The sequence below is a fragment of the Nonomuraea sp. NPDC047529 genome, from assembly GCF_040642995.1.
In the GTDB taxonomy this organism is placed as follows: Bacteria; Actinomycetota; Actinomycetes; order Streptosporangiales; family Streptosporangiaceae; genus Nonomuraea.
Window position 1 is genome coordinate 142743 of sequence record NZ_JBEYTJ010000021.1, and the last position, 44335, is coordinate 187077.

Here is a 44335-nt window from a genome sequence, read left to right on the forward strand (position 1 = left end):
GAGGCGCTGGGCTCGTACTCGCCGGTCAGTGCCTGCGCGGCCCGGCGCGCGCCCTCCGCGGGGCCGTGGCGACGGCCGGGGCGTTTGTCCACGTTGTCGGTCAGGGTGTTGATGAGGGCGGGCAGCCCGGCCACCGTCTCGGCCGGCAGCCCGGCCACGGTCTCCTCCGCCAGGTCGACCCAGAGCCGCTTGACCTGCTCGGCCAGCGCCCTGCCGCTGTCGGTGAGCTCGACCACGCTGGCCCGCTTGTCGGACGGCGCCGGGGTGCGCCGGATGTGGCCGGACGCCTCCAGCTTGCGCGTCATGAGCGTCACGCTGGGCGGCTCGCATCCCAGGGCCTCGCTGAGCTGCGCCTGGATCCTCGGCCCGGTGCGGGCGAGTTCGAGCAGCAGCGCCTCCTGCCCGGGATGCAGGCCGAGCGGGGTCAGCAGCGTGGCGGCCCTGGCCCGGTGGCGCAGGCTCAGCAGGCGGATCGCCTGGTTGACGGCGTCGGCTTGCGCGAAGTCCATGATCGCTCCTTGACGGAAATTAGTTATCTGCATAATAGTTATCCGCGTAACCGAATCTTACACGGCATCGGGACGCCACGCGTGGCACATCGCGAAGCGCACCCCTGACACGGCGCCTCCCCGGCGGCACGCATCCAAGGACGGAAGAACTCATGACGAGCATCGGCACCGCGCCCCCGCGGGCCACACCCCGGACCATCCCCGCCTGGCTGATCCTGGCGCTGGCCTGCGCCGGCCAGTTCATGGTCATCCTGGACGCCTCCATCGTCAACGTCGCCCTCCCCGCCATCCGCGCGGAGCTCGGCTTCACCCCCACCGGCCTCGCCTGGGTGGTGAACGGCTACCTGCTCGCCTTCGCCGGCTTCATGCTGCTGGGCGGACGGGCCGCCGACCTGTTCGGCCCGCGCCGGACGCTGGTCTCCGGCCTGCTGCTGTTCTCCGCCGCCAGCCTGGCCGCCGGCCTGGCGAGCGCGGCGGAGGTCCTGGTCGCGGCCCGCGTCGCGCAGGGCGCAGGGGCCGCCATGATGGCCCCGGCCACGCTGGCCGTGATCAACACGTACTTCACCGAGCCGGGCGCCCGCGCCAGGGCGTTCGGCGCCTGGTCCTCCGCGGGCGGCGTCGGCGGGATGATCGGCGCGGTGGCCGGCGGCGCCATCACCACCGGCCTGTCGTGGCGCTGGGTCTTCCTGATCAACGTGCCGGTCGGCGCGCTGCTGGTCGCCGTGGCCCTGACGGCCCTGGCCGGCGCGCGGGCCGCGCGGCGCGAGCCGCTCGACCTGACCGGCGCGGTCACCGGGACCGCCGGCCTGGCGGCGCTGATCTACGGGGTCATGCAGAGCGCCGACCACGCCTGGTCGTCCGGGCGGGTCGTCGTGCCCGTGCTGGCCGGGCTGCTGCTGCTCGCGGTGTTCACCGTGGTCGAGGCGCGTTTCACCGACCGGCCGATGTTGCCCCTGCGGCTGCTCGGGATCCGCGGGGTGGCCGTCGGCAACGGCATGCTGCTGCTGTTCGGCGGGGTCACCATCGCGATGTGGTACTTCACGTCCCTGTTCCTGCAGAACGTCCTGGGCTTCAGCGCGCTGCTGGCCGGGCTCGGGCAGACGCCGGCGGCGGTGACGTTCATGCTGGTCGCCCGGGGGGCGGCCGCCCTGCTGCCGCGGGCCGGGGCGCGTCCCCTGGTGCTCGGCGGCGGCGCGTTCTTCGTGGCCGGGTTCGGCTGGCTCTCCCTGGCCGGGGCGGGCAGCGGCTACCTCACCGGGGTCCTCGGGCCCACGTTGCTCGTCGCGGCCGGCATCGGGCTGACCTTCCCCACCCTGATGGCCGCGGCGACCGCCGACGCGCCCGAGGGCGAGGCGGGCGTCGTGGGCGGCCTGGCCAACACCACGAGCCAGGTGGGCTCGTCGATCGGGCTGGCGGTCCTCGCGACGGCCGCGGGCGCCGTGGGCGCCGCGGGCTCCCCCGCCGCCCTCGCCGACGGCTACGACCTGGTCTTCCTCATCGCGGCCGGGCTCGGCCTGGCCCTGGCGGCAGGCGCCTTCCTGCTGCCGCGCCGCCGATGACCCGCCCTTCCCTCCCTCCATCCCCTTCCACCGAGGAGACATCCGTGTCCATCACCTTCGATCCGATCGCCGTGGGCGGCACGAAGCTCGCCAACCGGGTCGTCATGGCCCCGATGACCCGCAGCCGCGCCCGCGACGGGCTGGTGACCGACCTGACGGCGCGGTACTACGCCCAGCGCGCCTCCGCCGGGCTGATCGTCACCGAGGGCGTCCAGCCGTCGGTGGTCGGCCAGGGTTACCCGTTCACGCCCGGCCTGCACAGCGCCGCGCAGGTCGCCGCCTGGCGCGAGGTCACCGGCGCGGTGCACGCGGCGGGCGGGAAGATCTTCGCCCAGCTCCTGCACACCGGCCGCATCGGCCATCCGGTCCTGCTGCCCGAGGGGCTGGTCCCGGTGGCGCCGTCGCCGGTGGCCGCGCGCGGACAGCTCTTCACCCCCGACGGCGTCAAGGACTTCGTCACCCCGCGCGAGCTGACCGAAGCCGAGATCGAGCAGACCGTCGCCGACTTCGCGAGCGCCGCCCGCAACGCCGTCGAGGCGGGCTTCGACGGCGTGGAGCTGCACGGCGCCAACGGCTACCTGATCCACCAGTTCCTCGCGCCCGGGACCAACCTGCGCACCGACGGCTGGGGCGGCTCGACGCCGGGACGCGCCCGGTTCGCCGTGGAGGCCGTCTCCGCCGTGGCCGACGCGATCGGCGGCGACCGCACCGCGCTGCGCATCTCCCCCGGGAAGCCGGACAACGACATGCGCGAGCCCGACCCGGGGCCCGTCTACGAGGAGCTGCTGCGGCGGACGTCCGGGCTGGGGCTGGCGTACCTGCACGTCATGGAGGCGGGCGACCGGGAGCTGACGCGGGCCCTGCGGCGGCGTTTCGCCGGCCCGCTCGTCCTCAACCCGCACACCGGCGACCGCCCGACCGGCCCGGAGGATCTCGCGCTGATCGACGACGGGACCGCCGACCTGATCGCGTTCGGGCGGCTCTTCCTCGCCAACCCCGACCTGCCCCGCCGCCTGGCGACCGGCGCGCCGCTCAACGCCCCGGACCCGGCCACCTTCTACGGCGGCGCCGCCGAGGGCTACACCGACTACCCGGCCCTGCCCGCCTGAACCGGCCGCCGCCGGGCCGAGCGCCTGGAGCAGGCCCCGGTCCCGGCCGCGCCGTCCCGGCCGGGACCGGCCTCGCGCAGGGCGGCGAGGATCACCTCTGCGGGACGGCTCGCGCCCACCCGGGGGACACGCTCCGCACCCAGAAGATCATTTAGGTCCGCAATAACAACGGGCCCGGAGCCGCACCCTTAGTCAAGACCGGAAGCGGCCGTACGCCGCGACCTCAATAGGAAGATCCACACCCGCGACCCGCCCCACTCGCCCTCTCGGTTTTCGGCCGACCGAAAGGGCTCACGATGCCTCCCACCACGGTGAGCGCCCCCGGTCGCCGGAGCGCCGGGCGACATCAGAAACGGGCCGGGCACGAATTCGCGCCACCCCCGAGGGGAATTCCTGAATCACCCCTCCAACAAATAGCCCCGGGACGACAATTCATCGACGAATTCACGCATCCGGATCGCGCACCTACCAAATCTGTCATCATCCGATTCCGGGAGTCGCGGAATTCGCGTGAATGAATTGATTCAATCGGCGCGATCCGGCGGGCGAGCGCCTGGAACGATCCACATGCGAGGTGGCGCCGCATCTGCCGGCATCCTCCGGACGACCCGAAAGGTGGAATCGATGACCGAGCCCGCGATCCGGCCGAACGAGACGACGGGTCCCGCTGCTGCCGTGCGCGTCCGTCGAGTGGACCCTGGAGTTCTACGCGGCGCTGGGATTCACCGCCACCTACCGGCAGACGCGGCCCTACGTCTGTCTGGCGCTGCGCTGGAGCGGGTTCGACCTGCATTTCGGCCCGGCGCCGAAGGGGCTCGACCCGGCCCGGGCGGGCATGCGCCGGGTCTACGGCAAGGTGCTGAGTTCGGGGCTGCCTCGGATCACGCGCCACCGGCCGGTCCTGTGCCAGTTCAAGAACGACGACCTGCAGGCGTACCGGGCCCTGAAGTCGGCCGTGCGCAGGCACGGCGCGCAGGCTCCCGCGGCCTGCGCGAATGGCTGGGGCCGAGCTGAGGGCCGGGGGTCAGGAGGTGGGCGTGTTGTGCATGATCTTGACCATGCGCACCTTGCCGTTGGGCTCCGGGGTGATCACGTCCACCGTGCGCGCGGTCACCTCGAAGTCCGTGGCGACGGCGGCCACGGCGTCCCGGATCCTGCCGGCCAGGTCGGCGGGGGCCGTCGGCGAGGGCACCAGCAGGATCTCCACCGCGCCCGGCCGGTACTGGAGGACCTGCACACCGCGCACGCCCTCCGTCGGCATCACGGCCGGGTTGGTGAGGAAGTTGGCGTGCACCGTACGTCCGTCGGCGGCCACCACCCGGTCCTCGGTCCGGCCCTGGATCCGCCGGATGATCGGGGTGTGGAACGCGCGGCACGGGCAGTCGTCCGGCTCGATGAGCACGCGGTCGCCGAGCCGGTAGCGGATCAGCGGCATCGCCTCGGCGTGCAGCCGGGTCACCACGATCTCGCCCTCGCCGTCGGCCAGCGACACGCTGCCGTCGTCGTGCAGCACCTCCACCACCACGTCGGCCGAGCGCAGGTGCATGGCGCCCTCGGGGCAGGTGCGGCCGATCGTGTACGCCTCCACCGAGGCGTACACCTCGTGGCCGCGCGCCCCGAAGTAGCCCAGCACGTGCTCGCGCGCCTCGGGGGTGAGCGTCTCCCCGGCGAAGATGACGGTGTGCACGCCGCGGTAGTCGACCTTCCTGCGGCGCAGCTCGTCCACGAGGGTGACGATGCAGCCCGGGAAGCCCCACAGGAACGTCGGCCGCCCGCGCAGGAACGCGTCGACCTGCTCGTCCAGGCTCCGGCTGGTGTTGACGTGCGAGGTGCGGGCCAGGCCGAGCCGCTGCAGCCGGTGTGGCCGGAACTCGCCCACCCGGAAGTAGCCGATCCGGTCCCAGGGACGCAGGCCCGAGGCCAGCAGGTCCTGGAGGTAGGTGGCGCGCAGGTAGCCGAGGTCGCCCTCGGAGTAGAAGGGGCGGATGGGCACGCCGGAGGACCCGCTGGTGGGCGCCTCGCGGGTGTTGTCCGGGGTGAACCCGGTGGCCATCAGTTCGGCGGGCGGCAGGTCGCGCAGCGTCGCCCGGTCCAGCAGCGGCAGGGCGGCCAGGTCGGCGGCGGTGGACAGCGCGGCCACGGCGTCGGCCGGCAGCACGCGGCGGTAGTACGGCACGTTGGCGTGCGCGTGGCGGACGAGCCCGGTCAGCAGCCGGTCCTGCACGACCTTGAGCCGGGCCGGGTCCAGCCGGTCCCGCGAGCGCGCCAGGTACAGGTTCCGCAGCACCGGCACCACCGGGATCGTGCTGGGCAAGCCCTTCATGAGGTCTCCTTCTTCAGCGTGGCCAGCATGACGCCGCCCTTGACCACCTCGCCCGCGCAGTACGCCAGCAGCGCGCCGAACGCCGCCGCGGCGGGCACCAGGAACCATCCGGCGGCGGCGACCACCGCGAACTGCAGGCACGCGGCCACCGCCGCGAGCCGCCGTCCCCGGTCGTCGGTGTTCTCCACCAGCAGGAACGCGGGCAGCACGGCCGCCGTCAGCGCCGCCTCGGCCAGCAGCGCGGCACCGGTCGCCACCACACCCCGCTGGCCGCCCGCCAGCACCACCGCGAGCACGACCACCGCCACGGCCCCGGCGGGCACGGCGGGCGCGAGGATGCGCCGCGCCATCCGCCGGGCGCCGGCCTCGCCCGTGCCCTCGATCCAGACCGCCACCCGCGGCTGGAGGATCCGCAGCAGGTACGACACGCCCATGACGACCACGGACAGCGCCACCGACCACACGTAGAAGACGCTGGTCTTCTGGGCGTCGTCCAGGTGCGCGAAGTACGCGAACGTCACCGAGGTGGCCGCGACGCTGGTCACCTCGCCGACGCTGAGCAGCGCCGCCGCGCGTACCGCCGGCCGGTGGGCGCCCTTGTCCGCCTTGCCGGTGCGTCCGCGCAGCAGCCCGGCCGCCAGCACGATGTTGAGCACGGCCAGCACGCCGACGTGCAGGGCCAGCAGCGCGTTGGCGCGCATGCCCGTCCAGGCCACCAGCCCCACGCCGGACGCCTGCGCGACGGCGAGCGTCAGGTAGGCCAGCACGTCGATCCGCGCCCGGCCGCGCAGCCGGTTCAGCGCCGCCATGACCGCGCAGCAGCCCAGCCCGCAGGCGTAGGCCGCGGCGGCGGCGTACCTGGTGGGCGCGCCGCCGGGGTCGGCCGCCACCAGGGCCAGCCAGACCGGCACGGCCAGGGCGAACGGGGTGGCCGCCAGCAGCATGAACAGCGGCCGCAACGCCTGCCCGTCGCGCCGCGGCACCAGCGCGAGCGCCGCCTTCTCGATCCCGCTGGACGTCAGCGCCAGCAGCCAGCCGGACACGCCGTTGGCGGTGGCGTACAGGGCGAACTCGTCGGCGCCCCAGAGGCCGAGCAGCACCAGGTTGGCGGTCCACAGGGCCGCGCGGAACGCGCCGCGCCCGGCGAACAGGGCCGCGGTCACCGCCACCAGGCGTGGCGGGGGCCTGCGGCGCAGGCTCACGGTCACGGGCCGGCCTGGGCCGACTCGACGAACCTGCCCTTGCCGCCGGGGGTGAGCGTGACCCGGTCGGCCTGCTCGAAACGCACCTCGACCGGGCCGCCCACCTGCTGGGACAGCCCGCGCCGGTAGGCCGTGGCCACCTCGTCGAAGTCCCGGCCCGCGTCGGGGACCAGGTGGACGGTGACGTTCCCGTCGGCGTCCTGGCGGACCATGCTCTCGGCGACGCCCGGCGTCCACATGGCCAGCGACAGGAAGGTGGCCGTGTAGACGCGGTGGCCGCCGGGGAAGGTGATGTAGTCGTCGGACCGGCCGCCGGTCACGCGCATGCGCATGAACCGGTTGCCGCACCCGCACTCCCCCGGCACGATCATGCCGCGGTCGCCCAGGCGGTAGCGGATCAGCGGCATCGCGCGCTCCCTGAAGTGGGTCACCACGACCGCGCCGTCCTCGCCGTCGGGCACGGGCGCGCCGGCGTCGTCCACGATCTCCAGGCGGACGCGGTCCTCGTCGACGTGCATCGCGCCCCGGTCGCACTGGGTGGAGACGGTCAGCACCTCGTAGGCCGAGTACTCGTCGTACACCGGGACGCCGAAGCCGTTGGCCAGCAGCTCGCGCACCTCGTCGGTGAGCAGCTCGGAGTCGGTCATGACCATGCGCAGCGTGCGCCGCAGCCGGGCCACGTCGTGCGGGCCGGCGGCGCGCAGCAGCCCGCGCAGCACCACCGGGTAGCCCATGATCAGGTGCGGGCGCACCTTCAGCACGTCGGCCAGGATCTTCGCGTCGCCCTGACCGGCGCCGATGACCGTGCGCGGGAACAGGCCGATCCGCTGGAACCAGCGCAGCGGGCGCGGGAACGGCTTGATGTGCGCGATCCGCCACCACGGCCGGTAGCCCGACAGCAGGAAGCGGCGGAAGATGGTCGCGCCGTGGTAGCCGTAGGCGGCCACGTCGTGCCGGACCTCCAGGACGCGGCCCGTGGTCCCGCTGGTACGGTCCACCCGGTAGTCCTTCGCGCCCAGGCCGGGCGTGTGGAAGCGGGACAGGTCGCCGTCCAGCACGGTGGCCTTGTCCAGGATCGGCAGCCGGGCCAGGTCGGCCAGGCTGTCCAGGGGCACGTCGTAGCGCGGGTCGGCGTAGTGCGGCACGTGCGCGCGGGCGAAGGCCAGCAGGTCGCGCAGGCCGTCGAGGGTGAGCCGGTCGGTCTCGGCGCGCGGGCGGCGGATGGCGCGGAAGGCGTCCACGACGTGCCGCACCTCCCGAACGGCGACGCCCAGTCCGTGGCTCACAGGCCGTCCCCGATCTCGAAGCGGAGCAGCCCGGTCGCCTCGCGCAGCACGCCGGTCAGGGCGTCCGGGTCGGGGGCGGCGGCGGTCAGGTAGCCGAGCTTGGCGCCGGCCCGGGTGTAGCGCTCGACGTGGTCGCCGGGCGCGGCGGCCAGCACCAGGTCCACGACGCCGGGCAGCTCCCTGACCTGCTCCTCGCCGTCCACCCGGACCAGCTTCCCGTCGCGTTCGGCGCCCAGGACGCGGACCGCGCCGTACCGGGTCGCCGCCGGGGTCAGGCACGGCGTCTCGCCCATGGCCGACAGCACGTACTGCTCGACCACGTCCACGCCGTGGACCAGGCCCAGCAGCTCGGCCAGGCCGTTGCCGCCGAGGCGGGCGCCCATCTCGACGAGCACGACCTCGCCCGTCCCGGTCACCAGGACGTCGGCGCTGAGCGGCCCCTCGCGCAGCCCGGTCTCGGCGCAGACCGCGTCGAGCATCGGACGCACGGCGTCGGTGACGTGGGCCGGGCCCGGCATGGTGTGCTGGACGGTGATGAACAGCGGCGGCGGAGTCAGCTCCCGTTCGGCCAGGCCGATCAGCGCCACCTTCCCGCCGATCACGAACGCCTCGGCCGTGTAGTGGGCGCCCTCCAGGAACTCCTCGGCCACGACCCGCCCGGACAGCGACCACTCCCTGGCCAGCCGTACGGCCTCGGGCAGCTCGTCCGGGGCGGCGCACAGGGACACGCCGCGGCTGCCGGAGGAGTCCACCGGCTTGACCATGAGCGGGAACCCCAGGCCGGGGGCGTCCCGCAGCACCTCCTCCTCGGCGCCGCTCACGTGGCGGGGGCCGGGCAGGCCGAGCCGGGCGCACATCGCGCGGAACCAGCCCTTGTCGACCGAGCCGCGCACCGCGCCCTCCGACAGCCCGCACGGCAGGCCGAGGCGCGCGGCCAGGGCGAGCTGCGAGGGCAGGTTGACGTCGCTGGCCGGGGAGACCACGCCGGCCAGGCCGGCGCGTCCGGCCAGGGCCCGCGCGACCCGCGGCACGTCGCGGGTGCTGAGGTCGAGGAACTCGTCGGCGTGCGCGACGCCGGGGGCGTCGGCCCGCATGTCCACGCAGATCGTGCGCACGCCGAGGCGGGCCGCGGCGCGGATGGTGCTGATGGCGCCGTCCGCGCCGCCGAGGACCGCGATGGTGCGGCGGTCGCCGGTCATGCGAGCCTCCCGGCGAGCAGGTCAGCGGAATCGACCGGCACGTTGGCCTCCCGTACGAGGAACAGCGGCGGACGGGCCTGACCGCGAGAGATGTGCAGAAGCGTCCGGGCCATCAGGGTGAGCCCGGCCAGGGCGGCGGCCAGCGCCAGCCCGAACAGCGCCGTGCTGCCGGTGAGCCCGGCCAGCAGCGCCAGGGGCAGGCCGACCAGCCCCGCCCAGACCGCGGCCGCGATCGGCCGCGTCGAGAAGCCGAAGAACAGGTCCAGGGAGTGCCTGGCCAGGCCGCGCACGGTCACCTTGGACGAGCCGTGCACCCGCGGCCGGTGCGCGGTCGGCACGGTCGTCCAGGCGCGCGTCAGGCGCGGCAGCGTGGCCAGGAAGTAGGGCGTGCCGAGCCGCAGGTCCACGATCCGGCGCGCGATCTCCGTACGGACCAGCCGGAACGTCGTGGCGCGCGGCGGGATCTCGATGCCCAGCAGCCGCCGCGCCAGCCAGTCGTGCACGATCGACGCGGTCCGCCGCGGCCAGGGGTCCTTGCGGTCCACCCGGATGCCGAACACCGCGTCGTACCCGTCGGCGGCCCGCTCGATCAGCCGCTTGGCCTCGGTCGGCGGGAACTGCAGGTCGGCGTCCAGGTGCAGCACCCAGGGGTTTCGGGCGTACCGATAACCGGCCGAGAAGGCGGCCTCCACGCCGAAATTCCTGGACAACGATATGAACGACACCCGATTGTCACTCTCGGCGATCGCGCGAATGCGCGCGAGCGTGTCATCCGTGCTGCCGTCGTCGACGAAGAGTATTTCGAGGTCGCCCTGGTCACCCAGCGCGTCTGCGATTTCGCGATAGGTGTCAGGGATGTTGTCGGCCTCGTTCAGGCACGGAACGACCACGGTGAGTGCCAGGCCGTCCGGCGGAACTGGAAGCGGATGTTCATTCATGGAACGGTCTTCACCACGTGCATCAACCCCGGTTCACCCCGCGATGGGGCCCGGGCATTCCCGCCCGGCTACGACCCCGGTTGCGGAATATATCGGCACGTGTCAGAAAAAAGATAGGTATTGATTTCTTTCCGGACGGTTTGTTAGGAAGATCTCCGACGCGGGGCCGCTGGGTCATGCGCATTGTCAGGGGGCATTCATGTTTGTGCTCGGCATCAGCCAGGTCCACGACTCGGCGGCGGCCCTGGTGGCCGACGGGACGATCGTGGCCTTCGCCGAGGAGGAGCGTTTCACCAGGGTCAAGCACGACGGCCGCTTTCCCGCGCAGGCCGTGCGCTACTGCCTGGAGGAGGCCGGCATCACGCTGGCCGACGTGGACCACGTCGCCTACTACTGGCAGGCGCCACGCGAGACGCTGCACGCGGCCGGCCACTTCCTCCGGCACCTGCCCCAGACGCTGGCCGTCTTCCGCAACGACGCCGGCGACTACGGCGACAAGGCCAGCGGCCTGCTGGAGACGCTCTCCGACCAGAAGGGCCAGGCGCACCCGGACGACTACAACGTGGGCGGCGCGCTGCTGCTGCACCTGCGGCGCGGGTTCACCCTGGAGACGATCCTGCGCGAGTCGCAGAACTTCCGGGGCAGGACGAAGTTCAAGGTCCACCTGATGGACCACCACCGCGCCCACGCCGCCAGCGCCTTCTTCATCTCGCCGTACCAGGAGTCGGCGATCATCACCTGGGACGGCATCGGCAGCGACGGCACCTCCACCTACCTCGGGCTGGGCAAGGGCGGCCGGATCCACGACATCCGGCGGATCAAGTTCCCGCACTCGCTGGGCGCCATGTACGCCGGCGTCACCGGCTACCTCGGCTTCAACCCCACCAGGGACGAGGGCAAGGTCATGGGCCTGGCCGCGTACGGCACCGACCGGTACGTGCAGGACTTCGCCGACCTGGTCCGCCTCGGCCCCGACGGCCGCTTCGAGCTGGACCTGAGCTGGTTCCGGCACCACGCCACCGGCAAGCACCAGATGTCGCCCAAGTTCCTGGAGCGCTTCGGCCCGGCCAGGCCGCGCGAGCGCGCCACCCCCTCCCAGCACTACGCCGACGTCGCGTACGCGCTGCAGGCCACGCTGGAGAGCACCGGCCTGCACGTCGCGCGCTGGCTCCAGGCCAAGACCGGGCAGACCCGCCTGGTCACCGCCGGCGGCGTCGCGCTGAACAGCGTCATGAACGGCCGCATCCTGCTGGAGACGCCGTTCGAGGACTTCTTCGCCCAGCCCGCCGCCGCCGACGACGGCTCGGCACTGGGTTCGGCGCTGCTGCTGGGCGTGGAGAAGTACGGCATGCGCCGCCCGCGCGACCAGGAGTACATCTTCCTCGGCCCGGAGTTCACCGAGGAGGAGATGGAGCGGGCGCTCCAGGACGCCGGCCTCAAGTACCGGCGCACCGAGGACATCAACGACACGACCGCGCAGGCGCTGGCCGACGGCAAGATCGTCGGCTGGTTCCAGGGCCGCATGGAGTGCGGGCCGCGCGCGCTCGGCAACCGCTCGATCCTGGCCGACCCGCGTCGCGCCGACGCCAAGGACCGGCTCAACGAGAAGGTCAAGCACCGCGAGCCGTTCCGTCCCTTCGCGCCCTCCTGCCTGGCCGAACGCTCCGGCGAGTACTTCGCCAGCGGCTACCCCTCGCCCGTCATGCTGCTCGTGTTCGACGTGCTGGAGCACCAGCGGGACAAGGTGCCGGCGATCACGCACGAGGACGGCACCGCCCGCGTCCAGACGGTCACGGCGGCCGACAACCCGCGTTACCACGCGATGATCTCGCGCTTCGCCGAGCTGACCGGTGTGCCCATGGTGGTCAACACCTCGTTCAACGACAACGAGGAGCCCATCGTGTGCACCCCCGAGGACGCCGTGCGCTGCTACCTCAAGACCGACATGGACGCCCTCTCGCTGGGACCGTTCTTCACGGAGAAGGACGATCGTTGAGGCGTTGGCTGTGGCTGGCGCCCGCCGCACTGGGCGCCGGGGCGGCGACACTGATCATGGTGATCCTGCCGCCCGACCGTACGTTGGACAACCCGTTCGAGGCCCTGTGGAAGGTCAGCCCGCTGGTGTTCGCGGTGCTGGCCGTCGCCGGGTTCCCCCGGCGTCCCGGGCTGGGGATGGCGCTGATGTGCGCGCTGGTCGTCGGCTACATGGGCGTGCTCGACACGATCAACGTGCTGCACATCTTCTCCTTCGCCGAGTCCGCCGACCAGAAGGCCGCCTTCCCCGAGCTCTACCAGTTCATGCTCTTCATGAACTCGTTCACCGTGCTGGCCGTGCTGTTCGCCTACCGGCTGGGCGGCGCCCGCTCGGACCGGGTGCTGAAGGTCGGGATCGCCAGTGTCCTGGTCGTGATCTCCGGGCTGAACGACCTGTCGAACTGGTTGCTCGGCGACTGGCCCGAGGGCCGGCCCGCGACGCTGACGTGGGCCTCGCACATCGCGGTGTTCGTCGGCGGGCCGCCGAGCGTCGCCGTGGCCGTGATCTTCTTCGCCGTCCACCTCGTCCTGGCCGGGATCGTGCTGGCGCTGCCGGTGCGGCGATGGCTCGACCGGCTGCTCCCGGCCGCCGCGTGAACGCCGACTTGGTCGTCGTCGGCTCCGGCCTGTTCGGGCTGACCGTGGCCGAGCGGTGCGCGAGCGAGCTGGGGCTGCGCGTGCTGGTGCTGGAGCGCAGGGACCACGTCGGCGGCAACTCCTACAGCGAGCCGGAGCCGCAGACCGGCATCGAGGTCCACCGGTACGGGTCGCACCTGTTCCACACGTCCAACGCGCGCGTGTGGGACTACGTCCAGCGGTTCACGTCGTTCACGCGGTACGAGCACCGGGTCTACTCGGTGCACAAGGGCCAGGTCTACCCGATGCCCATCAACCTGGGCACGATCTGCGCCTTCTTCGGCCGCCACCTCGGCCCGGACGACGCCCGCGAGCTGGTCGCCCGCCAGGCCGCCGAGATCACCAGCGTCGGCAACCTGGAGGAGAAGGCGATCTCGCTGATCGGCCGGCCGCTGTACGAGGCGTTCATCCGGGGCTACACCGCCAAGCAGTGGCAGACGGCCCCGGCCGAGCTGCCCGCCGAGATCATCAGCCGGCTGCCGGTGCGGTACACCTTCGACGGACGCTACTTCGACGACCTCTACCAGGGGCTGCCCACCGACGGCTACGCCGCCTGGCTGGAGCGCATGGCCGACCATCCCAACATCGAGATCCGGCTCGGCGCCGACTTCTTCGACCTGCGGGAGAGCCTGGCCGGCGCGGTGCCCGTCGTCTACACCGGGCCCCTGGACCGCTACTTCGGCCACGTCGAGGGCGAGCTGGGCTGGCGCACGCTCGACTTCGAGACGTCCGTGCTGCCGACCGGCGACTTCCAGGGCACGTCGGTGATCAACTACGCCGACGAGGACCTGCCGTGGACGCGCATCCACGAGTTCCGCCACCTGCATCCCGAGCGCACCTGGTACCCGTCCGACGCCACCGTCGTCATGCGCGAGTACTCCCGCTTCGCCGGGCGGGCCGACGAGCCGTACTACCCGATCAACACCCCGCAGGACCGCGACCGGCTGCGCCGCTACCGGGACCTGACCAAGGGCGAGCGGGACGTCTGGTTCGGCGGGCGCCTGGGCACCTACCAGTACCTCGACATGCACATGGCCATTGCCGCCGCCCTCACCCTGTACGAGAACCGCCTGCGCCCCCGCTTCACCGCCCGCACCCCCGAGTAGGCCGCGCTCCCGAGTGGCTGCGGGCGGTTGTGCCGGGACAGGGGGCGGTCCACACTGCTGGCATGCAGGTAATCGTGCGCCTCGACGGCGAGACGCCGACCGCCCCCGCCCTCTCCTCCCTGGAGCGCCAGCTCCGCGGCGACAGCGCCTTCCGCGGCGTGGAGATCCGGCCCCTGGCCGGGCCGCCCGAGCCGGGCGCCATGAACGGGACCGTCGACGCCCTCATGGTCGCGGTCTCCGCCGCGTCCGGAGGGCTGGGCGTCTCGATCGTCCAGGCGCTGGCCGGCTGGCTCAGAACACGGCGCCACAGCTTCACGGTCAAGGTCAGCCACGGCGAGCGCACGCTGGAGCTCTCCGTCGAGGCGGCCAAGGATCCGGCGAAGGTGATGGAGGTGGCCCGGCTGCTGGCCGACATGCTGGAGCCGCCCGCCTCATGAGCGCCTGGCCCGACCCGGCCCGGTGCCGGGCCGTCCTCGTCGGCACGACGACGTACACCGACCAGGTCATGTGGCCCGCCCTGCCGGCGGTGCGGGCCAACGTCACGGACCTGGCCGAGGTGCTCACCGGCCCGCGTTCGTGGGGGCTGCGGCCCGACCACTGCGCGCAGCTCATCGACCCGGCCAGCTCCGACCACGTCCTCGGGCTCATCCACGACGCGGCGACCGAGGCCGCCGACACCGTCCTCATCTACTACTCCGGCCACGGCGAGAAGACCGAGAACGACCTGTTGCTGCCCATCGCCACCACCCGGCCCGACCGGCTGCGGATCGGCGGCGTGCGGTTCTCGGTCATCCGGGAGATCATCCGCGAGCGCCGCGCGCCCCGCGCCGTGGTCGTGCTCGACTGCTGCTACAGCGGCATGGCGCACGGCATGAGCGGCCCGGCGCTGCGCGGGCTGATCGACACGACCAGCGCGTACGTCCTGACCTCCTCGGCCAGGGACACCCTGTCGCTCGCGCCGCCCGGAGAGCGCCACACCGCCTTCACCGGCGAGCTGCTCAGGATCCTTCAGGACGGCGTCCCCACCGGGCCCGCCGACCTGTCCATCGGGGACGTCACCCGCGCGCTGCGCTACCGGCTGCTCGACCGGCGGCTGCCGCTGCCCGAGTACAGCCAGGCCGGCGCGGCCGACGAGCTGCCGCTCGTGCGGAACAGGCCGGAACCGGCGCGGACGCGGCCCCGGCCCGCCCCCGCCCCGCCGCCGGGCATCCGCCTGGCCGGGGCCGCGCGCCGGACGGGCCGGGCCGTCGGCATCTCCTTCGGCGCGAGCAACTCCGTGATCACCGTCGTCGACGGCGGCGAGCCCACCGTCGTCCCCAGCTCCGAGGGCTCGCCGGCGACGCCGTCCGTGGTGGCCTTCGGCAAGAACGGCCAGATCATGGTCGGCGAGCCCGCCAAGCGGCAGGCCGTCGTCAACGCGGAACGCACGGTCCGGTCGGTCCTCCTGGAGATGGGCGGCGACTGGTCGGTGCGCATCGACGGCTCGGCGTACTCGGCGCCGCAGGTCGGCGCGCTCGTGCTGGGCAAGCTGAAGCGGGACGCCGAGGCGTACCTGGGCGAGCAGGTCACCGACGCGGTGCTCACCGTCCCGGCCTACTACGACGACGCCCAGCGCCAGGCCGTCACCGAGGCCGGCACGCTGGCGGGACTCAACGTGCTGCGCCTCGTCAACGAGCCGACCGCCGCGGTGCTGGCGTACGGGCTCGACGAGGAGGAGAACCGGTCCGTCCTGGTCTTCGACCTCGGCGGCAGCACCTACGACGTGTCCTTGCTGCACATCGGCGACGGCTACGTCGAGGTGCTGGCCACCCACGGCGACACCCGGCTCGGCGGCGACGACTGGGACCAGCGCATCGTGGACGAGTTGGTCAGACGGTTCAGGGAGGCCCACGGCGTCGACCTGACCGGTGACAATGTGGCGCTCCAGCGGCTGTGCGAGGCCGCCGAGCGGGTGAAGATCGAGCTGACCGGCGCGCGGGAGGCCCGCGTCGACCTGCCCTACCTGGCCACGGTCCGGCAGGCCCCGCGCCACCTGGACACGACGGTGACCCGGCAGGAGTTCCAGAGCCTGACCGCCGACCTGCTCGTCCGGCTCAGGGGGCCGTTCCGGGGGGCGCTCCAGGACTCCGGGCTCAAGGTGTCCGACCTCGCGCACGTGGTGCTGGCCGGTGGCGCGAGCCTGATGCCGGCCGTGACGGCGCTGGTCACGGAGATGTCCGGCGGCAAGGTGCCCCTTACGCGCTTCGGCCCGGCGGAGGCCGCCTCGATCGGCGCGGCGCGGCAGGCGAGCGTGCTCAAGGCCGACCTGACGCCGGTGACGCTCGGTCTCCGGGGCAAGGGCGGCGTCCTGCGGAAGGTCATCGAGCGCGGCAGCCCGGTCCCCGCCGAGCGGACGGTCACGTTCACCACGACCGCCGATCACCAGTCGTCGCTGCGGGTCGAGGTCTACGAGGGCGAGCAGGAGACGGCCGCGCTCAACGCGGTGCTGGGGACGTACATGGTGGGCGGCATCCCCGCCGCGCGGCGCGGGGAGCCGCGGATCGAGGTCACGTTCGCCGTGGACGCCGGTCTGACCTTCACCGTCACGGCCCGCGAAGCGGCGACCGGCGTCTTCCTCCCGGTCACCCGCCACCCCGCCTGACCGCGGGCCCGACCTTCACCACCACCACGGGCCGGCAAGCGGCGCCTTCCTTTCGGTCACCCCCGCCTGCGGGCCGCCCGTGGGTGGGGTGGCCCGCAGGCGGCCGGTCAGGGGGTGGCCTGCCAGGAGGTGCGGACGAGGGCGCGTTCGGTGGCGGCCAGGTGGGTGGCCGCGGCGAGCCAGGCCCGCGCGTACCCGTCCGGACCGGCCTCGGTCAGCCTGCCGAAGACGTCCCGTTCGCGGCGGTCGGCCTCGTCGGCGAGCGCGACGGCCAGGCCGGCGGCCGTACGGAAGCCGGCGTCGCGCAGGGACGCGGCCTGCCGGCGGGCGTCGCCGCCGCGCGCGGACTCGGCGACCGCCCTGCGCCCGCCGGAGACGGCCAGCTCGACCAGCCGGCGCACCCGCCAGAGCGGCGCGCCTTCCAGCGGGTCCGCCTCGCCGTACGCGTCCTGGCCGGGCGGCGGGCACGCGTCGGCGGCCGGGAGGTGGGAGCCCTGGAGGCGGTCGTAGCCGAGGTCGGCCCGCCCCTGCCACTCGGGCGGCAGCCTCAGCGTCGCCTCCTCGCCCGCGACCGGCCCCACGGCGAGCGGGACCAGCGTCGCCGCCCGGCCGGGCTCGACCCTGGCCACCACCCGTACCCGCAGGCCGGGCCGCGAGGCGAGCCGCCGCAGGTTCTCGACGTGCGCGAGATCGGGATGACGGCTCGCCGGGACCAGCCGGACCACCGGCCCTTCGCCCTCGGCCGGCGCCGGGCCGGCGGTCAGGAACTGGCGGGCGAGGACGTGGTCGCCCGCCGCGCCGACGATCACCAGGTCGCAGCCGACCGGCTCCCGTACCTGCTCGGCCGACTCCTCCTCGCTCCACGCCCCCGCCGACAACCGCTCCCCCGCCGCCTCGGCCAGCGGCCGGGTGAACAGCGCGCCGAGCGGCCCGTCCGTCCAGGCCAGGCCGGTGACCGGGGTGGCCTGCACGCCCTTGCCCGCGCCGAGGCGGCCGTCCGGGGAGACGGTGGCCCCCGCGATCAGCAGGCCGCCGCGGGCCAGTTGCGCGTGGCTCATCATGGCCGCCCCGATCGCGACGGTCGCGGTGGCCGCGCCGCGGGCACGGGCGGGGCCGCCGGGTTTGACGTCGGCGACCGAGAACCAGCGTCCGTCGTCGGTGACGAGGTGCGTGACCACCCCGCCGTAGCCGGTGCTGCTGATCACCGGCTCGCGGAAGACGCCGTACACCTTCAGGCCGCCGTTCGGACGGTAGCCGCGCCGTACGGTGCCGACCAGCGCCGGGTCGGGATCGGACGCGGCCAGCCGGCCCACGGTGAGCAGCAGCTCCCGCAGGGCGGACACCAGGTCGGCGAGGCGGTGGCCGTCGTACCGGGCACGGGCCGCGCGCAGCCCGCGGACCACCCGCAACGTCGCGGCCTCGGCCTTGGGCAGCCCGGCCAGGCGGGCGGTGTGGGCGGCTCGGAGCAGCTCGGCCTGCGGCACCGCGCCCGCTCCTGGCACACCGGCCGACAGGACGGCGGCCGCCGCCCGCCACAACCCCGCAGCCGCCGCCACCTGCGCCGCTCCCGGCACAACGGCTCCGGCCGTCCGCCCGTCACCCTGTCCGGAGCCTGGCCCGGAGCTTTGTCCGGAGCCCTGTCCGGCCCCCTGTCCGGCCCCCTGTCCGGCCTCCTGCCCGGTTTCCGGCGTTCGGCCGGGGTCCGCGGGAACGGGTCGTTCGTCGGTGGGGGGCGCGCCGGGGTGCCCGGGGCGGGACGGCGGGGAGCCCGGTGACGCGGGAACGTCGTCGGGGGTGGCCGACTCGCCGTCCGGGAGCGGAAGGTCGGCCGGGTCGGCCAGGGGGCAGGCGGTGAGGAGGGCGGCCCGGTGCAGGCAGCGGGGCGCGAGGAGGCAGGAGCAACGTGCCTGCCCCTCCTCCGCGATCACCCCGGACGGCCCCGGGGACAGCGTGACCACCGCGTCCTCCCCGCACGTGACCACCACGTCGGCGCCGTCGGCCACCCGGACGAGGGCGGCGTACTGGCCGACGGCCGCGTCCAGCTTCTTGCGCAACCTGCTGGTCAGGGCATCGACGGCGGCGGCCACCACGTGCGGCGCGACGGGCGGGAGCGTTGCAGAGCTGTTCACCGGACTTCTCCCCGGAGGCGGTCGCCCACCCAGCGGGCGAGGGCGAGCGGGCTGAGCGCGGCGACGGGCATGCCGGCCGCGACGAGCTGCTGGGCGATGGGCAGCGAGTAACGGGGCACGCCCTGGTCGTCCAGCGCCGCGCAACCCATCAGGTGCACGCCGGACCCGGCCAGCGAGCGCACCTCCGCGAGCAGGCCGCCCACGGGGTAACCCTCCTCGAAGTCGCTGACGACGACCACGAGCGTACGGCTCGGCACGGTGACCAGCGTCCGGGCGTGCGCGAGCCCGGCGGCGATGTGCGTACCGCCGCCGACCCGCACTTCGAGCAGCAGGGACAGCGGGTCGTCCACCCGGTCGGTCAGGTCGATCACCTGCGTGGAGAACGTCAGGAAGTGCGTCGAGAGCGTCGGCACGCCCGCGAGGACGGCGGCGGTCAGCGCCGACCACACGACCGAGGCCTCCATCGATCCCGACACGTCCACCACGAGGATCAGCCGCCAGTCGGCCTCCTTCCTGGCCCGCGTGCTGAACACCGGCCGTTCCGGCACCACCACGAGCCGCCCGTCGTCGAGGCGGCGGGTGTGGGCCAGGTTGGCGCGCAACGTGCGCGGCAGGTCGAGCCGTCCGCCGGGCCTGCTGGTCGGACGCGGGTTGGCCAGGCCGGTCAACGCGGGTCTCAGCCGGGTCGCCAGCTCGCGGGTGAGCTCGGCGACCAGGCGGCGGACGAGCGGTCTGAGCTTGGCGACCTGCTGCTCGGGCAGCCCGCCGGCCAGCGACAACACCGAGGTCAGCAGCTCGACGGACGGCCGCACGGCGGCGGGGTCCAGCTCGGCGAGCACGTCGTGGCGTCCGGCGTCGGCGGCCCTGGCCAGCACCTCCTCGCGTACGTCGCCGCCGAACAGGGACTCCAGCTCGTCGGCCCATTCGCGGGCCGTGGGGAACGGGGCTCTCTGGCCGCCGGCGTCGCCCTGCTCGAAGTCGTCGGCGCCCTCGCCGCGTCCGGCGCCGTAGAGCTCGTCCAGGGCGCGGGCGTACGGGCGGGCGCCGGCGGGCAGCCGTTCGTGCTCCCGTCCGAGCAGCAACCGCCACCGGTCGGACGGACCGATCAGCGACCTGCCTCCCGGACCGCGCACCACCCCCGACACCCCAGGCTCCTCCTCGCCGGCCGCTTCCCGACCCGTGAGCGCGCCGCCCTCGGCGGACGGCCCTTCAGCGGATGGCCGGAGCCGGTCCTCCTCGGCGGGCGACTTCTCGGCCGGTGGCTGGAGCTGGGCGTTTTCCGGGGTCGGGAGGCCGAGGGTGGTCAGGGCCGTGAGGCCGGCCAGGTCGGCGGCGGTCCAGACGGCCAGCAGGTCGGCCGGCGCGCCCAGTACGAGGTCCGGCCGGTCGCCGAGCCGTTCGGACACCGCGGCCAGCAGCCGCCCGCGTGCTGCCGGAGCCAGCGTGTCGAACCCTCCGCGCAGGGCGGGCAGCCGGTCGAGGAACTCCTTGTCCGCCAGCTCGTCCACCCGGTCCATCAGCGGGTCGAGCGCGGCGGGCGCCGCCTGGAGCAGCGGTCCGGCTGCCGTGAGCACGCCGGTCAGGAGCAGGCTCAGCCGGCGACGGCCGTCCGGGGTCGTGGCGGCGTCGATCCAGCCGGCGGCCCGCGCGCCCAGCAGGTCGGGACCGTCCAGGTCGAGCAGCACGCGGGCGGCCAGCGCGGCCCCCTGGACGAGCGGCGCCCCGGTACGCGCGAGCGCGCCCAGCGCGTCGTCCATCCGCAGGCCCAGCCGGTCCTCGCCGGCCCGCGTGGCGAGGGCGACCAGCGCCACCGCGTCCTCGGGCCGGTCGCTGCCGGCCAGGCCGGGCAGGGACCGGACCGCCGCCTCCAGCAGCGTGACCGCCAGCTCGCCCGCCTGCTCACGCCCCTCCGGCGTGGTGCCGGGAAGGTGCTCGCGACGCAGCGCCTCCAGCAGGTCGAGGGCGTCGAGCAGCTCGGAGAGGGTGGCCGTGGCGGGCAGCGTGCCGGCGGCGTCCTCCAGCCGCCGCTCGACCAGTTCCGGCAGGTCGCAGTGGGCGGCGGCGCGCAGCCCGTCCAGGATGACGCGGCAGGTGGGCCCGCCGTCCGCGGACTCGCGCCGGTAGGTCTCCCGCAGCGTCCCCGCCGCCGCCTGGGCCGCGGTCACGCCCCGGACACCGGCCAGGTCCAGCAGCGCCGGGACGGCGGGCGTCCAGGACAGGCGCCATTTGGTGCTGAGCGCGGTGCCGTCGCCGGTGCCCGCGACCTGGATCGGCTCGCCGTAACCGACGCCGCACACGTGCAGGCGGCGCAGCAGCACCTCCCGGCGCGCGTCCAGCTCCGAGCGGAGGGGGTCGAGGCGTACCTCGCGCGGGTCGGGGTCGTCCGGGCAGGGCAGCCTGAGCGCGGCGAGCTCCTCCTCGACCGCGGGGCCGAGGCCGGAGCGCGGCGTGCCGGGCGCGGTGCGGCCCCTGGCCGTCCCGACGAACACCGCGTCGAGCGCCTTGGCCAGCGCGCGTCCGCGTCCCAGGGGCTCGCCCTGGCCGAGGACGGTCGTCACCGCCTCCAGCAGTTCGCCGCGGCCGGGGGCGGGCAGGCCGCGCAGGCGGGCCAGGTCGCACGCCAGGCGCAGCGTCTCGACGGCCTCGCCGGTGCCGGCCGTGTGCCCGGCTGCTCGCAGCTCCCTGCACAGGTCGGTGATCGCGCGGGCGGCGCCGTCCCTGACCCGGTCCGGTACGCCGTCCGCCTCGAACACCGCCTGCTGCCAGCGCGGGTCCCGGATCCCGGCCGGGTAGCCGGACCGGGAGTCGAGCAGGTCGAAGGCGTACGGGACGAGCGAGGTGACGGCCTCCGACGTGACGTCCTTCGACGTGCCGGGGACGGGGGCCGCCGCCTGCCCGGCCGCCTCGCCGGTGAGCTGTGCGGTGGTCGGCGGTGTGGGGGTGGGGGCGGTGGGGTCGTCGGTGGTGAGCAGGGCGGGGGCGTGGAAGGCGCCGATCACCGCGGTGACCCGGCGTCCGCCGGATGCGGCGGCGGCCACGACGCGCCGCATGTGCGCCTCCCGCGCCAGGTCCCTGGCCTGGACGCCGTCGCCCGCCGCCGCGTCGCGCCGCAGCGCCCAGCCGACGCCGAGCGCGGCCCGGCGCACGGCCTCCGGCTCGCAGCCCGGTGCCAGGACCTCCACGGCCCGGTCCCACATGTCGTCCCCCACCCGCCCGGTGCCCGCCGCGGCCAGCGCGTCGGCGAACCTGGGGGCGTACGTGGGGCCGCCGCCCAGGCCGGCGGCCCCGGCCTCGTCGGGGACGCCCCCCTCGGGAACGACGGCCTCGGGGACGGTCGTCTGCCAGCCCGAGTGCGACAGTGGGAGGTCGCAGCACAGCACCTCCACGCCGCGCTTGGCCGCCCACCGGATCGCCACCAGCTCCGGGGAGAAGTCCGCGAACGGGTAGAACCCGAGGCCGCCCGCGCCGTTCCCGGCCAGGGCGACCGGGGCGACGGTGGCGGGGTCGGCCAGGTGCGGCAGCCACTGCTGGAAGTCGGCAGGCAGCTCGACGCACACCGTCTCCGGATCGGCCGCCTCCAGCAGCTCGGGCAGCACCACGGCCAGGGCCGGACTGTGGTGACGCACCCCCACCAGGTACGGCCGGGTGGCAGCAGCCAGCCCGGCCACCGCCACCCGCGGATCAGCCGACCCGGCCGTCGCCGTCCCAGGACCGGCAGGGGGGTTCATGGGAGGGGTCAACGGAGGGTCTCCCGCAGGTCCCAGAGGCGGCGCCACATGGCGGAGCCGTCCTCGGCGCGCCGCCGCACCGGCCCGTCCCAGTAGCCGAGCAGCCGTCCGTGGTCGGCGGGGTCGTCCTTGCGCACGACGCCCAGCAGGTGGCCCGGCACCAGGTCGAGGACGTCGCCGCCCGGCAGGTAGGCGGCCGCCACGCCGAGCGAGGCCGCCACCTGCACCGCCTCGGCGGTGGACATCACGGTGCCGGGCCGCTCCACGTCCCAGCCCTCGCCGGACCGCCCGGTCCGCAGGTCGCGGAAGACCGTGACCAGGGCCTCCAGCACCGCGTCGTCCACGGCGAACCCGGCCCCGGCACGCTGGACGACCGCCGTGGCCTGCCGCCGCACCAGGGACGTCTCGGCCGCGGCGTCGGAGATGGGATCGACGGTCTCGAAGTTGAAGCGCCGCTTGAGCGCGGCCGACATCTCCGACACGCCACGGTCGCGGAGGTTGGCCGTGGCGATCACCGTGAACCCGGGGACGGCGGCCACCTGCGCGTCGCCGGTCCCGGCCAGCTCGGGGACGCTGACCCGCCGGTCGGACAGGATCGACACCAGGGCGTCCTGCACCTCGGGCAGGCAGCGGGTGATCTCCTCGACCCTGGCCACCCGCCCGGACCGCATGGCCGTCAGCACCGGTGAGTCCACCAGCGCGCCCCGGCTCGGCCCCTGGGCCAGCAGCAGCGCGTAGTTCCAGCCGTAGCGGAAGGCGTCCTCGGTGGTGCCGGCGGTGCCCTGGACGGTGAGCGCGCTGGTGCCGCAGACCGCGGCGGCCAGCAGCTCCGACAACATCGACTTGGCCGTGCCGGGCTCGCCGACCAGCAGCAGGCCGCGTTCGCCGGCGAGCGTCACGACGCAGCGCTCGACCAGCGCGCGTTCGCCGACGAACTTGGGCGCCACCTTCAACTTGGACGGCAGGCCGTCGCGGGCGGGCAGGGAGAGGGTCTCCTCGCCGCTGCCGCAGATGAAGGTGACGACGGCGCGCGGCGTCAGCAGCCAGCCGGGCGGGCGCGGGCCGTCGTCGTGGGCGGCGAGGAAGGCCAGCTCGGTGGCGTACCGCTGCTCGGCGGAGACCACCTGCGTGGCGGAGGTCGCCTCGTCGGTGAGGGTCATCGAATTCAGGTCCTTAAGGGAGTAGGAGGGAGGTCAGCGGCGGCGGCCGCGTTTGACGTCGAGCTGCTCGAAGCGGGGTACGTCGCCGTCCTGGACGCGCCGCCACGCCCTGGCGTACAGGTCGGCCACGGGCTCGCCGGGCACGAGGGGGCCGTCGAGGCCCGCGTTCGGGCTGAACATGGGCAGCTTCCACTGCTCCAGCGGGAGCCGCGGCGTCCGCTGCTCCGACCAGCCGCCGGACAGGAACAGCGAGCGCCCGGCGCGGGCGCGCACGGCCTGGACGACCAGGTCGGCGCCGGCCAGCTCGGCCCGCGCGGCCTTGAGCCGGGCCGGCTTCCAGCCGGTCCACCGGGCGGCGTTGCGGTCGGTGGGGTCGGGCATGGCCAGCAGCATGAGGTAGACCGCGGCGGCGTCCTCGCCGAGGCCGTGCGCCTTGGCGACGTCCACGACGAGGTCGGGCACCGAGCGGGTGGGGTCCTGCGGCCACCAGGTGCCGTCGGCGTCCCGGTCGCCCTGGCGCGGGTCGCCGGGGTCGGCCAGCAGCGCCGCGAAGCCGGGGTCAAGGGCGGTGCGCAGCGCGGACACGGCGGGGAAGGAGCCGTTGAGCCCGATCAGGGCCCGCAGGTAGGGGTCCTCGCCGGCCGCGTCGAGCAGGCCGGGGCGGAGCGCGGGCGAGGGCTGGCTGTCGTAGGTCGCCATGACGACGGCCCCGTACCGCTCGTAGCCTTCGCCGACCTCGGTGGGCGTCCCGGCGACCTTCCTGAAGCCGGGCAGGCCGACGTACCGGTCGAGGTCGATCAGCAGCCGGGGGTTGGCGAGCCGGTCGCGGACCGCCGACAGCACGGCGGGCAGCCCGGCGCGCAGCGGGTGCCCGGCGGGCAGCCGGTGGGCCAGCCAGGCGGCCGTGGCGACGGCCATGACCAGCGACCGCCCGCTGAACCCGGTGCCCTGGCCGACGGGGTGGACGCGGTCGCCGCGCACCTCCCACTCCAGGTCCACGCCCAGTTCGGGAGCGGTGGCGGGGTCGAGCACCGCGCGCAGGCATTGCGCCGCGTCGTCCCCGGCGGCGCGCAGCGCGCCCGCGGCCTCGCCGAGCAGCCATTCGGGCAGGGCGAGCCGCTGCCCGACGTGGTCGTTCCACACCCGCGCGGCGGCGGCGACGTCGGGACCGTCGGTCCACAGGCGGGCCGGGTCGGCGGGCAGCAGCGCCCCGGTGACGGCCCGCCGCACGTCCGGGCCGAGGGCGCGCAGCTCGTCCTTGGCGACGGCGGCGTCGGTCACCTTCACGCCGATCACGGCGCGGGCCTCCTTGTCGAGGAAGGTCCGCTCGTACGTGTCCACCTGCGGGAACCCGGCGACGATCAGCCGCGCGGCGGTCTGGGAGACCCCGGTGAGCCGGGCGAACTCCGCGGCGGCGGCCTCCTGCCAGGGGGCCGGGCCGCGCGCGGCCAGCTCGGTGAGGAACGACTCCAGCCAGCCCGCCTCCCGGTCCCCGCCGACGGGCGAGCGGTCGCGGACGGTGTAGGGCGCGGGCACCTCGAACGCCCCGGCGGGATCGTGGTGCAGAGCGGTCCATTCGAGCCCGTCGACGGCCGTCTCCCGCAGGTCGAGGAAGACGATGAACGCGCCGCCGCCCAGCGGCAGCACGCCCGACAGCGAGCCCCCCGCCGCAGAGCCGCCCGCCGGGGAGCCGCCCGCGACGACCATGTGCTCGCGCCTGAGCGTCACCGTCATGCGGCGCCAGCGGGACGAGCCCGCCGCGATGGGCAGGCCGCCGTCGCGCAGCTCGCCCAGCAGCACGCCCAGCGCGTCCCGGTGCTCGGCCGGCGTGGTCGGCGCCGCGAGCCGGTACGCCACGGCGGCGCAGTGGTCGAGCAGGCGCTCCCACCGCAGGTTCGAGGCGGGCAGTCCGGGCAGGCCGAGGTGGTTGGGCACCTGCGGGCGGTCCTGTCCGCCGGTCACGGCCCGGCCCACCGCCCGGATCTGCTGGAACGCGGCGTCGCGGCTGTAGTAGTGATGGCCGTGCCCCTCGCCGACGCCGTTGATCGCCTCCGCCAGCAGCGTGTCCGAGGGCCCGGACGGCCCCTGCTCCTCGGCCGGGCCGCCCGCCAGCGCGCGGTTGAGGTTGGCCACGACGGTGCGCACCGCGTCCTGCTGGGCGGCGGCGAAGCCGACGATCCCGGCCACGCCCTTCCGCAGCGCCTCGTGGGTGACCTCCGGCAGCAGCGCGCGGACCGCCGCGAGCAGGTCGGCGCCCTGGGGCTCGGCCGCTTCGAGCAGGGCCGCGGCCGTCTCGCGGTCCAGGCGGCGCAGCGCCGCCGAGCCGTCGAGGTCGCGCGGGCGCAGGCAGTACCAGTAGCGCTCAGGGGGCAGGATGGGCATGCCCGCGCCGAACGCGCCCGGCTTGGCGTCGGTCCGGTACTCGGCCAGCACGACGCCGTCGGCGTCCACGAGGCTGATCCGGTAGCTGGTGCGCACGACGGCGCAGGGCCGCTCCGCGCCGGGGAACGTCAGCACGCGCACCGGGACGCCGGCGTCCGGCGGCAACGTCACCGTGGTCCCGGACAGGTCCTCGGCGCGGTGGGAGCCGTCGGGCAGTTCGATCACGCGCAGGCCGTACAAGCCGTCGACGGGGGCGCCGACCGGGGTGGGCTCGGCGGAGGGGGCGGGCAGCAGCCAGCCCTCGCCGGGCTTGTCGTCCGACGTGCCGGTGAGGAAGGCGGGCAGCGACCTCCTGCCGATGCCGCCGCCGGCGGGGTCGAACTCGTACCAGCCGCTGTCACGTTCCGCCCGGACCCACGTCCAGAAGGACGTGCCGTCGGTGATGAGGTGCCGCTCGTCGGGGACGGCCGTGTCGCCGGCGTGCAGCGTGCCGTACCCGGTGGTACGGCCGCCGCCGGGCACGGCGAGGCTGACCGGGTCCTCGCCCAGGTAGTAGTCCAGGCGGGTGCCCCGGCTCCGGTCCGTCCCGTCCAGGTCGCGGACGCGGTCGGCGGAGGTGTGCCAGTAGCCGCGCAGCCCGTTGGTCCGGTCGCGGGAGTCCCAGTAGACGAGCAGGTCGCCGTCCACGTAGTGGAAGCCGGGATCGCTCCAGGTGTCGTCCCTGGGGACGCGCAGGTCGTGGGTGAGCACGACGCCGTCGGCCGAGAGCACCCGGGCCTGCGCGGTGCCCGCGACGACCAGGTGAGGCCAGGCGTCGCAGACGACGAGGTCGTCGACGTCCTTCTCCGGCACGAGCTGGGTGGCGGCCTCCTCGAAGGCGGGCCAGCCCAGCTCGTCGATGATCCCGGACCGCAGGGCGCGGGCCAGCACCCCGGCCACGTCGGCGTCGGTCGCCGCCCGGCGCACCTCGTCCTCGGCCAGGGCCAGGGCCTCGCCGGGCAGCCAGGACAGGCGGCGCAGGGCGTCGGGCAGGGTGGGCAGGCCGGCGGCGGCCGAGCGGCGGGCGACCAGGCGTACCCATTCGGCCAGCATCGGCCCTCCGCCCAGGGAGCCGGCCAGGGCCCGGACGGCGGCCCTGCCCTCGTCGTCGGCGTCCAGGTGGTCTGCGCCGCGCCGGAAGGCGACGTGGAAGCGGCCGTCGGCGGCCAGGGCGTGCAGGTCGCGCCGGTCCTCGTGCCCGGCCCAGACGTCCAGGCGCAGCCGGGCGCCGTCGCCGGGGTCGGCCACGGGCACGCCGCGGGAAAGCAGCAGGTCGATCAGGTCGGCGTCGTCGTCGACCGCGAGCGTGCCGCCGGTCGCGGTCAGCTCGTCGCGCAGCCGGTCGGCCATGCGCTCGATCAGGGCGTGCAGCGCGGGCAGGTGCGGCGGGACGCCCCAGGTCCGTTGCCGGGCGGCCAGGAACCTGCGCAGCCAGCCGGCGGCGCCGTCGGCCGAGCGTTCCTCCTCCGGCACGTCGGTGTGCAGGCCGGCGGTCGCGTCCGCGCTCTCCAGGATGTCGAGCCAGATGCCCGGCAGCTCCCGGTCGCGGCCCTCGGGGATGACGTTCAGCAGCGTGCCCCTCAGCTCGGGCCGCTGCCGGGCCAGCGCCGCGACGGCCGGGGCGTGGGACTTCCACCAGCCGGTCGGGGCCTGCATGACGGCCGGCAGCGTCAGCACCTCGGCCAGGTAGTCCTGCTCGGCCGTCTCGGCGTCCACGCCGGCGGCCCTGGCGAGCCTGCGGATGTCGGCGGCCATCTGCGCCGAGGGGGCCAGGCCGCCCGCGGTCCTGCGTACGCACAACCGCGCGAACCTGCTCAGCGCCTCCGCGGCGGGCAGGCGGGCGGTCAGCTCCTTGGCGTACCCGGACAGCACCTTGACCGGCAGCGCACCGGCCAGCGCGAACTCCAGGAACACCGCGTCGAGCCGGTCGTCGTCCACGGCGAGGCCGTGCTGGGCCTCGGCCCGGCGGGCGGCGGAGAAGAGCTGCCCGGCGTACTGGGTGTTGTCGGCCGCGGCGAACACGCGGGCGGCCTGCTCGTAGAAGGTCGGCAGGAAGTGCGGGACGGACGCGGCGAGCTGCCCGGCCAGCTTCTGGTAGGCGTCGAGCGCCATCTTGGGCTTGGTCCTGGTCTGCCGGGCGACGCGCTCCAGCTCCGGCACGACGGCCAGGGCGTGGTGCCCGTCCTGCGGGTGGTGGACCAGCACCCATTCGGGGAAGCCGAGCGAGCGGCGCAGGCCCAGGCCGACCACCGCGGGCTCGCCTTCGGGCACCAGGCCGAGGAAGCCGCCCACCGCGTCCTCGGCGGTGCTCAGCTCCTCGGTGACCAGGCGGACGATCACCCGGTCGTCCAGCCCGGGGTGCCGGTAGGCGCGGGCGACCAGCGGCACGGCCCGCTCCCCCGCCCCCTCGGTGCCGGGCGGCAGCACCGCGCCGGCGTCGAGCAGCTCGCCCGCCTCGGAGACGGTCCTGTCGGACGTGTTGCCGGTCATGCGTTCTTCCCCTCTTCTACCTGCCGCCCGGCGTACAGCGCGGCGGCCATTCGCATGCCTTCGGACCAGGCGACCGGGCCGACCTCGCGCAGCGTGAGCGTCTTGCCGTCCTGGTCGCGCCAGGTGAGATCGCCCGTGGACGTCTCGCTGTCCCAGTAGGGCTCGCCGATCCAGACGGCGGCCTCGGTGAGCCGGCCGCCGTCGCGCACCTGGCAGGTGGCGAAGCCGCCGGAGACGCGGTAGCCGAGCTGGGTGGCGCGGGCCGCCACGCCGAACCTGGAGGCGTACGTGCCGCCCGCGAACTCCTTCACCTGGCGCACCCCTTCGCCCTGTTCGGCGGGCTTGCGCCAGATGGCCCGGTGGATCTGCTCGACCTTCTGCGTGATGCCCAGCTCCGCGGCGAACTCGCGCAGGTCGTCGAGGTCGGGCAGGAGCACCGGGTGCGGCAGCGTCACCGTGCGCGCGGAGAGCCGGACGGTCTCGCCGTCGAGGTTGACGGCGCGCAGCTCGCCGGAGGAGGTCGCGTCCCGCAGGAAGCCCACCTCGTCGGGGTCGTCGCCGACGACCGCCACGTCACGCAGCGCCGCCTGCCACGCCTCGTCGGGCCAGACCCGGGCGATCAGCTCGGTCGGCACGGGCAGCGAGGACACCATCCAGGCGTCCACGTGCGCCACGCAGGACGCGGCGTGCCGGTCGAGCCATTCGGCGAAGCGGCGCAGCCGGTCCGCCTCGGGGTGCTCGCGCACCGCCTTCGGCAGCGTCTTCAGCTGCCGCCCGGCCGAGCGGCCGGACGTGGCCCTGGCCGTGACCCGGCCATCTATCAGGGCGATCTCGTACGCGTCGCCCGCCGCCAGCCAGCCCAATTGCCGCCGCCTCTCGTCATGAAGCCATGGGAATGTGTCGAGGCGCGGATCTCCCGCCGCCACGTTGCGCGGAACGTTATCGGCGATCACTGACAAATGCCTACCGGCTGCTCAAAGGCCCGGTTACGGCACCGGGTCCCGCCGGGGAGGGAACGGCGTGTTTTCCCTCCCCGGCGCCTAAAGACCAGGGCAGGATCGCCGCGCGCGGGCTACGGGCGCGGGCGGCGAGGGTAGGCCATTCCGGGCCGGGCGCGCCGACCGGGGAACGGGCGCGCGGCTCGCTCGACGGGGGGATGGCCGGTGAAAGTCGTCGTCGATCTGACGCGTTGCCAGGGGTACGGGCAGTGTGCCTTCCTCGCGCCCGACGTCTTCACCATGCGCGAGGAGTCCCTCCTGTACGACCTGGACCCCGGCGACGAACGGCGCGAGCACGTGCTGCGCGCGGCGGCGGCCTGCCCCGTCCAGGCCATCCACCTCGACTGGACGGCGACCCGGCTCACGTCCGAGCCGCCCAGCCCGCCGGCGCGCGGGATGACCGACGGGCGCATCGTCATCGTCGGCGCGTCCCTGGCCGGGGCACGGGCCGCCGGTGTGCTCAGGCGGGAGGGCTTCACCGGGTCGCTGACGGTGATCGGGGACGAGTCCTCCGAACCGTACGACCGGCCGCCGCTGTCCAAGCAGGTCCTCATGGGACAGGTGCCGCCCGACCACGTCATGCTGCCCCGCCTGCGGGAGGTCGAGGCCGACTGGATGTGGGGCACCCGGGCGTCCGGCCTGGACGTGGCCGGCAAGCGCGTCCTGCTGGACGACGGCCGCGAGGTCGGCTTCGACCGGGTGCTGCTGGCCACCGGCACCCGCGCCCGGCCCTGGCCGAACGAGGAGGAGGCCCGGCTGGAGGGCGTCCACACGCTGCGCTCGATGCGGGACGCCGCCGGGCTGCGGGAGGCGCTGGCCGCCCGTCCCAACCGGGTGCTCATCCTGGGCGCCGGGTTCACCGGCAGCGAGATCGCCTCGGTCTGCCGCGAGCTGGACCTGCCCGTGACGGTCGTCGAACGCGGCCAGGCCCCGCTGGTCAACGCGCTCGGCGGCGTGATCGGCGACGTGGCCGCCCAGCTCCACCGCGAGCACGGCGTGGACCTGCGGTGCGGCACCACGGTCACCTCGCTGGAGGGCGACGGGCACGGGCGGCTGCGCGGCGCCCGCCTGTCGGACGGCAGCACGGTCGAGGCCGAGGTCGCCGTGGTCGCGCTCGGCTCGGTGCGCAACGTCGAGTGGCTGCGCGACTCGGGGCTGGCCGCGGGCGTGTGGGGGGTGGCCTGCGACGCCGGCTGCCGGGCCGTGGACACCAACGGCCTGGTGACCGACGACGTGTTCGTCGCCGGCGACATCGCCCGTTTCCCGCACCCGCTGTACCAGTACCAGTTCATGACGCTGGAGCACTGGGGGAACGCGGTCACGCAGGCCGAGATCGCGGCCCACAACATGGTCAGCGACCAGACGCACCGCTGGCCGCATCTGTCGGTGCCGGTGTTCTGGTCCAGCCAGTTCGGGGTCAACATCAAGTCGGTGGGCGTGCCGACCTTCGCCGACGAGCTGGTCGTCACCCAGGGCTCGACGGACGAGCGCCGCTTCGTCGCCGTCTACGGCTACAAGGGCCGGGTCACCGCCGCGGTCACCTTCGACCAGGGCATGTGGCTGGAGTTCTACCAGCGGCTGATCGAGCGGGCCACGCCCTTCCCGCCATCCTTCCGGCACGTCGACCAGCGGGGGGAGGCGCGGCCCGTACCGGCCCGGGTGCCCGAGCGGCTGATCGCGGCGGAGGGGGCGACGGTCGTGGTGACCGGCCACGACCCGGCCGAGCGGCGCGCCTCGCTGCTGCACGCGCCGCAGAGCTGACCCGGCAGGAACCCAGACAGGAGTGCAGGACATGACCTCGGACGCCGCCTTCCAGCGCATCCTCGACCCGGCCGGCCGCGCCGACCCCTATCCGTCCCTCGGGGAGCTGCGCAGGAACCCGGTGACCCGGCTGAAGGACGGCTCGTACGTGGTCAGCACGTACCGGGAGATCGTCGAGCTGCTGCACGACCCGCGGGTGAGCTCCGACCGGCGCAACCTGGCCGACGCGCCGGAGACACCGGAGCACGCGCCCGCCTTCATCCGGCTCGACCCGCCGGAGCACGACCGGCTGCGCCGCCTGACCATGCGCCACTTCGGCCCGCCGCACTCGCCGGGCGTCGTGGACGGCCTGCGCCCGATGATGCTGGCCACCACCACCGAGCTGATCGACGCCCTGGCGGGCAAGAACCGGGCCGACGTCGTCGACGAGGTCGCCTACCCGCTGCCGATCGCGGTGATCTGCCGGCTGCTCGGCGTCCCGGCGGAGGACGAGCAGCAGTTCCACGCCTGGGCGGACCAGATCGTCGAGACGCTCGGGCCGGGCGAGGAGGACCGCGCCGAGCGGGCGCGGGAGCGCCAGGCGGTGTCGGAGAACCTGGAACGTTACCTCGCCGGGCTGGCCGAGGAGCGGCGGCGGGAGCCGGGCGACGACATGTTGTCCGGGTTCGTCACCTACGAGGGCCCCGACGGCCGCATGACGCCGGAGGAGGTCGTCGCCACCTCCCTGCTGCTGCTCATCGCCGGGCACGAGACCACGATCAACCTCATCGCCAACGGCATGCTCACCCTGCTGCGCGACCCGATCTTGCTGGAACGCGTGCGCGCCGACCCCGACCTCGTCATCACCGCGGTCGAGGAGCTGCTGCGCTTCGAGCCGCCCGTGCAGCTCGTCTCCTCGCGGGTCACCCTGGACGACGTGGTCGTCGGCGGCGTGACGATCCCGGCGGGCTCGCCCGTCGTGCTCGCGCTGGCGGCGGGCAGCCGCGACCCGGCCCACGTGCGCGAGCCCGACCGGTTCGACCCGTGCCGCAGGCCCAATGAGCACCTGGGGTTCGGCGGCGGCGTCCACTACTGCTTCGGCGCGCCGCTGGCCCGGCTGGAGGCGCAGGTCGTGCTGGGCGAGCTGGTGCGCAGGGTGCGCAATCCGCGGCTGGTCGCCGACCCGCCGCCGTACCGGCCCAGCGCGGTGCTGCGCGGCCCGCGCCACCTGCTGATCGACTACGACGGCATCGCCCCCGCCTGACGCGGCGGAGTGCCCTGACGTTGATCTATGGGTTCGTGTGCAGTTGAATGAGCGGGTGCGTGCTGGGCGGGTGGTCTCCCCGGTTCTGGTGGGTCGGGAGAGCGAGCTCGCCCGGCTCGTCGCGCTGGTCTCCGGGGCGCCCGCCGTGGCCGTCGTCGAGGGCGAGGCCGGCATCGGCAAGTCCAGGCTGACGGCCGAGCTGCTCGGCGATCCCGCGGTGGCGGGCCTGCGGGTGCTGAGCGGGGCCTGCGTGCAGATCAGGGAGCCGTTCCCGCTGGGGCCCGTCGTCGAGGCGCTGCGCGGGCGCGCGTCCGAGCTGGACGGGGCGGCGCTGTCGCCGGTCGCCGGGGCGCTGCGCGAGCTGCTGCCGGAGCTGGCCTGCGTGCTGCCGGAGACGCCGCCGCCGCTCGACGACCGGGCGGCCGAGCGGCACCGGGTCTTCCGGGGGCTCGCCGAGGTGCTGACCGCGCTCGGCCCCGCCGTCCTGGCGGTGGAGGACCTCCACTGGGCCGACGGGCAGACGGTCGAGTTCCTGACGTACCTGATGTCGGTGCTGCCCGGCACGTTACGGGTGGTGCTGACGTACCGGAGCGAGGAGGCGTCCGGGCCGGTACGCGCGATCACCGCGCGCGCCCCCGACACGATCGCGGCCGAGCATCTGGTGCTGCCGCCGCTCGACGCCGCCCAGACGCGGGTGATGGCCTCGGTGATCCTCGGGGCCGAGGAGGTGACGGCGGAGTTCGCCGAGCACCTGTGCGGGCGGGCCTCCGGGCTGCCGCTCGCCGTCCAGGAGCTGCTGGCGCTGCTGCGCGACCGCGGCACGCTGATCCGGTGGGAGGGCGGCTGGGCGCGGCGGGCCCTGGAGGAGCTGGACGTGCCGAGCGGTGTGCGCGCCTCGGTGCAGGAACGGGTGGCCCGGCTCTCCCCCGGCGCCAAGGAGGTGGCGGAACGGGCCGCCGTGCTGCAACTGCCGGTGCCGGTCGCCCTGCTGTCGGGGCCGGACGTCGGCGCGATCGACGAGGTGCTCGGCTCCGGGCTGTTCGCCGACACCGGCGGGCTGGTCGGGTTCCGGCACGTGCTGGCGGCGCAGGCGGTCTACGAGGCGATCCCGCTGGGCCGCCGGCAGGCCCTGCACGCGGCCGCCGCCGACACCGTACGCGAGCTGCGCCCGGTCCCGCTGGGCCGCCTGGCCCACCACCTGCGCCAGGCCGGCCGGGCCGATCAGTGGGTGGAGGCCGCGATCGAGGCGGCCGAGCAGGCGTCGAGGCTGGGTGACGACGCCGAGGCCGCGCGCCTGCTGGAGGACGTCCTGCGCGGCGCCGAGCTGCCCGCCGACCGGCGCGCCGAGCTGACGGTGAAGCTGGGCTGGGCCGCCCTGGAGCTGCTGCGCCCGCCGCCGGTCGCCGACCTGGTCACCGGCGCGCTGGAGCAGGACGTGCCGCCCCCGTTCCGCGGCCACCTGCGGCTGCTGCTGGCGCTGCATCTGGAACGCACCCGCATCGACGGCGCCCGCATCGGCGAGGCGTTCGCACGGGCGGCCGACGACCTGGCCGGCGAACCGGGGCTGGCCGCGTGGGCCATGGCCGGGGTCGGCCGCCCGCCCAGCGGCCTGCCGCTGGAGGAGACCATGTCGTGGCTGGAACGGGCGCTGGCGACGCTGCCCGCCGTCGCCGACCCGGCCATGCGCATGCTGGTGCTCGGCAAGATCGCGATGATCTTCGTGGTGATGGGCGACCCGCGCTGGGCCGTGCTCGCCGACGACCTGCTGCGGGAGACCGGCGGGCGGCGGCTGCTGCGCCGCGAGGTCAACGCCTACCGCTCGATCGGGGGCGCGGCCCTGTTCAGCGGGCACCACCGCCGGGGCCGCCGCCTGCTGACCGCGGCGGTCGAGGACGGCGCCGAGCCGGACCTGCGCGAACGGCTCGAACTGCGCTGCCTGGTGAACCTGGCCGCGGCCGACTACTTCGAGGGCTCCTGGCACGGGCTGCCGGCCAGGCTCCAGGAGCTGCGCGACCAGTTCGGCGACGAGCCGCACGAGCGCATCCTCGTCGACATCGTGACCGCCTGCCTGGCCGCGGTGCAGGGCCGCCAGGAGGCCGCGCTGCCGCCGCTGCTCGACGCCGCCGCCGAGGCGCGTACCCGGGGGCAGTACGACGACCTCGTGCTGCCGCTGGCGATGCTGCTCAGGCTGACCGCCGCGCGGGGCGAGCCGGAGGCGGCGATCGAGGCGGCCGTCGAGGCGGGCCGCCACTGGGAGGCGAGCGAGCTGTGGCCGGTGGCGGTCCGCGCGCTGCCGGGGTTGACCGAGGCGCTGCTGGCGGCGGGCCGTCCGGAGGAGGCGGCCGAGGTCGTGGCGCGGCACGCCGTCCGGGTGGACGGGCTCGACGCGCCGCTGGCCGCGCCCGCGCTCGCGCAGTCCCGCGGCCTGCTGGCCGCCGCCGAGGGGCGGTGGGCGCGGGCCGCGGCCGAGTTCGCCGCCGCCGCCGACGCCTTCGAGACGGTCCCGGCCCGGTACGAGGCCGCGCAGGCGAGCGAGCAGGCCGCCGCGTGCCTGTTCGCCCTCGACGACCCCGAGGCCGCCGTCCGGCTGGGCCGGGCCGTCGCCGTGTACGCCGACCTCGGGGCACGCTGGGACCTCGACCGCGCGACCGGGCTGGGCCGCAGATGGGGCGTGCGCCCGGCCGCGCAGAGCGCTCCCGCGCAGGCGGGGAACGACCACGCGCTGTCGGCCCGGCAGGAGCAGGTCGCCCGGCTGGCGGCCGAGGGGCTGACCAACCAGGAGATCGCCAGGGAGCTGTTCCTGTCGCCGAAGACGGTGGACAAGCACGTGAGCGCGGCCATGCGGAAGGTGGGGGCGCGGTCGCGGACGGAGCTGGCCCGCCACCTCCTCCCCGGCGACTGAATCGGCAAGTTGGGGATTTTTCCCCATAGGGCACCCCATACCCCACCCCATACGGCTGCCGCGACACTTTCGGCATGTCCGAAAGCACCCACGACCCCGGCCGGCCGGACCCGGACGACCCCGTCCCCGACGCCTCCTCCCTCCACGAGGAGACCCCGGAACCTCCTCGCCCCCCGGACGGCTTCGAGCCCGTCTGACCCCCTCCCCCCCCGCCAGAAAGGCCACCATGGCACTGCCCCGCCCCCCGCTGGCGCGCCGGACAGGCGTCCTGCTGACCGCGGTCACCGCGCTCGCCGGCGTGCTGACCGCCGGACCGGCGACCGCCGCGGCGCCGGACACCCCCGCCCCCGCCTCCCCCGCTGTCCCCGCCGTCCCCGCTGTCCCCGCGCAGGCCGCCAAGGACGTCGCCCTGTCCGGGGTGCGCGCCCAGAAGGTCACCGTCACGCTGATCACGGGCGACAAGGTGCAGCTCACCCGGTCGGCCGCCGGCCGGTACCACGTCGAGCCGGCCCCCGGCACCCGCCAGGACGGCCGCCGGATCAACCTGTTCACCCAGTTCACCCCGGACGGCGTCTTCGTGCTGCCGGACGACGCGATCGCCGCCGTCCAGGCGGGGCTGGTGGACCGGCGGCTGTTCGACGTCAAGTACCTGGCCGAGAACGGCTACGCCGACGACGTGGCCAAGCGGCTGCCGGTCATCGTGCAGTACCCGGGCGACCAGCCCGAGGCCGCGGTCAAGCGGTCGGCCGCCGCCGTCCCCGCCAGCGACCCCACCCGGACGCTGGAGAGCATCCACGCCTCCGCCCTCGACGTCACCAAGGCCGAGGCGGGCGCGTTCTGGCAGGCCGTACGCGGCGGGCAGAGCGCCGGGGAGGGCCTGGCCAAGGCGCCCGGCAAGCTGAACGGCGGCATCGCCAAGCTGTGGCTGGACGCCAAGGTCAAGGCCGACCTGGACGTGAGCGTCCCCATGATCGGCGCACACCAGGCATGGGAACGCGGCCAGGACGGGACCGGCGTGAAGATCGCCGTCCTGGACACCGGCGCCGACACCGGCCACCCCGACCTGGCCGGGAAGATCGCCGACAGCAAGTCGTTCGTCCCGGAGGAGCCCGTCAAGGACGGGCACGGGCACGGCACCCACGTCGCCTCCACCATCGCCGGCACCGGCGCGGCCTCGGGCGGCAAGTACAAGGGCGTCGCCCCCGGCGCGCAGCTCGTCGTCGGCAAGGTGCTCGACAACACCGGCTCCGGCCAGGAGTCGTGGATCATCGAGGGCATGGAGTGGGCCGCGCGCAGCGGCGCCAAGGCCGTCAGCATGAGCCTCGGCGGCCCGCCCAGCGACGGCACCGACCCGCTCAGCCAGGCCGTGAACGACCTGACCGCCGAGACCGGCACCCTGTTCGTGGTCGCCGCGGGCAACCTGTACGAGGCCGAGACGATCAGCATGCCCGGCGCCGCCGACGCCGCGCTGACCGTGGCCGCGGTGGACAAGAAGGACCAGCTCGCCGCGTTCTCCAGCCGCGGGCCGCGCCCCGGCGGCGGGCTCAAGCCCGACATCGCCGCGCCCGGCGTGGACATCGTGGCCGCGCGGGCGGCCGGCACCGCCATGGGCTCCCCGGTGGACGCCAGCTACACCGGCGCCTCCGGCACCTCCATGGCCACGCCGCACGTGGCCGGCGCCGTGGCGATCCTGGCACAGCAGCACCCCGACTGGACGGGCCAGCAGCTCAAGACGGCCCTGATGTCCACCTCCAAGGACGACGGCTTCACCGTCTACGAGCAGGGCGCCGGCCGGGTGGACCTGGACCGCGCGACCAGCCAGCAGGTGTTCGCCGGCGGCGGCGTGGACTTCGGCCTGCTGGAGGCCGGCAGCGCGGCGAAGACCGGCGAGGTCTCCTACCGCAACCTGGGCGACCGGCCCGTCACGCTCACGCTGAAGGCGGCGATGGGCGCCGCGAAGCCGGTGCTCGCCGACGCGACGCTGACCGTCCCCGCCGGCGGCACGGCCGCCACCACCGTCACCCTCGACCCGGCCGAGCTGGCCGTCGGCACCTACAGCGGGGCCGTGACGGCCGAGGCCGACGGCGTCCGGCTCACCACGCCGCTCGGCGCGGTCCGCGACGTCCCCAAGTACGACCTGACCATCCGCACCCTCGACCGGGACGGCAAGCCGCGCACCCCGTCGGCCATGAGCGTCCTGGACGTCGACGGCAACAAGGGCGTGCTCGGCCCCCACCGCATCGACGACACGGGCCTGGTCGTGACCCGCGTCCCGGCGGGCACCGTCAGCCTGCTCCAGGTGCTCGACTGGGTGGACGGTGACGACCGCGCCAACCGGGCCTGGCTGTTCGAGCCCGAGCTGACCGTCACCGGCGACACCGAGGTCACCCTCGACGCCCGCAAGGCCACCGAGATCAGCTTCAGCGCCCCGAAGACCGCGCAGCCGCTGAACAACGCCCACGACGTCTTCTTCCAGCGCACCCTGCCCAACGGCAAGGTCTACGGCGGCACGCTGCTGGCGAGCCGTCCGGTCGGCGCGTGGGAGAAGACGTGGGCGCTGCCGACCAGGAAGGTCACCAAGGGCGGCTTCCGCTTCACCGGCCAGTGGGAGCTGGGCGTGCCCGAGGTCACCATGACCATGCGCGCCTCCAAGCGCACGACCCTGCACCCGGTCACCCGCGTCCACGTGATCGACTCGGGCGAGATCCATCCCGGGTACGTCCCGTTCGCGGGAAGCAAGGACCTGCGGGTGGTCGACGCGGGCAAGGGCCGTCCCGAGGAGCTGGCGGGCAAGGACCTGCGCGGCGCGCTCGTGCTGATCGACGCCGAGCCCGCCGAGGGCGTCCTCGGGCCGGTGTGCGGCCTGCAGATCGAGCGCGTGGGGCCGATCAGGGACGCGGGCGCCGCCGGTGTCCTGGCCTTCAACGAGCAGGCCGCCTCCTGCCCGATCCCGCTGCCCATCTCGCAGAAGCCGTTCAGCGGGCCGTTCAAGCCGGTCAACATCCCCGTCGCCTACGTCTCCAACGCCGAGGGCGTGAAGATCCGCGAGGAGGCCGGGCGGGGCAAGGTGACCGTCCGGGTCGAGGGCACGCCGGTCACGCCGTACTCGTACGTGTTCAGGCCGTCCGCCGACGGGCGCGTCCCGGACTCGATGCGGTACGAGGTGAGCGAGCGCCGGCTGCACCAGGTCGACCTCGACGTGCATGGCGCGCCGTACACGAAGTACATGAGCTGGCGCGCGTCCTGGCGGACCGACGACATCTCCTACACGACGACCAACACCGACCTCATGCACTGGTCGATGCCGATGCCCGAGCGCAGGTCGCAGTACATCTGGCCGCTCGATGCCAGGACCGTGAGCGAGGCGGGCCTGTCGGCGCTCGTCGGGTCCGAGCCGGGTGCGGAGATCCAGGAGACCCGCTACCGGGACGAGGTGTTCGACCGGCCGGGCACCACCGTCCAGAAGTGGTTCGCCACCCCGAGCACGCCGGGCGCCTCGACGGCCTCCGACAAGCTGTACGCGCTCGGCGGCGACCCGGACGCGCCCCCGCTCAAGCAGAACGTCATCGGCGTGCCGTGCGCGATCTGCGTGCACGACGGCAACCTGTGGGTGACGCCGTCCCTGGTCAACGGGGTCGGGGAACGGCGCGACGACGGCAGCTCGTTCGGCGACCTCGCGCCGCGGTACGAGCTGCACCTGTACCGCGACGGCAAGGAGCTGCCGAACGCCCCCGTGCCGGGGTTCGACACGCTGCCGCGCTACCCGCTGCCCAAGGAGCCGGGCGTCTACCGGCTGACGGCCAAGAACGCCCAGCAGGACATCGAGTGGACGTTCACCGCGCCGCCGGCCAAGGAGCAGCTCAGGCCGGGCGTCAACTGCTACGCCTGGTTCCTGGACGGCCTGGTCGAGCAGTGCCGCACCACGCCGGCGGTCTACGTCAGCTACGACCTCGGTGACAGCCTGTCCGCCGGGAACACGGTCGCGGCCGGGCGCAGGCACACGTTCGAGCTGGAGGCCTACCACGGGCCGTCGGCGGCGAAGATGCCGGCGATCACCGGCGTGCGGCTGTGGACCAGCACCGACGACGGCGCCACCTGGCAGCCCGCCGACCTCAAGAAGGGCCGGGACGGCGTCTACACCGCCGGCGCGAAGTACCCGGCCCATCGCGCCACCAAGGGCGCGGTGAGCCTGAAGGTGGAGGCGTGGGACGCGGCGGGCAACCGCGTCAGGCAGACCACCCTCCGCGCCTTCGACCTCCGCTGACCGCGACGACCGCGGCCGCCCGCCCGGCGACCGCGGTCACCCGCCGGGCCGGCCCGCACGCCCGGTGGCCGCGGTCACCCCGCCGGGCGGGCCCGACGGTACCCCGCCCGTTCCCCTGCTGATCGGCTCATGGCGGTACGGTGAGCACCCGGCGGCGTACGGCCACCGGGACGCGAGCGAAGGGGACCCCGCGCCATGAACGCCACCAGACCGCACAAGCGCCTGGCGGCGGCCTGGCAGCGGGCCCGCGACCGGCACGGCTGGCTCGACCACCTGTCCCGCGCCGTGGTGCGCTACGACAAGGCCGACGCCGGCCGGCTGTCGGCGGCCCTCACCTACTACTCCTTCTTCGCCACCTTCGCCCTGGCCCTGCTGGCCTTCGGCATCCTCGGCCACGTCATGGACGACCCGACGGTCCTCGCCACGGTCCAGCACTACCTGAGCGAGAACTTCCCGCGCCTCGACGTCCAGGCGATCCGGGAGGCCGGGGGCACGGCCGGCGCGGTGGCCTTCGTCGCGCTGCCGGTGACCGGGCTGTTCTGGATGGACACCCTGCGCTCGGCCACCCGGGCGATCTGGCAGCTCGACGAGTACCCGGGGCGCTTCCTCCTGCGCCAGCTCATCGACCTGGGCGTGATGGCCGGGCTCGGGCTGCTGCTCGCCCTGTGCCTCGCCGTCGCCTTCGCCGCCGAGCGGCTGCTGACCTGGCTGGCGGTGCTCACCGTGGGCGTGGAGGCCCTGCCGGCGCAGTGGGTGCTCACCGCGGCCGGGATCGTGCTCGGCCTCGGCGTGAACACGCTGCTGGCCATGGCGCTGCTGACCGCGCCGCCCCGGTTGCGGGTGCCGCTGCGCCGCGTGATGGGCCCGGCGCTGGTCATCACCGCCGGGCTGGAGATCCTCAAGACGATCGGCCAGGTCTACGTCAACCTCACCGCGGCCAACCCCGCCTACCGGGTCGTCGCGGGCGCGGCGGGCATGCTGCTGTTCCTGAAGGTGCTCAACCAGCTCATCCTGTTCGCCACCGCCCTGACGGCGACCGGCACGGCGGGCCACGTCAAGGATCTGGGCGTCCGGCGGGGCCGTTGACAGGGTAACCAACCAAGCGCATGCTCGTTTCGGCGAGGGGGCCGACCGGCTCTCCCCTGTCGAAGGGATCACCGATGCGACCTGCCTCAGCGGCCTCCGACGACCTCACCCCCCAGGGGCGCAGCCGCCGTTCCCTGCTCATCGCGGGCGGGATCCTGGTCACCGGCGCGGCGCTCGGCCAGGACCCGGCCTACGCCGAGGCCGACTACGACGTGGTGGTGGTCGGCTCCGGGGCCGCCGGGATGACCGCCGCCCTCACCGCCGCCAAGCGCGGCCTGAGCACCGTCGTGCTGGAGAAGGCGCCGACGTTCGGCGGGTCCGCCGCGCGGTCGGGGGCGGGCATCTGGATCCCGTGCAACGAGGTGATCCTGGCCGCCGGGGTGCCGGACACGCCCGCCAAGGCCGCCGCGTACCTGGCCCGCGTGGTGGGCGACACCGTCCCGGCCGCGCGGCAGCAGGCGTTCCTGAACGCGGGGCCGCAGATGATCTCGTTCGTGACGCGCAACAGCCCGCTGCGCTTCCGGTTCATGGAGGGGTACTCCGACTACTACCCGGAGTTCCCCGGCGGGATGCCGGGCGGGCGCTCCATCGAGCCGGACCAGTTCGACGGCAACCTCCTCGGCCCGGAGCTGGCCCGGCTGAACCCGCCGTACATGGCGACCCCGGCGGGCATGGTGGTCTTCAGCGCCGACTACAAGTGGCTGACGCTCGCCCTGGTCAACCCGAAGGGGGCGGCGGTGTCGGCGGCGTGCCTGCTGCGGGGCACCGAGGCCGCGCTGCGCGGCGAGAAGCCGCTGACGATGGGGCAGGCGCTGGCCGCCGGGCTGCGCGCCGGGCTGCTGGCCGCCGGCGTGCCGGTGTGGCTGAACACGCCGCTGCTCGGCCTGCACGTCGAGGACGGCCGGGTCGCGGGCGTGGTCACCCCGGCCGGGGTGGTCAGGGCCAGGCGCGGAGTGATCGTCGGGTCGGGCGGGTTCGAGCACAGCGCGGCGATGCGGGCCGAGTTCCAGCGCCAGCCCATCGGGACGAGCTGGACCGTCGGCGCCAAGGAGAACACCGGCGACGGCATCGAGGCCGGCGAGCGGGCCGGCGCCGCGCTGGACCTGATGGACGACGCCTGGTGGGGGCCGGTGATCCCGCTGCCCGGCGAGCCGTACTTCTGCCTGGCCGAGCGGACCCTGCCGGGCTGCGTCATCGTCAACGGCGCCGGCCGGCGTTTCGTCAACGAGGCCGCGCCCTACAGCGACGTCGTGCACGTCATGTACGACCGCAACACCCCGTCCGACCCGCACATCCCCGCCTGGCTGATCATCGACCAGCAGTACCGCGACAAGTACCTGTTCAAGGACATCGCCCCGCTGCTGCCCTTCCCCGACTCCTGGTACGACAGCGGCGCCGTGTTCAGAGCCCCGACGATCGAGCAGCTCGCCCGGAAGATCGGGGTGCCGGAGGCCGCCCTGCGGGCCACGGTCACCCGGTTCAACGGGTTCGCCCTGGCCGGGCGGGACGCCGACTTCCACCGCGGCGACAGCGCCTACGACCACTACTACGCCGACCCGTACGTCCGGCCCAACCCGTGTCTGGCGCCGCTCTGGCTGCCGCCGTTCTACGCCTTCAAGATCGTCCCCGGTGACCTGGGCACGAAGGGCGGCCTGCGCACCGACGCCCGGGCCCGCGTGCTGCGCGCCGACGGCTCGGTCGTCCCCGGCCTGTACGCCGCCGGGAACGCCAGCGGCGCCGTCATGGGCCACAGCTACGCGGGCTCGGGCTCGACCATCGGACCGGCCATGACCTTCGGCTACGTGGCCGCGAACGACCTGGCCGGCGGCTGACCGTCAGTCGGCCGTGTAGCTGATCGAGCGCACGTCGTAGCCGGTCGTCCTCGAACCGCGCACGTGCATGAACATCGCGCCGCCCTCGTAGGACCAGGCGCACCCGTAGCCCTTCGGCTCCTTGGTGCACCCCTGGAACTGGTGGACGACGCCGCGCGGGTCGTACCTGACCCGGAACAGCGTCCGCACCGCGCCCTCGGCGCCGACCTCCAGGGCCGCGTACCTGTCGCCGCGCTTCCAGGCGGCGAACAGGTGCCCGGCCGCGGCGGACGGCCGCTCGACGTGCCGTGACAGGTAGACCTTGGTGACCTTGGAGCCGGTCACGGCCATCGCGATGCCGTTCAGGCCGCCGGGCACGCGCACGCTGGTGTGCACGTACCGGCACACGCCGTTCGAGCAGCCGTCGAAGCGGTCGGGGGCGCGGTAGGCGTAGGTGAAGATCGTGCTCACCGCGGCGGGGGTGGCGACCGCGGCCGCGGCGGCGCGGTCGCGGGCCAGCCAGGCGCGGAACAGCTTGCCCGCCACCTTGCCGGGCGCGGGGGCGGCGGCGGAGGAGGCCGGGGTGGCGGCGAGAGCCGGGGCGACGGCGGGAAGGCCGAGCGTCAGCGTGACGGTCGTCGCGAGGGCGGCGCCGCCGAGAAGCAGTCGTCTGGACACGCTCCGACGCTAGGATCCGCCCCTTGCGCGGCGATTGCTCCCGGCTTGCAGCTGATCCGGCACGCCCCCGGGCGGGATCAGCCGCAGGCGCCGGATCGTGCGCGCACACGAAAACGCGGGCCGCCGCGTTGTGCGGTGGTCCGAAGACACGGCGACGCTTCTGGGGGAAGCTGGCCAACCCCCCGTGTGAGAGGAATCCAATGGACGTCTATATATCCGTGGACATGGAAGGCATCTCCGGCATTGCGACGATCGACCAGGTCTCGCGTGGCGGACACGGATATCCGCGCGCCCAGGAGCTGATGACCGCCGAGGCGAACGCCGCGATCGCCGGGGCGTTCGAGGCCGGCGCGGACAGCGTCACGGTCAACGACAGCCACGGCACGATGGACAACTTCCTTCAGGACGCCCTCGACGAGCGGGCCCGGCTGATCACCGGCAGCCCGAAGGCGCAGTGCATGGCGCACGGGATCGGCGAGCGGCACGGGGTCGCGCTGTTCGTCGGCTACCACGCGCCCGGCGGCTGCCCGGGGGTGCTCGCGCACAGCTTCTCGTCGCTGTTCGCCTGGCTCAAGCTCAACGGCGAGTACGTCTCCGAGGCCGAGGTCAACGCGCTGCTCGCGGCCGAGCACGGCGTGCCCGTGGGCCTGGTGACCGGCGACGACCAGATCTGCGAGCTGGCCGGACGGCGGCTGCCCGGGGCGCTGACGGTGACGGTCAAGCGGGCCGAGGGCGTGACGGCGGCCGACAGCCTGCATCCGCGGCGGGCCCGGGCACTGGTCGCCTCGGCCGCGGCCGAGGCCGTGCGGAACGCCTCCACCCTGCGTCCGGTGCCGATCCCGGAGCGACTGGTGCTGACCGGCGGCTTCCAGACGGCGGCGGCGGCCGAGCTGGCGGCGGGCGTGCCGGGGGCGTACCGGGTGGACGAGACGAGCGTGACCTGCGAGGTCGCCGACCCCTCCAGCCTGGTCGGCCTGATCGGCGTCTGGTACGCCACCTCGGCCCAGGCCGCCCGATCCCGCCTCCCCCTCCTCGGCATCCACTGAGCTCCCCGGCCCGCGGCGACGGCTCCCCCCCCCCCGGCCGGCCCGCACCCCCCACCGCGGGGGGGGGGGGCGGGCC

General features: G+C 74.6%; 27 protein-coding genes (1 of these 27 running past the window's edge). 15 read left to right on the forward strand and 12 right to left on the reverse strand.

Annotation, left to right across the window (positions count from 1 at the left end; translation table 11 throughout):
• A protein-coding gene (locus ABZ815_RS29835) for a nitroreductase/quinone reductase family protein (RefSeq protein WP_357703669.1) crosses the window boundary here: on the reverse strand, positions 1–509 show its 5' portion. 412 nt of this gene lie to the left of the window's left edge; 509 of the gene's 921 nt are visible here — the first part of the coding sequence; the start codon lies at positions 507–509; its stop codon lies beyond the left edge, outside the window.
• Between the two features lie 152 nt (positions 510–661).
• Between ABZ815_RS29835 and ABZ815_RS29840 the strand changes: the two genes are divergently transcribed.
• Positions 662–2068, forward strand: coding sequence for an MFS transporter (locus ABZ815_RS29840; protein ID WP_357703671.1), 1407 nt, complete (start codon positions 662–664; stop codon positions 2066–2068).
• Positions 2069–2112: 44 nt separating this feature from the next.
• A complete protein-coding gene (locus ABZ815_RS29845; RefSeq protein WP_357703673.1) occupies positions 2113–3177 on the forward strand; it encodes an alkene reductase in 1065 nt (354 codons plus the stop codon).
• 1024 nt (positions 3178–4201) lie between these two features.
• On the opposite strand, the gene ABZ815_RS29850 is transcribed toward ABZ815_RS29845, so the two are convergent.
• Genes ABZ815_RS29850 through ABZ815_RS29870 form a run of 5 tightly spaced genes read right to left on the reverse strand, consistent with a single transcriptional unit; the run spans position 4202 to position 10125 of the window.
• Positions 4202–5500 (reverse strand): hypothetical protein, encoded by a 1299-nt coding sequence (locus ABZ815_RS29850; RefSeq protein WP_357703676.1) that lies wholly within the window; start codon positions 5498–5500, stop codon positions 4202–4204.
• Positions 5497–6708 carry a hypothetical protein gene (locus tag ABZ815_RS29855; RefSeq protein ID WP_357703679.1) on the reverse strand — a complete coding sequence of 404 codons (1212 nt, stop codon included), beginning with the start codon at positions 6706–6708 and terminating at the stop codon, positions 5497–5499. Before ABZ815_RS29855 ends, ABZ815_RS29850 begins: the two co-directional genes overlap by 4 nt.
• Positions 6705–7988, reverse strand: coding sequence for a hypothetical protein (locus ABZ815_RS29860; protein WP_357703681.1), 1284 nt, complete (start codon positions 7986–7988; stop codon positions 6705–6707). Before ABZ815_RS29860 ends, ABZ815_RS29855 begins: the two co-directional genes overlap by 4 nt.
• Positions 7985–9187, reverse strand: coding sequence for an ATP-grasp domain-containing protein (locus ABZ815_RS29865; protein ID WP_357703684.1), 1203 nt, complete (start codon positions 9185–9187; stop codon positions 7985–7987). The genes ABZ815_RS29860 and ABZ815_RS29865 overlap by 4 nt, the downstream gene beginning before the upstream one ends.
• Positions 9184–10125, reverse strand: a complete 942-nt coding sequence (locus ABZ815_RS29870; RefSeq protein WP_357703686.1) for a glycosyltransferase family 2 protein — start codon at positions 10123–10125, stop codon at positions 9184–9186. Before ABZ815_RS29870 ends, ABZ815_RS29865 begins: the two co-directional genes overlap by 4 nt.
• A 199-nt stretch (positions 10126–10324) precedes the next feature.
• Between ABZ815_RS29870 and ABZ815_RS29875 the strand changes: the two genes are divergently transcribed.
• The 5 genes from ABZ815_RS29875 (at position 10325) to ABZ815_RS29895 (ending at position 16542) form a co-directional block, all read left to right on the forward strand.
• Entirely contained in the window at positions 10325–12121 is a 1797-nt protein-coding gene (locus ABZ815_RS29875; protein WP_357703688.1) for a carbamoyltransferase C-terminal domain-containing protein, read from the forward strand.
• Positions 12118–12756 carry a hypothetical protein gene (locus ABZ815_RS29880; RefSeq protein WP_357703690.1) on the forward strand — a complete coding sequence of 213 codons (639 nt, stop codon included), beginning with the start codon at positions 12118–12120 and terminating at the stop codon, positions 12754–12756. Before ABZ815_RS29875 ends, ABZ815_RS29880 begins: the two co-directional genes overlap by 4 nt.
• Positions 12753–13901, forward strand: coding sequence for a UDP-galactopyranose mutase (glf, locus tag ABZ815_RS29885; RefSeq protein WP_357703692.1), 1149 nt, complete (start codon positions 12753–12755; stop codon positions 13899–13901). Before ABZ815_RS29880 ends, glf begins: the two co-directional genes overlap by 4 nt.
• A 62-nt stretch (positions 13902–13963) precedes the next feature.
• Entirely contained in the window at positions 13964–14338 is a 375-nt protein-coding gene (locus tag ABZ815_RS29890) for a hypothetical protein (protein WP_357703694.1), read from the forward strand.
• A complete protein-coding gene (locus tag ABZ815_RS29895; RefSeq protein ID WP_357703696.1) occupies positions 14335–16542 on the forward strand; it encodes an Hsp70 family protein in 2208 nt (735 codons plus the stop codon). Before ABZ815_RS29890 ends, ABZ815_RS29895 begins: the two co-directional genes overlap by 4 nt.
• Positions 16543–16649: 107 nt before the next feature.
• Here the strand turns inward: ABZ815_RS29895 and ABZ815_RS29900 are convergent, their stop codons facing one another.
• From ABZ815_RS29900 to ABZ815_RS29920, 5 genes are read right to left on the reverse strand one after another with little or no spacing between them, the layout of a single operon-like run.
• A complete protein-coding gene (locus tag ABZ815_RS29900; protein ID WP_357703698.1) occupies positions 16650–18671 on the reverse strand; it encodes a hypothetical protein in 2022 nt (673 codons plus the stop codon).
• On the reverse strand, positions 18668–22399 hold the full coding sequence (locus tag ABZ815_RS29905) for a DUF5682 family protein (RefSeq protein ID WP_357703700.1): 3732 nt from the start codon (positions 22397–22399) through the stop codon (positions 18668–18670). The genes ABZ815_RS29900 and ABZ815_RS29905 overlap by 4 nt, the downstream gene beginning before the upstream one ends.
• Positions 22400–22407: 8 nt before the next feature.
• A complete protein-coding gene (locus ABZ815_RS29910) occupies positions 22408–23559 on the reverse strand; it encodes an AAA family ATPase (protein WP_357703702.1) in 1152 nt (383 codons plus the stop codon).
• 33 nt (positions 23560–23592) lie between these two features.
• Positions 23593–28470 (reverse strand): DNA-binding protein, encoded by a 4878-nt coding sequence (locus tag ABZ815_RS29915; RefSeq protein ID WP_357703704.1) that lies wholly within the window; start codon positions 28468–28470, stop codon positions 23593–23595.
• Positions 28467–29333 (reverse strand): DUF4132 domain-containing protein, encoded by an 867-nt coding sequence (locus tag ABZ815_RS29920; RefSeq protein WP_357703706.1) that lies wholly within the window; start codon positions 29331–29333, stop codon positions 28467–28469. The genes ABZ815_RS29915 and ABZ815_RS29920 overlap by 4 nt, the downstream gene beginning before the upstream one ends.
• Before the next feature lie 300 nt (positions 29334–29633).
• On the opposite strand from ABZ815_RS29920, the gene ABZ815_RS29925 reads away from it, so the two are divergent.
• From ABZ815_RS29925 to kstD, 7 genes are all read left to right on the forward strand, one after another.
• Entirely contained in the window at positions 29634–31229 is a 1596-nt protein-coding gene (locus ABZ815_RS29925) for an FAD-dependent oxidoreductase (protein WP_357703708.1), read from the forward strand.
• Positions 31230–31260: 31 nt separating this feature from the next.
• Positions 31261–32472 carry a cytochrome P450 gene (locus tag ABZ815_RS29930; RefSeq protein ID WP_357703710.1) on the forward strand — a complete coding sequence of 404 codons (1212 nt, stop codon included), beginning with the start codon at positions 31261–31263 and terminating at the stop codon, positions 32470–32472.
• A gap of 55 nt (positions 32473–32527) precedes the next feature.
• The gene (locus tag ABZ815_RS29935) at positions 32528–35374 is read left to right on the forward strand and encodes an AAA family ATPase (RefSeq protein ID WP_357703712.1); all 2847 of its coding nucleotides are present in this window, start codon (positions 32528–32530) and stop codon (positions 35372–35374) included.
• A 74-nt stretch (positions 35375–35448) separates the two neighbouring features.
• Positions 35449–35571, forward strand: a complete 123-nt coding sequence (locus tag ABZ815_RS29940; protein WP_357703714.1) for a hypothetical protein — start codon at positions 35449–35451, stop codon at positions 35569–35571.
• A 29-nt stretch (positions 35572–35600) separates the two neighbouring features.
• Positions 35601–39638 (forward strand): S8 family serine peptidase, encoded by a 4038-nt coding sequence (locus tag ABZ815_RS29945; protein WP_357703716.1) that lies wholly within the window; start codon positions 35601–35603, stop codon positions 39636–39638.
• 195 nt (positions 39639–39833) lie between these two features.
• A complete protein-coding gene (locus ABZ815_RS29950; protein ID WP_357703718.1) occupies positions 39834–40724 on the forward strand; it encodes a YihY/virulence factor BrkB family protein in 891 nt (296 codons plus the stop codon).
• A 74-nt stretch (positions 40725–40798) separates the two neighbouring features.
• Positions 40799–42556, forward strand: a complete 1758-nt coding sequence (gene kstD, locus ABZ815_RS29955) for a 3-oxosteroid 1-dehydrogenase (protein ID WP_357703720.1) — start codon at positions 40799–40801, stop codon at positions 42554–42556.
• A gap of 3 nt (positions 42557–42559) precedes the next feature.
• Here the strand turns inward: kstD and ABZ815_RS29960 are convergent, their stop codons facing one another.
• Entirely contained in the window at positions 42560–43213 is a 654-nt protein-coding gene (locus ABZ815_RS29960; RefSeq protein ID WP_357703722.1) for a hypothetical protein, read from the reverse strand.
• 200 nt (positions 43214–43413) lie between these two features.
• Between ABZ815_RS29960 and ABZ815_RS29965 the strand changes: the two genes are divergently transcribed.
• On the forward strand, positions 43414–44259 hold the full coding sequence (locus tag ABZ815_RS29965) for a M55 family metallopeptidase (RefSeq protein ID WP_357703724.1): 846 nt from the start codon (positions 43414–43416) through the stop codon (positions 44257–44259).
• Positions 44260–44335 lie beyond the last annotated feature (76 nt).

What these genes read in the sequence shown, in the direction of transcription:
- ABZ815_RS29840 (WP_357703671.1), top strand. Translation starts at nt 662, where the DNA reads ATGACGAGCATCGGCACCGCGCCCCCGCGGGCCACACCCCGGACCATC.
- ABZ815_RS29850 (WP_357703676.1), bottom strand. Translation starts at nt 5,500, where the DNA reads ATGAAGGGCTTGCCCAGCACGATCCCGGTGGTGCCGGTGCTGCGGAAC.
- ABZ815_RS29865 (WP_357703684.1), bottom strand. Translation starts at nt 9,187, where the DNA reads ATGACCGGCGACCGCCGCACCATCGCGGTCCTCGGCGGCGCGGACGGC.
- ABZ815_RS29870 (WP_357703686.1), bottom strand. Translation starts at nt 10,125, where the DNA reads ATGAATGAACATCCGCTTCCAGTTCCGCCGGACGGCCTGGCACTCACC.
- ABZ815_RS29875 (WP_357703688.1), top strand. Translation starts at nt 10,325, where the DNA reads ATGTTTGTGCTCGGCATCAGCCAGGTCCACGACTCGGCGGCGGCCCTG.
- ABZ815_RS29890 (WP_357703694.1), top strand. Translation starts at nt 13,964, where the DNA reads ATGCAGGTAATCGTGCGCCTCGACGGCGAGACGCCGACCGCCCCCGCC.
- ABZ815_RS29895 (WP_357703696.1), top strand. Translation starts at nt 14,335, where the DNA reads ATGAGCGCCTGGCCCGACCCGGCCCGGTGCCGGGCCGTCCTCGTCGGC.
- ABZ815_RS29905 (WP_357703700.1), bottom strand. Translation starts at nt 22,399, where the DNA reads ATGAACCCCCCTGCCGGTCCTGGGACGGCGACGGCCGGGTCGGCTGAT.
- ABZ815_RS29910 (WP_357703702.1), bottom strand. Translation starts at nt 23,559, where the DNA reads ATGACCCTCACCGACGAGGCGACCTCCGCCACGCAGGTGGTCTCCGCC.
- ABZ815_RS29915 (WP_357703704.1), bottom strand. Translation starts at nt 28,470, where the DNA reads ATGACCGGCAACACGTCCGACAGGACCGTCTCCGAGGCGGGCGAGCTG.
- ABZ815_RS29930 (WP_357703710.1), top strand. Translation starts at nt 31,261, where the DNA reads ATGACCTCGGACGCCGCCTTCCAGCGCATCCTCGACCCGGCCGGCCGC.
- ABZ815_RS29940 (WP_357703714.1), top strand. Translation starts at nt 35,449, where the DNA reads ATGTCCGAAAGCACCCACGACCCCGGCCGGCCGGACCCGGACGACCCC.
- ABZ815_RS29945 (WP_357703716.1), top strand. Translation starts at nt 35,601, where the DNA reads ATGGCACTGCCCCGCCCCCCGCTGGCGCGCCGGACAGGCGTCCTGCTG.
- ABZ815_RS29950 (WP_357703718.1), top strand. Translation starts at nt 39,834, where the DNA reads ATGAACGCCACCAGACCGCACAAGCGCCTGGCGGCGGCCTGGCAGCGG.
- kstD (WP_357703720.1), top strand. Translation starts at nt 40,799, where the DNA reads ATGCGACCTGCCTCAGCGGCCTCCGACGACCTCACCCCCCAGGGGCGC.
- ABZ815_RS29965 (WP_357703724.1), top strand. Translation starts at nt 43,414, where the DNA reads ATGGACGTCTATATATCCGTGGACATGGAAGGCATCTCCGGCATTGCG.